General features: G+C 67.6%; 53 protein-coding genes and 1 pseudogene (1 of these 54 running past the window's edge). 36 read left to right on the top strand and 18 right to left on the bottom strand.

Translation table 11 applies throughout. The annotated features are described in order from the left end of the window. Positions 1-462 carry the 3' portion of a TetR/AcrR family transcriptional regulator gene (locus tag ACIBH2_RS32095; protein ID WP_397124425.1) on the top strand. Its footprint begins 153 nt before the window's first position, so only the last 462 of its 615 coding nucleotides appear in the window; its start codon lies off the left edge, out of view; it ends in the stop codon at positions 460-462. A 9-nt stretch (positions 463-471) separates the two neighbouring features. Here ACIBH2_RS32095 and ACIBH2_RS32090 read toward each other — a convergent pair whose 3' ends face one another. Continuing rightward, entirely contained in the window at positions 472-894 is a 423-nt protein-coding gene (locus ACIBH2_RS32090) for a hypothetical protein (protein ID WP_397124423.1), read from the bottom strand. Between the two features lie 80 nt (positions 895-974). Then, the gene (locus tag ACIBH2_RS32085) at positions 975-1,532 is read right to left on the bottom strand and encodes a heme-binding protein (protein ID WP_397124421.1); all 558 of its coding nucleotides are present in this window, start codon (positions 1,530-1,532) and stop codon (positions 975-977) included. A 194-nt stretch (positions 1,533-1,726) separates the two neighbouring features. On the opposite strand from ACIBH2_RS32085, the gene ACIBH2_RS32080 reads away from it, so the two are divergent. The 6 genes from ACIBH2_RS32080 (at position 1,727) to ACIBH2_RS32055 (ending at position 9,975) form a co-directional block, all read left to right on the top strand. Beyond that, positions 1,727-2,899, top strand: a complete 1,173-nt coding sequence (locus tag ACIBH2_RS32080; RefSeq protein WP_397124419.1) for a sensor histidine kinase — start codon at positions 1,727-1,729, stop codon at positions 2,897-2,899. Next, positions 2,896-3,528 carry a response regulator gene (locus ACIBH2_RS32075; protein WP_397124417.1) on the top strand — a complete coding sequence of 211 codons (633 nt, stop codon included), beginning with the start codon at positions 2,896-2,898 and terminating at the stop codon, positions 3,526-3,528. The genes ACIBH2_RS32080 and ACIBH2_RS32075 overlap by 4 nt, the downstream gene beginning before the upstream one ends. A gap of 163 nt (positions 3,529-3,691) precedes the next feature. Continuing rightward, positions 3,692-4,720 (top strand): DoxX family membrane protein, encoded by a 1,029-nt coding sequence (locus ACIBH2_RS32070; RefSeq protein WP_397124415.1) that lies wholly within the window; start codon positions 3,692-3,694, stop codon positions 4,718-4,720. A gap of 135 nt (positions 4,721-4,855) precedes the next feature. Then, on the top strand, positions 4,856-5,566 hold the full coding sequence (locus tag ACIBH2_RS32065; protein WP_397124699.1) for a PAS and ANTAR domain-containing protein: 711 nt from the start codon (positions 4,856-4,858) through the stop codon (positions 5,564-5,566). Positions 5,567-5,608: 42 nt separating this feature from the next. Then, positions 5,609-5,995, top strand: coding sequence for an STAS domain-containing protein (locus ACIBH2_RS32060; protein ID WP_397124413.1), 387 nt, complete (start codon positions 5,609-5,611; stop codon positions 5,993-5,995). Positions 5,996-6,003: 8 nt separating this feature from the next. Continuing rightward, positions 6,004-9,975 carry a SpoIIE family protein phosphatase gene (locus tag ACIBH2_RS32055; protein ID WP_397124411.1) on the top strand — a complete coding sequence of 1,324 codons (3,972 nt, stop codon included), beginning with the start codon at positions 6,004-6,006 and terminating at the stop codon, positions 9,973-9,975. Between the two features lie 4 nt (positions 9,976-9,979). Here ACIBH2_RS32055 and ACIBH2_RS32050 read toward each other — a convergent pair whose 3' ends face one another. Together ACIBH2_RS32050 and ACIBH2_RS32045 are read right to left on the bottom strand one after the other, a co-directional pair. Then, the gene (locus tag ACIBH2_RS32050; RefSeq protein WP_397124409.1) at positions 9,980-10,795 is read right to left on the bottom strand and encodes an RNA polymerase sigma factor SigF; all 816 of its coding nucleotides are present in this window, start codon (positions 10,793-10,795) and stop codon (positions 9,980-9,982) included. Between the two features lie 249 nt (positions 10,796-11,044). Continuing rightward, entirely contained in the window at positions 11,045-12,142 is a 1,098-nt protein-coding gene (locus tag ACIBH2_RS32045) for a CSLREA domain-containing protein (protein ID WP_397124407.1), read from the bottom strand. 226 nt (positions 12,143-12,368) lie between these two features. On the opposite strand from ACIBH2_RS32045, the gene ACIBH2_RS32040 reads away from it, so the two are divergent. From ACIBH2_RS32040 to ACIBH2_RS32005, 8 genes are all read left to right on the top strand, one after another. Beyond that, positions 12,369-12,845 carry a PaaI family thioesterase gene (locus ACIBH2_RS32040; RefSeq protein WP_397124697.1) on the top strand — a complete coding sequence of 159 codons (477 nt, stop codon included), beginning with the start codon at positions 12,369-12,371 and terminating at the stop codon, positions 12,843-12,845. Between the two features lie 103 nt (positions 12,846-12,948). Continuing rightward, positions 12,949-13,680, top strand: a complete 732-nt coding sequence (locus tag ACIBH2_RS32035; RefSeq protein ID WP_397124695.1) for a response regulator transcription factor — start codon at positions 12,949-12,951, stop codon at positions 13,678-13,680. Beyond that, positions 13,677-14,462 carry a sensor histidine kinase gene (locus ACIBH2_RS32030; RefSeq protein ID WP_397124405.1) on the top strand — a complete coding sequence of 262 codons (786 nt, stop codon included), beginning with the start codon at positions 13,677-13,679 and terminating at the stop codon, positions 14,460-14,462. Before ACIBH2_RS32035 ends, ACIBH2_RS32030 begins: the two co-directional genes overlap by 4 nt. A 65-nt stretch (positions 14,463-14,527) precedes the next feature. Further along, positions 14,528-15,085, top strand: coding sequence for a diaminobutyrate acetyltransferase (gene ectA / locus ACIBH2_RS32025; RefSeq protein WP_397124403.1), 558 nt, complete (start codon positions 14,528-14,530; stop codon positions 15,083-15,085). Continuing rightward, positions 15,082-16,350: a diaminobutyrate--2-oxoglutarate transaminase gene (ectB, locus tag ACIBH2_RS32020; RefSeq protein WP_397124401.1), complete on the top strand. Its 1,269-nt coding sequence runs from the start codon at positions 15,082-15,084 to the stop codon at positions 16,348-16,350. Before ectA ends, ectB begins: the two co-directional genes overlap by 4 nt. Position 16,351: 1 nt before the next feature. Next, entirely contained in the window at positions 16,352-16,744 is a 393-nt protein-coding gene (locus tag ACIBH2_RS32015) for an ectoine synthase (RefSeq protein ID WP_397124399.1), read from the top strand. Between the two features lie 22 nt (positions 16,745-16,766). Continuing rightward, a complete protein-coding gene (gene thpD / locus ACIBH2_RS32010; RefSeq protein ID WP_397124397.1) occupies positions 16,767-17,651 on the top strand; it encodes an ectoine hydroxylase in 885 nt (294 codons plus the stop codon). Positions 17,652-17,775: 124 nt separating this feature from the next. Continuing rightward, complete coding sequence (locus ACIBH2_RS32005) at positions 17,776-17,919, top strand: CsbD family protein (RefSeq protein ID WP_397124395.1); 144 nt, start codon at positions 17,776-17,778, stop codon at positions 17,917-17,919. A gap of 21 nt (positions 17,920-17,940) precedes the next feature. Here the strand turns inward: ACIBH2_RS32005 and ACIBH2_RS32000 are convergent, their stop codons facing one another. Continuing rightward, the gene (locus tag ACIBH2_RS32000) at positions 17,941-18,828 is read right to left on the bottom strand and encodes a hypothetical protein (RefSeq protein ID WP_397124393.1); all 888 of its coding nucleotides are present in this window, start codon (positions 18,826-18,828) and stop codon (positions 17,941-17,943) included. Between the two features lie 158 nt (positions 18,829-18,986). Between ACIBH2_RS32000 and ACIBH2_RS31995 the strand changes: the two genes are divergently transcribed. The 6 genes from ACIBH2_RS31995 (at position 18,987) to ACIBH2_RS31970 (ending at position 24,769) form a co-directional block, all read left to right on the top strand. Continuing rightward, the gene (locus ACIBH2_RS31995) at positions 18,987-20,366 is read left to right on the top strand and encodes an ATP-binding protein (RefSeq protein WP_397124391.1); all 1,380 of its coding nucleotides are present in this window, start codon (positions 18,987-18,989) and stop codon (positions 20,364-20,366) included. A 194-nt stretch (positions 20,367-20,560) separates the two neighbouring features. Continuing rightward, on the top strand, positions 20,561-21,280 hold the full coding sequence (locus tag ACIBH2_RS31990; protein WP_397124389.1) for a helix-turn-helix domain-containing protein: 720 nt from the start codon (positions 20,561-20,563) through the stop codon (positions 21,278-21,280). Positions 21,281-21,289: 9 nt separating this feature from the next. Then, positions 21,290-22,402, top strand: a complete 1,113-nt coding sequence (locus tag ACIBH2_RS31985; protein WP_397124387.1) for an AI-2E family transporter — start codon at positions 21,290-21,292, stop codon at positions 22,400-22,402. A gap of 65 nt (positions 22,403-22,467) precedes the next feature. Then, a complete protein-coding gene (locus ACIBH2_RS31980; protein WP_397124386.1) occupies positions 22,468-23,460 on the top strand; it encodes a WD40 repeat domain-containing protein in 993 nt (330 codons plus the stop codon). 65 nt (positions 23,461-23,525) lie between these two features. Continuing rightward, positions 23,526-23,876: an HPF/RaiA family ribosome-associated protein gene (locus ACIBH2_RS31975; protein WP_397124384.1), complete on the top strand. Its 351-nt coding sequence runs from the start codon at positions 23,526-23,528 to the stop codon at positions 23,874-23,876. Between the two features lie 50 nt (positions 23,877-23,926). Continuing rightward, positions 23,927-24,769: a hypothetical protein gene (locus ACIBH2_RS31970; protein ID WP_397124382.1), complete on the top strand. Its 843-nt coding sequence runs from the start codon at positions 23,927-23,929 to the stop codon at positions 24,767-24,769. Here ACIBH2_RS31970 and ACIBH2_RS31965 read toward each other — a convergent pair. After that, a complete protein-coding gene (locus ACIBH2_RS31965; protein WP_397124380.1) occupies positions 24,766-26,151 on the bottom strand; it encodes an AIM24 family protein in 1,386 nt (461 codons plus the stop codon). The genes ACIBH2_RS31970 and ACIBH2_RS31965 overlap by 4 nt on opposite strands. A 243-nt stretch (positions 26,152-26,394) precedes the next feature. On the opposite strand from ACIBH2_RS31965, the gene ACIBH2_RS31960 reads away from it, so the two are divergent. From ACIBH2_RS31960 to ACIBH2_RS31950, 3 genes and pseudogenes are all read left to right on the top strand, one after another. Beyond that, positions 26,395-27,900, top strand: coding sequence for a flavin-containing monooxygenase (locus tag ACIBH2_RS31960; RefSeq protein ID WP_397124378.1), 1,506 nt, complete (start codon positions 26,395-26,397; stop codon positions 27,898-27,900). Positions 27,901-28,098: 198 nt separating this feature from the next. Beyond that, positions 28,099-28,859, top strand: a pseudogene (locus ACIBH2_RS31955) (SDR family NAD(P)-dependent oxidoreductase). Positions 28,860-28,927: 68 nt separating this feature from the next. Further along, on the top strand, positions 28,928-29,971 hold the full coding sequence (locus ACIBH2_RS31950; protein WP_397124376.1) for an alpha/beta hydrolase: 1,044 nt from the start codon (positions 28,928-28,930) through the stop codon (positions 29,969-29,971). Positions 29,972-29,983: 12 nt separating this feature from the next. Here the strand turns inward: ACIBH2_RS31950 and ACIBH2_RS31945 are convergent, their stop codons facing one another. Then, complete coding sequence (locus ACIBH2_RS31945; RefSeq protein ID WP_397124374.1) at positions 29,984-30,562, bottom strand: TetR/AcrR family transcriptional regulator; 579 nt, start codon at positions 30,560-30,562, stop codon at positions 29,984-29,986. Between the two features lie 108 nt (positions 30,563-30,670). Between ACIBH2_RS31945 and ACIBH2_RS31940 the strand changes: the two genes are divergently transcribed. After that, the gene (locus ACIBH2_RS31940; protein ID WP_397124372.1) at positions 30,671-32,746 is read left to right on the top strand and encodes an alkyl/aryl-sulfatase; all 2,076 of its coding nucleotides are present in this window, start codon (positions 30,671-30,673) and stop codon (positions 32,744-32,746) included. A gap of 5 nt (positions 32,747-32,751) precedes the next feature. Here the strand turns inward: ACIBH2_RS31940 and ACIBH2_RS31935 are convergent, their stop codons facing one another. Then, positions 32,752-33,534: a Mut7-C RNAse domain-containing protein gene (locus ACIBH2_RS31935; protein ID WP_397124370.1), complete on the bottom strand. Its 783-nt coding sequence runs from the start codon at positions 33,532-33,534 to the stop codon at positions 32,752-32,754. A 116-nt stretch (positions 33,535-33,650) separates the two neighbouring features. Then, the gene (locus tag ACIBH2_RS31930; RefSeq protein ID WP_397124369.1) at positions 33,651-34,163 is read right to left on the bottom strand and encodes a L,D-transpeptidase; all 513 of its coding nucleotides are present in this window, start codon (positions 34,161-34,163) and stop codon (positions 33,651-33,653) included. A gap of 391 nt (positions 34,164-34,554) precedes the next feature. Here ACIBH2_RS31930 and ACIBH2_RS31925 point away from each other — a divergent pair, with 391 nt between their 5' ends. Then, the gene (locus ACIBH2_RS31925) at positions 34,555-35,160 is read left to right on the top strand and encodes a TetR/AcrR family transcriptional regulator (protein ID WP_397124367.1); all 606 of its coding nucleotides are present in this window, start codon (positions 34,555-34,557) and stop codon (positions 35,158-35,160) included. 14 nt (positions 35,161-35,174) lie between these two features. Here ACIBH2_RS31925 and ACIBH2_RS31920 read toward each other — a convergent pair whose 3' ends face one another. After that, positions 35,175-35,510 (bottom strand): TfoX/Sxy family protein, encoded by a 336-nt coding sequence (locus ACIBH2_RS31920; RefSeq protein WP_397124366.1) that lies wholly within the window; start codon positions 35,508-35,510, stop codon positions 35,175-35,177. A 54-nt stretch (positions 35,511-35,564) separates the two neighbouring features. Between ACIBH2_RS31920 and ACIBH2_RS31915 the strand changes: the two genes are divergently transcribed. Further along, the gene (locus tag ACIBH2_RS31915; RefSeq protein WP_397124364.1) at positions 35,565-36,662 is read left to right on the top strand and encodes an esterase-like activity of phytase family protein; all 1,098 of its coding nucleotides are present in this window, start codon (positions 35,565-35,567) and stop codon (positions 36,660-36,662) included. 21 nt (positions 36,663-36,683) lie between these two features. Here ACIBH2_RS31915 and ACIBH2_RS31910 read toward each other — a convergent pair whose 3' ends face one another. Beyond that, positions 36,684-38,990 (bottom strand): MMPL family transporter, encoded by a 2,307-nt coding sequence (locus ACIBH2_RS31910; protein ID WP_397124362.1) that lies wholly within the window; start codon positions 38,988-38,990, stop codon positions 36,684-36,686. Between the two features lie 219 nt (positions 38,991-39,209). On the opposite strand from ACIBH2_RS31910, the gene ACIBH2_RS31905 reads away from it, so the two are divergent. Beyond that, a complete protein-coding gene (locus tag ACIBH2_RS31905) occupies positions 39,210-40,301 on the top strand; it encodes a glutamate--cysteine ligase (protein ID WP_397124360.1) in 1,092 nt (363 codons plus the stop codon). Between the two features lie 6 nt (positions 40,302-40,307). Here the strand turns inward: ACIBH2_RS31905 and ACIBH2_RS31900 are convergent, their stop codons facing one another. The 6 genes from ACIBH2_RS31900 to ACIBH2_RS31875 all read right to left on the bottom strand — a co-directional run bounded on the left by ACIBH2_RS31900 (position 40,308) and on the right by ACIBH2_RS31875 (position 45,077). Continuing rightward, a complete protein-coding gene (locus ACIBH2_RS31900; protein WP_397124358.1) occupies positions 40,308-40,751 on the bottom strand; it encodes a hypothetical protein in 444 nt (147 codons plus the stop codon). 96 nt (positions 40,752-40,847) lie between these two features. After that, positions 40,848-41,132, bottom strand: coding sequence for a helix-turn-helix domain-containing protein (locus ACIBH2_RS31895; RefSeq protein ID WP_397124356.1), 285 nt, complete (start codon positions 41,130-41,132; stop codon positions 40,848-40,850). Positions 41,133-41,175: 43 nt separating this feature from the next. Next, positions 41,176-41,802, bottom strand: a complete 627-nt coding sequence (locus ACIBH2_RS31890) for an MBL fold metallo-hydrolase (RefSeq protein ID WP_397124354.1) — start codon at positions 41,800-41,802, stop codon at positions 41,176-41,178. Then, positions 41,802-42,887 carry an S-(hydroxymethyl)mycothiol dehydrogenase gene (locus ACIBH2_RS31885; protein ID WP_397124352.1) on the bottom strand — a complete coding sequence of 362 codons (1,086 nt, stop codon included), beginning with the start codon at positions 42,885-42,887 and terminating at the stop codon, positions 41,802-41,804. Before ACIBH2_RS31885 ends, ACIBH2_RS31890 begins: the two co-directional genes overlap by 1 nt. Before the next feature lie 101 nt (positions 42,888-42,988). Further along, a complete protein-coding gene (locus ACIBH2_RS31880; protein ID WP_397124350.1) occupies positions 42,989-44,146 on the bottom strand; it encodes an AI-2E family transporter in 1,158 nt (385 codons plus the stop codon). A 37-nt stretch (positions 44,147-44,183) separates the two neighbouring features. Next, positions 44,184-45,077 (bottom strand): LysR family transcriptional regulator ArgP, encoded by an 894-nt coding sequence (locus tag ACIBH2_RS31875; RefSeq protein WP_397124348.1) that lies wholly within the window; start codon positions 45,075-45,077, stop codon positions 44,184-44,186. A gap of 72 nt (positions 45,078-45,149) precedes the next feature. Here ACIBH2_RS31875 and ACIBH2_RS31870 point away from each other — a divergent pair, with 72 nt between their 5' ends. Both ACIBH2_RS31870 and ACIBH2_RS31865 read left to right on the top strand, forming a co-directional pair. Beyond that, positions 45,150-45,770 carry a LysE/ArgO family amino acid transporter gene (locus ACIBH2_RS31870; RefSeq protein WP_397124346.1) on the top strand — a complete coding sequence of 207 codons (621 nt, stop codon included), beginning with the start codon at positions 45,150-45,152 and terminating at the stop codon, positions 45,768-45,770. A gap of 179 nt (positions 45,771-45,949) precedes the next feature. Then, entirely contained in the window at positions 45,950-47,449 is a 1,500-nt protein-coding gene (locus tag ACIBH2_RS31865; protein ID WP_397124344.1) for a hypothetical protein, read from the top strand. 4 nt (positions 47,450-47,453) lie between these two features. Here ACIBH2_RS31865 and ACIBH2_RS31860 read toward each other — a convergent pair whose 3' ends face one another. After that, positions 47,454-48,434, bottom strand: a complete 981-nt coding sequence (locus ACIBH2_RS31860; RefSeq protein ID WP_397124342.1) for a LysR family transcriptional regulator — start codon at positions 48,432-48,434, stop codon at positions 47,454-47,456. A gap of 83 nt (positions 48,435-48,517) precedes the next feature. Here ACIBH2_RS31860 and dnaE point away from each other — a divergent pair, with 83 nt between their 5' ends. The 6 genes from dnaE to ACIBH2_RS31830 form a co-directional block, all read left to right on the top strand. After that, on the top strand, positions 48,518-52,048 hold the full coding sequence (dnaE, locus tag ACIBH2_RS31855; RefSeq protein ID WP_397124340.1) for a DNA polymerase III subunit alpha: 3,531 nt from the start codon (positions 48,518-48,520) through the stop codon (positions 52,046-52,048). Positions 52,049-52,092: 44 nt separating this feature from the next. Beyond that, positions 52,093-52,590, top strand: coding sequence for a VOC family protein (locus ACIBH2_RS31850; RefSeq protein ID WP_397124338.1), 498 nt, complete (start codon positions 52,093-52,095; stop codon positions 52,588-52,590). After that, entirely contained in the window at positions 52,590-54,044 is a 1,455-nt protein-coding gene (locus ACIBH2_RS31845; protein WP_397124336.1) for an FAD-binding protein, read from the top strand. The genes ACIBH2_RS31850 and ACIBH2_RS31845 overlap by 1 nt, the downstream gene beginning before the upstream one ends. 131 nt (positions 54,045-54,175) lie before the next feature. Continuing rightward, positions 54,176-56,155 carry an MFS transporter gene (locus ACIBH2_RS31840; protein WP_397124334.1) on the top strand — a complete coding sequence of 660 codons (1,980 nt, stop codon included), beginning with the start codon at positions 54,176-54,178 and terminating at the stop codon, positions 56,153-56,155. A gap of 17 nt (positions 56,156-56,172) precedes the next feature. Further along, the gene (locus ACIBH2_RS31835; protein ID WP_397124332.1) at positions 56,173-57,039 is read left to right on the top strand and encodes an SGNH/GDSL hydrolase family protein; all 867 of its coding nucleotides are present in this window, start codon (positions 56,173-56,175) and stop codon (positions 57,037-57,039) included. A gap of 90 nt (positions 57,040-57,129) precedes the next feature. After that, positions 57,130-57,671, top strand: a 542-nt coding sequence (locus ACIBH2_RS31830; protein ID WP_397124330.1) for a DUF222 domain-containing protein, incomplete at its 3' end; no start/stop codon positions are given.

Genomic DNA, 57,671 nt, shown 5'->3' with positions numbered 1-57,671 from the left:
GTCACCGTGTACCGACGCGTGGGCTCGCGCGACGACCTGGTGCAGGCCGTGGTGAGCCGCGAGGTCGGGGTGGTGCTGACCGAGCTGTCGCGAATCGTGGAGCGGCACAGCGAGATCGGCGATCTGGTGGCCGATATCTTCACCACGGTGCTCACCATGTGGCGCGAGCACCCGCTGGCGCGACGGCTGCTGGCCCTCGAGCCCGAACGCGTCATCACCAAGCTCACCACCGAGGGCGCGGCCGTCTTCGCCATGACCGTCGCCGCGACCGCCAGCACCCTGGAACGCGCGACCGAGCGCGGGCTACTGCCGGAGATCCCCGACCTGCACACCCGCGCCGAAGTCGCCTGCCGCGTGGTGCATTCGCTCATTCTCGCGCCCGACGGCGGCGTCCGCCTCGACACCGAGGCGGAGCTGGCCGCGTTCGCGAAGACCTATCTGCTGCCCATCATCGCGGGCTGACGCGGCCCCTCACTCCGGTTGGTCCGGTTCCCGAATCTCCTGCGGCACCGAACCTCCCGCGACATCGGCGGCAATGCCGAGATCCTCCTCATAGGTGCCGGTGCCCAGATCCTCGTCGCTCTCGCGCATGCCCAGGACATCGGATTCGGGCACATCCGGGTCGGTGACCACGGCGTCGGCGGAGGTGTCGGGCTCCTCCTCGGCCAGGCGCTCGTCCAGCGGACGCTGATGGCCCTCCTCCCACTGCGTCATGCCGTATTCGGTGACGCCCGTCCAATGCTCGGGCGGATCCATGCCCTCCTCGTAGGGATCCTGGCGCAGCTGGTCCTCGTCCAGGTCCTCGGCGCTGCTCAGCGCCGCCGGATCGGTCTCGACCGCATCCGGGTCGCCGGTGCTCTGCGGCGGATCGTAGGTCTGCTTGGGTTCACTCATCACGGCCTCCCGAGTGGGTCGATCATTCGGTGATCCGTGGCGGCGATACCCGCCCCGCGTCCGGCGAAACTCGACCGCGATCAGCGCGACAGTTCCTCGACACCGGCGCGGGCGAACTGCTCGTCGAGATCACCGCTGGGCGCTCCGGCCACCCCGATTCCGGCGATCGGCGCACCGCCCGCGGTGACGGGCGCGCCGCCCGCGAGGAACAGGGTGCCCGGGATATCGGCGAGCGTCGGGGCACCGGCGAGGCGCTTGCTCAGCTCGGACGTCGGCGCGTTCCAGGAGACGGCGGTGAAGGCCTTGCGCTCGGCGGAGTCGTAGGACTGCGGGCCCGCCCCGTCGCCGCGCAGCGTCACGAGGGTATTGCCGTCGCGGTCCACCACGGCGACGCTCACGCGCTGGTTCTGCTGTTCGGCGGCGTCCAGGGCGGCCTGGGCGGCGCGGGTCGCGGCATCGATGGTCAGGCCGGTGGACTGGCGCAGATTGCCCGTGCTGGCGTCGGCGACCAGGGCCACCTCGGCGGGGGCGTCGGAGCCGGTGAGGTCGACCGCGACGGCTCCCGCGCCGACGGCGGCGACCACGGCGGCGCCGGTGAGCAGGCCGGTCAGGGTGCGGCGGGACTTGGTGATGGTCATGATCGCGGTATCCGTTCGTTCGCTGGAAGTGCTTGCCCTACCGATCCTGCTGCCGCGGCAGTGGTACGGCATCGGCGAGGCAGCCACTCCTCGGCGGCGGTACGGGGGATGCTCGGGTCAACCGATCGGATGACCCGAGGGGTCGGCGAGTGCGGGAAGAATGAGAAGTCGAGTGCCCGAGTGGAGGTGATGACATGGCACGGCCGAACCCGAACGGCGACGCGGACCGATGGATCGGCCTCGTCATGTACGCCGCGTTCCTGCTGCTGGTGGGCGCTTCCGTGGCACGATTCCTGATCCGCCACCCCGACTCCGACCGGCTGCCGGTCGTCCTCGCGCTGTCGGTGCTGCTGGCCGGGGTCTACGCGGTCGGCGCGCGACGCGGCCGCCGCACCTGGTTGGCCGTGGTGGTCGCGCTCTGGATCGTGCTCGTGGTGCTGGCACCCAGCTTCGCGTGGTGTGCGGTGCCGTTGCTGTACACCGGCTTACGGATTCTCCCCGTGCGCACCGCGCTGATTCTGGTCACCGTCCTGACCGCCTTCGTCATGGGCGCGCAGCTGAAACTGGCGGGCTGGGCCGATCCGTCGATCCTCGTGGCCCTGCCCACCGTCACCGCCGTCGCCACCGCCGTGTTCGTGTACATGCGACGGCAGGCCGAGCGACAGCGCGCGCTCATCGACGATCTGATGCGCACCCGCCGCGAACTGGCCGCCACCGAACGCCGCGCGGGCACCCTCGCCGAACGCCAACGCCTCGCCATGGAAATCCACGACACCCTCGCACAGGGCCTGTCGAGCCAGCGCATGCTGCTCCAAGCCGCGGACCGCGTCTGGGACGCCGACGCCGAGCGGGCCCGCGGCCATGTGCGCACCGCCGAGGCCATCGCGGAGCAGAACCTCACCGAGGCACGGCAATTCGTGCACGACCTGGCACCGGCCGATCTCGCCGCGCACGGGTCGCTGGTCACGGCCCTGGACGCGCTGGCCGCGCGGGAGAGCACCGAGGCGCTCACCATCCGATTCCACGGTGAGGGAGAGGCGGTCACGGTGCCCGCACCCGTCGAGGCGACGCTGCTGCGCATCACGCAGGGCGCGCTGGCCAATGTCCGCGAACACGCGCACGCCACCCAGGCCACCGTCACCCTGACCATGCTCGAGGATCGCGTCGTCCTCGATATCGCCGACGACGGAACGGGATTCGACCCCGAGACCGCCCGCCCCGGCGCATCCGGCGAACCCGGCCAACGTGGGTACGGACTCGCCGCCATTCGCGCCCGACTACACCAATTCGGAGGCACCTTGACCATCGAATCCGCGCCCGGTGAGGGCACCGTGCTCTCCGCCTCGATCCCGCTGCGGCAGTCATGAATTCGCCGATCCGGGTGCTGGTCTGCGACGACCACGCCGTGGTGCGCGCCGGACTGCTGGCCCTGCTCGACAGTGCCGCGGATGTCGAGGTGGTGGCCGAGGCGGGCACCGGGGCCGAAGCGGTGGCGTTGACCGAGCGCCACCATCCGGATGTGGTGCTCATGGATCTACAGCTCGGCTCCGGCATCGACGGTGTGGAGGCCACCCGCCGAATAACCGCCGTGCCCGGCAACACCTCTCACGTCCTCGTCCTCACCACCTACGACACCGACGCCGATATCGCCCGCGCCATCGAGGCGGGCGCGACCGGCTACCTGCTCAAAGCCGAACGGCCCGAGGAACTCTTCGCCGCCATTCGCGCCGCCGCGCAGGGCCGCCCCGCGCTCTCCCCGCCCGTCGCCCAGCGGGTCATGGCCCGTATGCGAAATCCCGGGCCCGCCTTGACCGCTCGCGAACTCGACATCCTCGCGCAGCTGGCGCACGGTCTCGGCAATCGCGAGATCGCCCGCGCCCTGCACATCAGCGAGGCCACCGTGAAGACCCACCTCGGTCGTATCTACGACAAGCTCGGGGTCGACACCCGCGCCGCCGCGGTCGCGGTCGCCAAGGAGCAGCGCCTGCTCGCCTGAGCGCCGGAATCACAATGGTCGGGTTTGCGGCCGGGGGAACGAGGTATCCGTCAAAACGGTAGGCGCGTACGCCCCGGTACTCAGTGTTGCCGAGTGTTAGCCTGAGTCGGGCGCTGTATGGACCTACCGGTTTCGTTCGGCTTACGACGCAAAGGGGACGTTCATGTTGCTCCGCCGACTGGCCCGACCGCTGCTGGCCTCCGCATTCGTGGTGGACGGCGTCGACACGCTGCTGCATCCGGAGCGGCGGGTAGAGGCGGCCACCACCTTGATGGCGCGCGCCAAGGAAGCGAGTCCCGGGGAATCGGGGGCGAAGATTTCGGCCGATCCGGCCATGGTGGTGCGCGTGAACGCCGGAGCGCAGGTCGCTGGCGGTGTGCTGCTGGCTTTGGGCCGGGCCCCGCGCGCCGCGGCACTGGTCTTGGCCGCCACCGTGGTCCCGGCCGCGGTGACCGAACAGGACTTCTGGGCGGAGAAGGACCCCGAACGCAAGGCCGCCAAACGCGCCGCCTTCCTCAAGGACGTGAGCCTGCTCGGCGGACTGCTCATCGCGAGCGCCGATACCGAGGGCAAACCCTCGCTGGGCTGGCGGGGCCGCCGCGCCGCGCAGAGCGCCATGGCGACCGTCTCCGCCGCACTGCCCATCGGCGCATCGAGTGACGGCGCGGGAGATCGCCTGCACGACACCGCGATTCGCGCCCGCGCCCTGGCGAGCACCGCCGCGGCCCGCAGCGCCGAACTGGCGGAGGCGGCACAGGCCAAGGGCGCGAAGCTGGCCGAGGTGGCCAAGGAACGTGGCCCGGAGTTGGCCGAGGCGGCCAAGGAGCGCGGCGCGCATTTCGCCGAATTGGCCAAGGAGCGCGGCCCGGAATTCGCGGAGGCCGCCAAGGAACGGAGCGCGCACTTCGCCGAACTCGCCAAGGAGCGTGGACCGGAGTTCGCCGAAGCCGCCAAGGAGCGCGCGGCCTACCTCGCCGAGCTCGCCAAGGAACGAGGACCGGAATTCGCCGAGGCGGCCCGCGAGCGCGGGGCCGACTGGGCCGAGATCGCCCGCGAGCGCGGCTCGGAATGGGCCGAGGTCGCCAAGGATCGCGGACCCGAACTCGCCGCCACCGCCCGCAAGCGCGGCGCGCATCTGGTGGATTCGGTGCGCGACACCGCCGATACCAAACCGCGCCGCCGGTGGCGCTGACGCGAGCGCGTGGACGGCCTACCCGCCGAAGGCGATTCGGGAGCGGGTAGGCCGACACTTTCGAGCGGATTCGTGTGCTGCGCCTTCCAATGAACGCGCGGGTGGGATACTCCAGGGGTGAACGGCCCTTTGCACATTCCCGCCCCCGCGCCGGGCGAAACCGACGGCGCGCCAGCGGCCGCCCAACACCAAGAATCGGTGGGCGGATTCCGCTTCTGGTTCGTGGGTCAACGCTGGGAGTGGTCCGACGAGGTCGCGCGCATGCACGGCTACGAGCCGGGCGAGGTGGAACCGACCACCGAACTGCTGATGTCGCACAAACACCCCGATGACCGGGCGCATGTACAGGACCTTCTCGATTACGCGCTGCACTCGGGCGAATCGTTCTCCAGCCGCCACCGCTTCCTGGACACCTCCGGCGCGATCCACAATGTGATCGTGGTGGCCGACCGCATGTTCGACGAGTCCGGCACGGTGGTCGGCACCTCGGGCTACTACATCGATCTCACCGACACGCTCGCCGAGACCACCCAGGAAATCCTGGACGAGACCCTGCCCGAGCTGTTCCAGGCGCGCGCGGTCATCGAACAGGCCAAGGGGGTACTCATGCTGATCTACCGAATCAATGCCGATCAGGCGTTCCGGGTGCTGCGCTGGCGCTCGCAGGAGACGAACACCAAACTCCGCGCGCTGGCCACCCAACTCGTGGCCGAGCTCGACACGATCCCCTCCTCGGCCCCGGCGACCCAGAGCCACTTCGACCACCTGCTGCTCACCGTGCACGAACGCATCCCGTCCGAACGCCCGTCCCGGCGCGCCGCCAACGGCCCGGACGGCCGGTCGTAATCTCTTACGGCGGCAAGGTGAGAGCTCGATACGGGAAGACGGATGAAGCTGTTGAGGGTCGCCCACGAGGTCGGCGACAATGCGGTGATCGTGCGCGCCGAGGGCGATGTGGACATGAGCAGTGTCCACGTCCTCGTCGCGGGATTGAAGGCGGGCCTGGAGTTGGCCCTTACCCATCCGTCCCACCTGTTGGTCGGAGATCTGCGCCCCGTCACCTATTTCGGCAGTGCGGGATTGAACGCCGTGCTCGAATGTCATGAACAGGGAGCGGAGGGCGGCGTCGCGGTGCGTCTGGTGGCCGCCGACGCCCGCGTGCTACGACCGATCGAGGTGACGAACTTGGACAGCATCCTGGATGTGTATCCGACGATGGACGACGCCTTGGGTATCGAGCCGTCCGGCACCGAGAAACCGGCACGGGATTCCTAGGGGCAGCCGTGCACTCGCCCGCCTCCTCCGGTCCCGCGCTGCCGTCCGACCTGCGGCTCGCGACCGCGCTGGGCGGCGAGATGGGGCGGCGGTTCGCCGAATTCGATTGGGCCACACATCCGCTCGGCCCGCCGTCGGGCTGGCCGTCGGAACTGCGGGCGTCGGTGGCGGTCGCCTTGACCTCCCGGTTCCCGATCATTCTGTGGCTGGGGGCGCGCGAGCTGTTCCTGGTGTACAACGACGCCTACATTCCGATTCTGGGCGACAAGCATCCGGCGGCGCTGGGGCGTACCGGCCGTGATGTGTGGTGGGACGTCTGGGCTTCCATCGAACCCATGCTGCGCAGCGTGGTGGAGACCGGGGCGGCGACCTGGTCGGACGATCTCATGCTGCCGCTGGTCACCGGAAACCGGCCACAGGAACGGTATTTCACGTTCAGCTACAGCCCGCTCATCGCCGTCGACGGCGTCGTGGGCGGTGTGTTCTGCGCGGTGACCGAGACGACCGAGCGGGTGCTGGGCGAGCGTCGACTGCACGCGCTCAACGCGGTCGCCGCGGCGGTGATGGAGACCCGCACCGTCGTGGACGCGGTCTGCACGACGGTCGCGGTGTGCGCGCGCCATCCGGCGGATCTGCCCTTCGTCGCGGTGTACGTGGAAGACGCTGGGGCACAGGAGATCACCCTGCGCGGCGCGACCGAACGGGTGCTGCCACTGCTCCCGGCCACGCTCTCGGAACTCACCGCGTGGACACCGGCGCGCGACTCTCGCACCGACAGCCACGAGATCGACGATCTGGCGTCGGTGATTCCCGGTCTCCCAACGGTTTTCGACGAGGACTGCCCCGAGCGCGCCCTCCTGCTGCCGCTGGGTCCGGAGTCGGCGCGCGGCGTGCTGGTCATCGCCACCAGTCCGCGTCGACCGCTGGACCAGCAGTACCGGGGTTTCTGCCGCCTGCTCGCCGACCAGCTCTCGTCGGCCTTCGCCGCGGCGGTCTCGTATGAGCAGCAGCGTCGCCGCGCGGACGAACTGGCCGAACTCGACCGCGCGAAAACGGCTTTCCTGACCAATGTCAGCCACGAATTCCGCACGCCGCTCACGCTATTGCTCGGTCCGGTGGACGACGCGCTGGCCGCGGCCGACGGCGACGCGCTGCTGACCGACCGACTGCGCACCGCCCGCCGCAATGCCGGACGCCTGCTGCGCCTGGTGGATTCGCTGCTCGACTTCTCCCGCATCGAATCCGGCCGCGCCACCGCGCGGCTGGAACGCGCCGATGTGGGCGCGCTGACCGCCGATATCGCCTCCTCGTTCACCGAACTGTGCGAGCGGGCCGGGCTGGTGCTGGTGCTCGACTGCCACGCGGTCGCCGCCGAGGTGGACGCCGCCATGTGGGAGACGGTGGTGCTGAACCTGCTCTCCAACGCCGTGAAATACACCTTCCACGGCGAGATTCGGGTGCAGGTGCGCGCCGAGAACACCGACCAGTGCCGAATTACGGTGCGCGACACCGGTATCGGCATCGCGCGCGGTGAAGTGGGGCGGCTGTTCGACCGCTTCTACCGCGCCGAGAACGCGCGCGCCCGCAGCGTGGAGGGCACCGGGATCGGGCTGTCCCTGGTGCGCGGACTGGTCGAATTACACCGGGGGACGGTGGATATCGACAGCGAACCCGGCCTGGGCACCACCGTCACCATTCGGCTCCCGCGCAGCACCGAGAATCCGCCCGCCGAGCGAGTGCACCCGAGGACCGGAGCCGACAATCCCTATGTGGCCGAGGCCGGGCAATGGCTCGGCGTCGAGCCCGGCGGCGACCACCTCACGGCGGGACGGGACGTGAATTCCCGGGCGGGCGAACTGGTCTCGCTCGGTGCGCGGACCGAGACCGGCGGCCACTCGCCCGCGCTCGCCGTCGAGAAGTCGGGCGCGCGGCTGCCCGACACCATCCAGCGCCCACGCCGCGACGGCGGCGCGCGACGCGAACTCGTCCTCATCGCCGACGACAACGCCGATATGCGCAGACATCTCGACCGGGTGCTGTCCGCGCACTGGGATACCGTTCTCGTGGGCGACGGCGAATCGGCGCTGCGGGCGGTGCGCAAGCATCGACCCGATGCGGTCGTCACCGATGTGATGATGCCCGGACTCGACGGATTCGCCTTCGTCGCTGCCGTGCGCGCCGATCCGGAGCTGGCGGCCACGCCGGTCATCATGTTGTCGGCCCGCGCGGGCCGCGAATCGGCCAGCGCCGGATTCGCCGGTGGCGCCGACGATTACATACCGAAGCCGTTCACCTCCCGGGATCTGGTCGACCGTGTCGCCGCCCGCCTGGCCGCCGCCGCCCGGGAACGGGCCGGACGGCTGCGCGTCGACGGCGGCGCGCGCCGCGCCGCCGCGCTGAGCGAACTCGAATTCGCGCTGCACTCCACCGATACCGTCGGCAGTATCCTCGCCGCCCTCCTCGAGACCGCGCCCGCCGCCGCCAGCGGCGCCGTCATCGCCGTCCTCGACGGTGAAACCGATTGCATCCGTGTCGAATACGCGGGCGATATCGCGGATCGGCCGACCGGTCGACCGCAGGTGCTCGCCCTCGACGCGCCCACGCCGATCGTCGATGTCATCCGCACCGGCCGACTGGTGGTGGTGAACGCCGCCGACGGCACCGGGGCCGACGTGCTCGGGGGAGCGGGGGACAGCCGCGCCAGCGTCACCTATCCGCTGCGCGACGACGCCGATCGGGTGATCGGCGCGCTGGCGCTGCTGTGGTCGCATCCACGCACCTTCGACGCGGTCGACCTGGAGGTGCTGGCCGCCGTCGCCGAGGTGGCGCGCCGTGCGCTGGGCCGAGTGCGCACCCTGGCGCGCGAACACCGCATCGCCGTCGAATTCCAGGAACAGCTCCTGGACCTGGACCGCCGGTCGACGGCCGCGGTGGTCGGCGCGGTGTACCAACCGGCCGGTGAAGCCATGCGGGTCGGCGGCGACTGGTACCTCGCAGTTCCACTGCGCGAGCCCAACCGCCTCGGCATCTCGGTCGGCGACGTGGTCGGACACGGGCTGCCCGCCGCGGTGGCCATGAGCAAACTGCGCTCCGGGCTGGCGTCGGGGGCGCTGACCGCCGCCGATCCGGCCGCGGTGCTCGAGACCGTGGACCATTTCGCGACCGCGGTGCCGGGCAGCCGCTGCGCGACGCTGGTCTACGCGGTGGTCGACACCCCCGCGCGCACCCTCGAATACAGCTGCGCCGGACACCCGTATCCGTTGCTGCTCACCCCGGACGGGCAGGCCGCATTCCTCACCGGAGGACGGCGGCCACCGGTCGCGGTGCCCAACGCCGGGAGCCGGGGAGCTTTCGGGCGCGCCGATATCCCGCCCGGCAGCGTCGTCCTGCTCTACACCGACGGGCTGATCGAACGCCCCGGGGAGAGCCTCGATATCGGTTTCGAACGGCTCCGCACCACCTTCGCCGAGTGCGCGCACCTCCCGGTGGGGGAGATCTGCACCGAACTGCTGCGCCGCCTCGCCCCGCCCGACGGCTACTCCGACGACGTCGCCGTGCTGGCGGTGCGCCCGGTGCACGCCACCGCCCGCGGCTTCGCCATCGTGCTGCCCGCCACCCCCGCACGGGTGACCGAAGCCCGAAACCGCTTGCGGCGCTGGCTGATCGATCACGATATCGCCCCGGACCGCGGCTACGACATCCTGCTCGCGGTGGGCGAGGCGCTCGCCAACGCCATCGAGCACGGCGGCCACTCCGACGGCCGGTCCACGGTCTCGATCGAAGCGTTCCGGGTGCGGGACAGTGTCGTGGCGACGGTCAGCGATCCGGGCACGTGGTCACCGGATCCGACCACCCCCGCACTCGACGGCGAGCTGCGCGGGCGCGGGTACACGCTCATGCACGGTCTGGCCGATCACGTCGACACGCTGCGCACACCGCACGGTACCCGCGTCACGCTGCGGTTCGAGCACACCGACTAGCGGTTCAGGCCGCCTGTACGTCGGCGAGCGCCTGCTTGCGCAGGGTCGCCAGGGTCTTGCTCAGGATGCGCGAGACCTGCATCTGGGAAACGTGCAGGTCGGAGGCTATCTCGGTCTGGGTCATGTGCTTGTAGTACCGCATGGTCAGCACCCGGCGCTGGCGTTCGGGCAGGGCGGCGATGAGCGGCCGCACCGTCATGGCGTCCTCGGTGAGCTGATAGCAGGGCTCCTCCGCGCCGAGGGAATCCATCACCGCCGTCGTGCTCGTATCGTCCTCGTGCTGGACGACGGCATCGAGCGAATCGGCGCGATAGGCGTTGCGCGCCACCAAGGCTCGCGTCACGTCGGTGAGTTCGACCTCGAGTTCGGCGGCGATCTCCCGCGCGGTCGGCATGCGGCCCAAGCGCTGGGCGAGGGTCTCGATGGCCGGTCCGATATTGCGCTGTACCTCTTTGGTGTGGCGCGGCACGCGCAGCGCCCAGGTGTGATCGCGGAAATGGCGGCGCACCTCGCCCATGATGGTCGGCACCGCGAAGGACAGGAAGCTGCTGCCTCGGGATACATCGAAGCGGTCCACGGCGAGTACCAGCCCCAAGGTGGCGATCTGGTGCAGGTCGTCGAACTCCTCGCCACGGCCGGTGAAACGGCGCGCGATATGTTCGGCCAGCGGAAGGCACAATTCCAGGATGTGGTCGCGAATCTTCTTGTGTTCCGGATCGTTCGCAGGTGTGGCGGCCAATTTCTCGAACCACGGCTCGATATTGTCGTAGGTGTCCGGCGCGCGATGGGCTCGGCGCTGTCGAGAGTCCGTGATCGGCATGTGCTGCTCCTCGCTCTCGGGAATGGGTCCGACCTCCTACGGGTACCCCGGAACGAGTTACCGAAACGTGACAAGTTCAGATAAATGTCCGAGCTGGCCTGGGCATCGTCGCTCCCAGACATGGCCGAAACCTGCCAGTGTGCGTCTAGGAAGATCCGGCGGTCGCACCGGTGACCAGCATCGACATCACCCAGGCGAAGCCCTGTCCGAGCGTGGTCATCCAGTCGCCCACATTGAACGAACCCATGATCAATTCTCCTGAATCGGATCGAGATCGGCGCGCACCTCGTCGCCCGCGGCGGTGAGATCGCAGGAGTGGTCGTTGCTGCGGTTCGACCCGGTGGAGATGATGACCGCGAACACCTTCTTGCAGTTCTGCTCGCCCATTCCGGCGGTATTGTGCGCGATGGTCGACCCCCGCAGCACGAGCGTCCCCATTCCCGGATTGAACATATCGGTGAGCTGATAGGGCAGCGTATCGAGATAGGCGGGCGCGATGTTGATGCCGCCGCCGCCATCGGAGGCGGTATTGCCGGTGACCACCGTATCGATCAGCACCACCTGCCCGATCCCGCGAATATCGAGACCGCCGCCGCGCCCGGCGAATCCGCCGATCCGATACCACTTGGCGTGCGGGTTCACCACATGGTTGCCGGTGATCCGCGAGCGGGTGAAGACGCAGGTGTTGTCGCAGCGCACGCCGCCCGCCTCACCGGAGGCGTTCGCGGTGACGATGCTGTCGGTCATCCGCATATCGGCCACCGGGATATTGAAGATCCCGCCCCCGTAGTCGGCGGCGTTCCCGGTGACGGTCACGTGGTCGAGCCGCAGCTTGCCGGAGTTGGCGATACCGCCGCCCCCGGTCTCGAACCACGGGATCTCGTGCTGGGCCGCATTGCCGCCGGTGATCGTGAGTCCGCGCAGCGACACCTGCGCGGTGGTCAGCATGACCCGATCGATATGCGCCGCGTCGATCACCGTCAGGTCCTGCCCGGCCCCCTCGATGGTGGTGTCGGCGGTGATATCGAGATCGCCCGTCGTCGGATCGATGAAGGGTCCGTTGGTATTCCACGGATTCGGCGCGATGGTGAGCACGTACCGCCCCTGCGGCACGCGAATGGTGCTCCCCGGCCGTACATTCGCCGCCTGGATAGCCGCCCGCAGCGTGCACTCGCCGCCCGCGGCGCGGCACCGGCCGTCGAAGGGATCCTCGGCGGCGCCGTCCGCGGTGGTCGTCACCGTGAATACCGTTGCCGCCGACCCGGTCTCGCCCGCCGCCGGAATCGGGACGGCCGCCGCCACCCCGAGCAGCCCGACCCAGATGGCGAGTCGCAGTGAACTCTTCATCGGCACAATCACTCTCGATGCGGAACTCGGGTGCGCCGAGCGGCGCGCCAGCCCTTCGGTTCTAACACCGGGCGATCGCCACCGAAGTAGAACGATCGGGATACTGTCAAACGCACAACGCGCTCGTGCAGCGTGCACAGCGCCGATTACGCCATTCTTGATACATTTGTGTCCTGAATTTATCGTGCGGGAACGACGGATGCTCGAAGGGGAGACTGTGACCGAGATGCTGGCCCACGCCGAGGAGTCCGGGAACTCCCTACCCGCGCATCAGGACAACTGCTTCGGCTGCGGTCCCGGCAACGGCTCCGGGCTGGGTATCGCCTTCACCCGTGACGGCGACGAGGTGGTGGGCGAGCTGACCCTCGACCAGCGCCACGAAGGCGCGCCCGGACTCGCCCACGGCGGCGCGGTCTCCGCGGCCTTGGACGAGGCGGCGGGCTCGGCGCTCATTCCGCACGGCCTGGTCGCGGTCACCGCCCAGCTCAATGTCGCCTTCGCCCGGCCGGTTCCGCTCGGCAGGTCGCTGACCGTGCGCGCCCGGCTCGCCCGGCGCGAGGGCCGCAAGCTGTACATCGAGGCCCGCCTCGAGCTCGACGGCCACCTCGCCGCCAGCGCCGAGGTGCTCTTCATCGTCGTCACCGCCGACCACTTCTTCGCCCACGGGGCCAAACCCGGCGACATCCCGGCCCTGGGTATCTGAGGCGCTCGGCTGTGGCCTGCCTCTCGTTTGCCGTCGCGAGTGCGACAAAGCCCACTCGAGCGTTTGCTCGGGGGCCGTTGGGGTAACCGATCTTGCTGTGACTATGCGCGCGAACCTGATGATCGTGGAGGACGACGACAGAGTCCGAACCGCCTTGCGTTTGGCAATGGAGGACGAGGGCTACGACGTCGCCGAGGCGGAGGAGGCAGAAGTAGCGCTGAAGCAGCTGCGGACCAATGGGGCGCCCGACTTCATGATCGTGGATCTGATGCTCGGCGGGATGGATGGATTCACCTGTATTCGCGAGATCCGCCGCGACCACGATGTCCCGATCATCGTGGTCAGCGCACGTGACGACACCCATGACGTGGTCGCGGCGCTGGAGGCGGGCGCGGACGATTTCGTGACGAAACCCTTCGAGGTCAAGGAGATCACCGCGCGCATGCGGGCGGTCGCGCGACGCGCGCGTTTCGCCGAGGTGGCCGCGGCCGAGGACGAGGCCGATCCGGAGCTCGGCACGGTGGTGCTGGACGAACTGGGGGAGGCTCCCTTGGTGCTCTCCACCGAGAGCGGCATCGTGCGCCGCGGCGACGAGGAGATCCATCTCACCCTGACCGAATACCGTTTGCTGTGCGAGCTGGCCGGGTCGCCCGGACGCGTGCTGAGTCGCTCCACCTTGCTCGAGAACGTGTGGGATCGCGGATTCTTCGGTGACGAGCGAATCGTCGACGTCCATATCCGCCGCCTGCGCACCAAGATCGAGCGGGATGCCTCCGACCCGCAGCTCATCGTGACGGTGCGCGGGCTCGGATATCGGCTCGACGTGCAGCGGTGACCGCCGTCGCGGTAGTCCTCGCCCTCGTCTTCGGACTCGCCGTCGGAGCGGGGGTGGGGGCCTGGTCGGCCCGGCGCGCACTCGAACCCGTGGTGGACTCGCTGCGACGCAGTGTCGAGCGGGAACGCCGCCTGGTCGGCGATGTGAGCCACGAACTGCGCACACCCGTCACCACGCTCACCACGAGCGTGGGCGTGCTGGAGCGGTACGAGCAGGACCTGCCGGAGCGGTCGCGGCTGGCGCTGCGACTGGTCGCCGACGAGGTCGATCATCTGCGCCACGTCCTCGACGACATGCTCGCCCTGGCGCGCGTGGAGGCGGGCGTGCACGCGGGCGACGCGGAGCCGCTGTGGCTCGGGGCGCTGCTCACCCACACCCTCACCGGCCGAAGACACGCGCCCGAGTTGCTGACCGTTCGGCAGGACGTCGCGGTCGACGGCCGCAAGCTCGAGTTGGAGCGCGCCTTCGGAAATCTCTTCGAGAACGCCGTCCGGCACGGCGGCGGGATCGTGGAGGTGACATTGCGACGGTCGGGCGATCACGCGGTAATCGTCGTCGACGACGCCGGACCGGGTGTCCCCGCCGCGGATCGGGAGCGCATCTTCGAACGTTTTGCTACCGCGCGCGCGGGCAGGCGCGCGGCGACCGGCACCGGCATCGGATTGGCCCTGGTCACCGAGACCGTCGCGGCCCATGGCGGGCGCGTCGACTGTGACGAACGTCCCGGTGGCGGAGCACGTTTCACGATTCGCCTGCCCATCAGCGAGGACATCTACGGGTAAACCGGTCGTCACACAACGGTAATGAAGTCGACCGGTTCATCGAAAGATTGGTTGGTAACGCTTATATGGTCATGCAGACAACATTCAGCCAATTCCCATCGATCAGCTCGCAGAATGACGTTGAACCGTCCTTCACACTCCGATCGCCAACCGTCGACGACGGCGCGAGTATCTGGCGAATCGCTCGCGATTCCCAGGTGCTGGATACGAATTCGAGCTACGCGTACCTGATGTGGTGTCGGGACTTCGCGGCAACCTCGATCGTCGTCGAAATCGACGGTGTGGTCGCCGGATTCGTCATCGGCTATCGACGTCCACACGCACCGGATGTGCTTTTCGTCTGGCAGGTGGCCGTCGACCACGCCTACCGGGGACGCGGCCTCGGGGTCGCGATGCTCGAGCGCCTTATGAACATCTGTGGCGCACAGGGCGTTTCGACCCTGGAGACCACCATCTCCGATGACAACAAGGCATCTGTCGCGATGTTCGCTTCGTTGGCGCGGCGGCGCGGCGACGTCATCACCGACTATTCCTTGTTCGAAACCACTGATTTTCCGGACCAACACGAGGCCGAGCGCCTGTATCGCATTACGCCGCCGACCACACTGGAGGAAATCCGATGACTACTCTCGAAACCACTATTTTCGATGATCTCGAGTCGAATGTGCGCGGTTACTGCCGTTCCTGGCCGACCGTTTTCGATACGGCCAGCGGAGCGTGGCTGCACGACGAGGGTGGGCGCGATTACCTCGATTTCTTCGCCGGTGCCGGTTCGCTGAATTACGGCCACAACAATCCGATCCTGAAACGCGCGCTCATCGACTACATTTCGCGCGACGGCATCACCCACGGCCTGGACATGTCGACCGTGGCCAAGCGGGAGCTGTTGGAGAGCCTGCGCCGCAATATCCTCGACCCGCGCGATCTGGACTACAAGGTGCAGTTCCCCGGCCCCACCGGCGCGAACGCCGTGGAGGCCGCACTGAAACTCGCTCGCAAGGTCACCGGGCGCACCGAGATCATCAACTTCACCAACGCTTTCCACGGTATGACGCTGGGCGCACTGTCGGTGACCGGCAATGCGAGCAAGCGCGCGGGTGCCGGTGTGCCGTTGGTGCATTCCACCGCCATGCCCTTCGACGGCTACCTCGGCGACTCCGACGGCCTGGACTGGATGGAGCGGGTGCTCGACGACACCTCGTCGGGTCAGGATGTTCCGGCCGCGGTCATCGTGGAGACGGTGCAGGGCGAGGGGGGCGTGAATGTCGCTCGCGCGCAGTGGCTGCGCCGCCTGTCCGAGCTGTGCAAGGCCCGTGGCATCCTGCTCATCGTCGACGATGTGCAGATGGGCTGCGGCCGCACCGGCCCGTTCTTCTCCTTCGAGGTCGCCGGTATCAAGCCCGATATCGTGACGCTGTCGAAGTCGATCAGCGGTTACGGCCTGCCGATGGCGTTGGTGCTCATGAAGCGCGAGCTCGACGTGTGGGCCCCCGGTGAACACAACGGCACCTTCCGCGGCAACAACCCGGCCTTCGTCACCGCCGCCGCCACGCTCGACAACTACTGGTCCGACGGGAACCTCGAGGCGGCCACCATCGTGAAGGGTGAGCGGGTTCGACGCGCGCTCAGCGGTCTGGCCGCCGCGTATGATGGATTGTCCACGCGCGGACGCGGTTTGGTGCAGGGCCTGGTCTTCGAGGATGCCTCCCAGGCGGGCAAGGTCACCCAGATCGCCTTCGAGCACGGCCTGCTGGTGGAGACCTCGGGCGCGGAGGACGAAGTGGTGAAACTGCTGCCGCCGCTGACCATTACGGCCGCCGAGCTGGACCACGGTCTGGAGATCCTGGCCTCCGCCGTCGATGTCGCGTGCTCGGGAAAGGTGAAGTGACATGATCGTTCGCACCACCGAGGAGATCACCGGTACCGAGCGCGATGTCGCGGGTACGGGGTGGCGCAGCAAGCGCATCGTATTGGGCGGTGACGGGGTGGGATTCTCCTTCCACGAGACCACCATCGAGGCGGGCACCACCCACGAATTCCACTACCAGAACCACATCGAGGCGGTCTGGCTGGTCGAGGGCGAGGGCACGCTCACCGATCTCGACAACGGTGTCGCCTACGAGCTGCGCCCGGGTTCGATGTACCTGCTGGACGGTCACGAGAAGCACCGTCTGGAGGTGCGCGAGCAGATGCGCATGATGTGCGTCTTCAATCCGCCCGTCACCGGGCAGGAGGTCCACGACGAGAACGGCGTCTACCCGCTGGTCGCGGTCGCGTCGTAAGGAGAGCAGGGAGTAAGCACGAATGACGTTGTCCGACTTCCGGGTGATCGACAACTACCAGACCCGGACCAGTACGCCGCGCGCGCACTTCGAGCGCACCGATCCCACCGTGTGGGGTCGGGTGGAGTCACCGGAACTGTCGACCTTCGACCGCGACGGCTACTCCGTGATCGATGCCCTGCTGTCCCCGGACGAGGTGGCCGAATTCAGCGCCGAGACGCGGCGTTTGGCCGAGGATCCGGATCTGTGGCTCGATGACCGGCTGATCATCGAGAAGGCCGCGCGGCGAGTGCGTTCGATCTTCGAGGTGCACAAGCTGAGCCCGGCCATCGCCGATCTGGTGCGGCAGACCCGCATCGTCGGCCTGGCCGAGCAGGTGCTGGGGTCGCAGGTGTACCTGCACCAGACCCGGGTGAACTACATGCCCGGCTTCACCGGCACCGGCTTCTACTGGCATTCGGATTTCGAGACCTGGCACGCCGAGGACGGTATGCCCGCACCGCGGGCGGTGAGCCTGTCGATCGCTCTCACCGACAACTACCCGTACAACGGCAGCCTCATGGTCATGCCCGGTTCGCACCGCACCTTCGTCCCCTGTCAGGGCGAGACGCCCGCGGACCACTACCGGGATTCGTTGCGCGAACAGCAGATCGGTGTCCCCACCCAGGAGGACATCACCACACTGGCTCAGGCACATGGTATTTCGCAGTTCACCGGTGCCGCCGGGTCGGCGCTGCTGTTCGACTCCAACCTCATGCACGGCTCGTCGAACAACATCACACCGTTCCCGCGCTCGAACATCTTCCTGGTGTTCAACAGCGTCGACAACGCGCTCGTCGCGCCGTACGCGGCCCCCGAGCCGCGGCCGACCTACATCGCGAACCGGGAATTCGTTCCCGTTCGCTGAGTGGTCGGTGGCGTGACAATGGCGTCGCGCCCGGCACCCGCCCCGTACCAGGTCGTTTGCGGCCGGTCGGGGCGGGCATGCCTGCGGTATGAGCAATCGGAACAGCAATAGAATGTCGCGGCGCATGCGTGGCGTGCGTGGCACGATGAACAAATTCCTGGGCCGGGCCGCCGGTGATCGTCCCCTGGCCGAGAAGGGCCGTCGCGGGCAGGCGAAGTCGGATCTGGGGCGGGCCGCGGAGAAACTGCGGGATGCCTTCCGGCGCTGAGGGATCGCGGATCGTAACGCGTCAGCGGAAGACCCGGGATTCGGTGCGCAGCGGGATGCGGTGCAGGCTCACCTCGACCGCGCCACCCTCGAATTCCCCGCCGAGCTGGACGGTATCGCCGCGATACTGGTAGCGCAGCGTCCAATCACCCACTCGCAGTGTTGATTCGGCGGTGTCGACGACGAGTTCGCGCTGCACGGGTTCCCCGGTCGCGCGAGTGAGGGCCAAGCGCTGCGAGGCCGGGCGGTCGTCGATGGCCAACCGCACCCAGCGCGGTCCCGGGCCCTGGAATTCGTCCACCGCCCAGACACCGTCGAGGGCGGAGAGTCGCTCGGTGTAGTCGCCGTAGGTGCGAATGCCATTGGCCCCCATCACCGCGAGGACGGCCAGCGCCGCCGCGAGGTGAATACCGGTGCCCGCGAGCCGAATCCGTCGGGTGTCGGCGGCGGGTTCGGGCCGGGCGGGCGAATCCCGGTCGAACACGAGCACATCGGCCAGTCGCCGCCACCACGGCAGCGTCACGGCTATCGCCATTCCCAGCATCACCAGGGGCGTGAGCACGACCGGCACGTCGTAGCCGATATTGAGAATGCTCACCTGCGTCAGCGCCACCGCGCACACGAGCGCGCCCACCAGGGTGGTGCGCCGGAAGATCAGCAGCAGGCCGCCCGCCACCTCCACCACCCCGGTGATCACCGTGTACGGCGTGGAGGTCGCCATGAACTTCCACAGCATTCCCGACGGCGACGAGTCACCCAGCGGGACCAGCATGGCCGTGGGCAGGGTGAACGTGATGAACTGCGTCGGAATCACTTTCACCATGCCGAAGGCGATCATGAGGAGGGACAACGCCACCCGGATCACCGGGTGCGCCACCTGGCCGATCGCGGCGAGCCTGCTCCGATTCACCACGCCCACGCTAGCGACGGTGTGTGGAGATGTTGTGCGGCCCATACGGCGAATCTGGGTAGCTGTCCCCGCCCTGTCTCATGGCATCGATCACACCGTGCCCGGTCAGTGGTGCGGCCATGGTGAATGCCGAAGGTTAGCCATGGCACGATCGGATTATGGCTGTCGATTCTCCCGAACTCTGCGCCCGCTCCGACGACGGACGCTCCTTCGTGGTCGCGGACGCGGCCGGTAGCGCCTTCGTCGCCGGTTCGCTCGTCGTGGTGAACGCCGCGGGCAGACGGCAGTTGGCCTTGGTGGAGGAGCGGTCGGAGACGACGCCGGTTCGGCTGCGCGGGCGGCTCATCGGCGAATTGGGCGCCGACGGTATCGACACCCGCGCCAGCCACGCCTTCGAACGCGCCCTGGTGGAGGCGGCCGACGCGCAGACCGTGCAGACGCTGCACGAGACCACCGGGGCCAGGCTCGAGGTGGGCGTGAACCTCACCGCGCCCGGCGGACCCGCGCGGCTGCTGCCCAAGCGCTTCAACCGGCACACCTTCTGGTGTGGACAGAGCGGTTCGGGCAAGACCTACGCGCTCGGCGTGGTGCTGGAACAGCTCATCGCCCATACCGCGCTCCCGGTGGTCATCTTCGACCCCAACTCCGATTTCACGCGGCTCGGCGAATTGCGCCCGGACGCCACCGGGCCCACTGCGGAAGCCTTGCGCGAGCGCGATATTCGCGTGCTGCGCCCCAACGGCGAGCCCGGGGCGCGGCTGCGCGCCCGCCTCATCGGCATGCCGCTGGCCTCCAAGGCGGCCATCCTGCAGATCGACCCCATCGCCGATCGCGAGGAGTTCAACGAACTCATCCATCTGCAGGCCTTCCTGGAGACCGGGGAGATCGACGACATCCTGCCGCGGCTGCGCGACTCCGAGGTGCTGGCCCAGCGCCGCCTGGCCATGCGGGTGGAGAACCTCGGCCTGCCCGGCTGGGAGGTGTGGGCGCGCGGTGACGAGGCGGTCACCGACGTGGTGGCGCGGCGACCCGATGTGACCGTGCTGGACCTGGGCGGATTCTCCACCCCGGAACAGCATCAGGTGGTCGCGCTGTCGCTGCTCGACGATCTGTGGGCCCGGCGCGAGGAGCGCCGCCCGGTGCTGCTGGTCATCGACGAGGCGCACAACCTCGCCTCCCCGCGGCTGGACTCACCCATCGCGGTGGCGGTGCGGGAGCGCCTCATTCAGATCGCCGCCGAGGGTCGCAAGTTCGGTCTGTGGCTGCTGCTGTCCACGCAGCGGCCGTCGAAGGTGCACCCGGGCATCATTTCCCAGTGCGACAATCTCGCGCTCATGAAGATGACCTCGCCGGTGGACCTGGACGAACTGGGCACCTACTTCGGTTATGCCCCGACCGCGCTGTTGGAGCGCTCGCCGTGGTTCCGCCAGGGCGAGGCTTTGTTCGCGGGCGGGTTCGTGCCCGCGCCGTCGTTGGTGAAGGTGCGCGCGCGACTCACCCGTGAAGGTGGCTCGGACGTTGATGTCCCCCTGCGGTAGTTTGTGATGTAACTGACAACTTGCTGAATTCGGGACGGGTACTCGAGCGGTGATTTACGATTCGGGCGCTGGAGCCCGATCGGAATTGTGTGCCTTCGGCGCGAAGAGTCCATGTACAGGGGGAGTGGATCCCATTGCTGCGCATTACATCCGACGACCGGTCCGACGAGCTGCGGCCCCCGACTCTCGGGGGGTTGCTTCGCAAACTCCGCGATGATCGGCGGGTATCGCGGGAACGTCTGGGATTCGCGGCCGGGGTGAGCGCCAGCTATATCACCCACTTGGAGAGCGGGGCGCGCGAGCACCCCACCAAACAGGTGATCGAAGCACTGATCACGTTTCTGGATCGGGTGGAGCCGCTCGCGGAGGCCGAACGGCGACACCTATTCGATTTGGCCGGGCTGCACGACGATACGTTTCCCAGTGTCGAGGAACTGCGCGACGGTATCTCCGACGATATGCGCGACAGTCTCGTGGTCCACGAACCCAATCCCGCGGCGTATGTCGACACGCGGTGGAATGTGTTGGTGTGCAACGATTCCTACGCCGCCGCCTATCCGGGGTTGGTCGAAGACGTGAGCATCCTGCGCTGGTTCTTCGGCAACGAGCTGTCCAAGCGCGTCATGGTCGAATGGGAACGGGAGGCTTCGCTCACCGTCGACTGGCTGCGCGGGCTCATCGGACAATCCGGGGACACCACGTGGGCGGGGGACCTGCTCGAGGAATTGGGCGAGTATCGGGAGTTCCGGGAAATGTGGACCGCGGGCGGCACCACTTATGGACGGGCCGAACCGAGGATGCTGCTGCGCGATAGCGACAGCGGATCGGAATACGCACTCGATGTGCGGTTGTATCGCGTGGATTACGGGCGACACCCCGGCCACGTGCAGTTCTTCCTGGGGATTCGGAACTAGCCTGCACGGGTGCGCACCCGCAGAACGCAGTCCGCCCGTCCCGTTCCCGCGCTCCTGGAACCCGCACCGTGGGCAATTCCGCGCGGACTCATCGTGCTGCTCGCCGCGGCCGGTGCGGTGCTGGCGATTGCCGGAATGAAGCTGACGGCCGATCTGCTCGGGCCCATTTTCCTGGCGCTCATGCTGACCGTCGCGGTCCAGCCCATTCAATCCTGGGCGCGGCGGCGCGGACTGCCCGCCTGGCTCGGCATGGTGGGCGCGGTGCTGGCCGTCGCCGTCATTCTCATCGGCATGATCGGCCTGCTCGCCCTCTCGGTGGCGCAACTCGCCTCCGAATTACCCGGGTACGCGGACGAATTGAACGATCTCGTCGACCGGGTGCGCGATGCGCTGGCCAGCGCCGGAGTGGACGGCCAACAGATTCACAACATGCTCGGCGACGTGAATATGGGCAAACTCGTCGGCTTGCTCGGATCGCTGTTGAGCGGACTGCTCGGCGCGCTCTCCAATCTCGTCTTCGTCCTCGCGCTGGTGCTGTTCATGGCGGTCGACGGTATGACCATCGACCGCAAACTCGAGCTCATTCGGCGGGCGCGCCCCGATATCGCCTACGCGCTCACCACATTCGCCGAGGGCACCCGCAGCTACCTCGTGGTCACCACCGTGTTCGGGCTCATTGTCGCCGTGGTCGACGGCGGAGTGCTGTGGCTCATGGGCGTGCCGCTGCCGGTGCTGTGGGCCCTGCTGTCGTTCATCACCAATTACATTCCGAATATCGGCTTCGTCATCGGCCTGATTCCGCCCGCGCTGTTGGCGTTGCTCCAAGGCGGCCCGATGCTCATGATCTGGGTGATCGTGGTGTACTCGGTCATCAATTTCGTCATCCAGTCGATCATTCAGCCCAAATTCGTCGGAAACGCCGTGGGCCTCAATGTGACCGTGACATTCCTGTCGCTGGTGTTCTGGTCCTGGATCCTGGGCGCGCTCGGCGCGATCCTCGCCGTCCCGCTGACCCTACTGGTGAAAGCCGTTCTCCTGGATATCGATCCGGCCACCCGCTGGGTGAACGTGCTCATCGGCTCCGCGGCCGCCGACGACGAAGAGGACGGCGTCGCCGCCTGATTCGGTCGAGTAGTGCCCGGAAATGCCGTCGACTCGCGCCGACGCGCAATGTGATAGTGGCACTCATGGATTCGGATTCGAGCCTGGCGGACGTGGCGACGGGGGCACAGGGCGGCGTCGCCATAGATCCGGAGGGGGCGCGGGCGCTCACGTCGATGGATCGCGGGACCGTCCTTGTGGAGTGGCGGCTGCGGCCGACGGTGGAACCTACTCGCGTTGTGCGGATTTCGAATGGACGGCCCATGCGTGGGCCCTTCGGCGCGGTGGCGGGCGCGGCGGTCGCGATGGTGGGTGATACGTCGGTCTGCATGCGTGAGTGGCGAGATATCGAGAGGGCGTGGGAATTGCCCGATGAGCTGGTGCCGCGCCGCCGGTATTTGCAGACGGCGGCGTGGTCGCCGGATGGGCGGCTGTTGGCCATTGCCAAGGGTGAGGAGATGGTCGTGGTGGATGTGGGGGCGCGGGTGGTGGTCGGCGATGTGAATGATCTGGAGGACTGTGCGCTGGGGGATTGGAGTGTGCGGCCCGCGTTCTCGCCGGATGGGCGGCTGCTCGCGGTCGGCAATACGATGCAGGGGTTCTGGTGGCAGAGCATGCTCGAGGTCTCCGACGGGCTGCGGCACCGCTACGAGCGGGAGGAACTGCCCGATACCGGGATCTCCGATCTGGTCAGCGCCGTGGCCTTCTCGCCGGATGGGCGGCGTTTCGCCGTCTGGGTGCGGCCCGACCACGGACACACGGGTCCCAACGGTTATCGCGGGATGGCGGTGAGCAGTTGGGCGGAGACGGGAGAACCGTTCTGGCACAGTCATATCGACGATGAGGCGGCCGGTGTGCATGGTGAGTCGTACAGCGCGCCACTGTGTTTCAGTTCCGACGGTGTGTACCTGGCGGTGGGGCTGGACTGCGGCGTGTTGTGGCTGGACGCGGAAACCGGTGTGGCCCTGCGGATGGACGCCACCGAGGGGGAGGTCACCGCGCTGGCCTGTGCGCCACATACCGGACTGGTCGCCGCGACCACCCGGGGGCTGCGGTGTTTGGAATCACCCGTTCGGTGAACTACCGCAACGGGACGGCTACTGTGGGAGTGGCTCATCCCGGAGCAACCGAAGAGGAGAGATCCGTGGAGATTCTGGTCAACACCGGCAAGGACGTGGACAGCAATCAGGAGCTGATCGAGCAGGCGCAGGCCCGCATCGCCGAGGTGTTGGAGCGTTTCAGCGATCGAATCACCCGCGTCGAGGTCTACCTGAACGACGAGAACGCCGACAAGGGCGGGCCCGACGACAAGAAGTGCACCCTCGAGGCGCGACCGGCCGGACAGGGGCCGGTGGTGGTGACGCACAAGGCGGCAACCCTCGAGCAAGCCTATGACGGCGCGGCACGGGAAATGGTGTCGCTGCTGAGCCACAAATTCGGGCGGCAGCGCGACGTCAAGGGCGGGGAATCCATTCGGCATCTGCAAGCCGACTAGGACCGCCGGTATGGCTTCACTTGAGTGAAGCCAGTGATTATGGTCGAGGTATGGACACCGCCTTCGCCCGGCACATGTGGCGCACACTGGAGCCGCTGCACGCCGTGACCTACTTCAGCGCCGAGTGCGTGGCCGACCGGAAAGCCCTTGGGCTGCGCGGGTATTGGATGGGCTACTTCGGTTCCCGCGCGGCCCCGCTGGGCGCGGTCGGCCCCAGCGTCGTCGAGGCGACGTTCTACAACTTCCACCCCGCGATGGTGCGTCGCGCCGTCCCCGACTCCTGGAAGTACGCCGCGCCACAGGACATCGTGGCCGACCGGGCGCGCTCCGCCGCCGCCGTATTGCGCCGCGTCGCCCCCGAGATCGAGGCAATCGCCGACCGGGTCGTACCGGACCTGTACGCCGCCATCGCCGCGGCCTCGACCTCGGGACGACCGCTGTTCGCCGCCAATCGCGATGTGGCACAACCGAACGACGCCGTGGCGGCACTGTGGCAGGCGGCGACGGCGCTGCGCGAACACCGCGGCGACGGACATATCGCCTGCCTGCTCGCCGAGGAGGTCGACGGCTGCGAGGCACATGTGCTGTTCTCCGCCGATACCGGTGCGCCCCCGCACATCTGGCTCGACAATCGCGGATTCGGCCAACAGGACTGGGACGCGGCCCATGCCCGGCTGGTGGCGCGCGGACTGCTCGGCGAGGCGGGCCTCACCGCGGCCGGACGCGCGCTGCGCGAGCGCGTCGAGGCGCGCACCGATTCCCTTGCGATGCAGGCCTATCGGCATCTGCCCGACCCGCGCGGAGTGCTCGACGCCCTCACCCCCGCCGCCAAGACGGTGGCTCGCAGCGGTGAGGTGCCCTTCCCGAATCCGATGGGGGCGCACCCGCTTTAGCTGAACAGCCCGCCCAGACCGCCGCTGCTACCGGCGTGCTGACCGCCGCCGGTACCGCCGATCAACCCACCCGGCGGCAGCTCCGAGGGCTGCACGATGACGAAGCCACGCCCCGAGAACGACAGCGTCGCACCCTCTCCCGTGCTGCGGCCCATCAGACGGCCCAGCCCGAAGGAGTCGTTGCGCTTGATCCCGGTCTGCAGGCTCGACGACCAGGCGACCGCGGCCTGCGGGTCGGCGTAGGTGGGTTGATCCACATTCAGCACCACCGGACTGCCCTCGGTCGTGATGGCGATGCGGCCGCGCCCGGTGAACACGCAGTTGAAGAAACCGGCATTGCTGGCGTAGCCCGCCGCTCCCTGCACCCGCTTGATGCTGTAGCTCAACGTCGAATCGAAGGCCAGCACATTGGATCCGTTGATGGTGAGCCCGTCGGTGCCGTCCAGATCGATGAGGTGCACATCGGAGGCGGCATTGGCGAGGAACAGATCGCCGCGCCCCGACACCTTCATGAGCGGCACGCCCTCACCGGTGAGGTGCTGTTGGATGGCGCGGCCGATACCGCCGGAGCCCAGCGCCTGGAACTTCATATCGCCCTGATAGGCCACCATCGACCCGGCCCGCGCCATGACCTCGCCGTTCACGCCGACCTTGACCATCTTGCTGCCCTGCTTCTGAATGCCGAGGCCGGTGACCTCGGCATGGCTGGCATTGAACAGGTCGCTCTGCATGGGCTGTGCTCCTCGCTGCGGTGCGGGCATGGGGGCGGCGGGGGTGTACGCCGGTGCCGGTGGGGAATAGGACGGAGGTTGCGGTGGCGGCGGGGCGTAGCCGGGTGGCGGCGCGGCCGTGGGCGGCGGTGTGGCGGGCGGCGGGGTCTGCTCGGGCTCGTCGTCGATATTCACGCCGAACGCCGTCGCGATCCCGGCCAAGCCGTTGTCGTAGCCCTGCCCGACCGCGCGAATCTTCCACGCGCCGCCGCGCCGGTAGATCTCCACGCACACCACCGCCGTCTCGGTGGTCAAGCCGCTCATCGGGAAAGTGACGCTCCCCGAAGGCGATTGGATGGTGGCGGTCAGATTCGCGCCGCCGAAGCTGGACGGCCCGCGACCGTCCAGGCTGGCGGTGATCACCACGGTGTCGACATCCGGCGGCACCATCCCGGTGTGCACATCCACCATGTCGCCGTGCCCCTGGCCGTGGCGGTAGGTCACGCCCGGCCCGGCCGGTTGGTTGAAGAAGATGAAGTCCCCGTCCGAGCGCACCTTCCCGTTCGCGCCCAGCAGTAGCGCCGAGACATCGACCGGGGCGGAGCACGCGACGGTGACGGTCATGCGGTCACCGGGCGCGGGACGGTTCTCGCCGCGGGCGAGCGTGGTCATCGGGCACCGCCCTCGACGCGAGGGGGTCGCAGTGGCATGCGAGTCACGGCTTCCAGTTTGTCCTCACTCGGCCCGGCGCGCCAGGAAGCCCACTTCGGCACGGCCAGCCGCGCGACCGGGCGAATCGTGGGTCGACCGGCCGATCCTCTCCGCCGGAGTAGACGTAACCTAAATTAACACCTAACATGCAGGGGTGCTCCGACGACGGTGTCCGGGGCGAGACCAGACGAAGCGAGTACCCCAATGACGCGGCATGTCGACGTACTGATCATCGGCGCGGGCCTGTCCGGTATCGGCATGGCCTGCCATCTGACCAAGGAGGGCACCGGGCGCAGCTATCTCATCCTGGAACGCCGCACCGCCATCGGCGGCACCTGGGATCTGTTCCGCTACCCGGGCATTCGCTCCGATTCGGATATGTACACCTTCGGCTACGGCTTCCGGCCCTGGATGGGCACCAAGGTGCTCGCCGACGGACCCCACATCCGTCAGTACATCGAGGACACCGCCGCCGAATACGGCGTCACCGACCGCATTCGCTTCGGCCGCCGGGTGATGAAGGCGAGCTGGGACAGCGCGGCCGAGGTCTGGACCGTCGAGGCCACCGACGAGCGCACCGGCGAGACCGAGACCTACACCAGCGATTTCCTCGTCGGCTGCACCGGCTACTACGACTACGACAATGGCTATCGGCCCGAATTCCCGGGTGAGGAGAACTTCGGCGGCCAGATCGTGCACCCGCAGCACTGGCCCGAGGATCTCGACTACTCCGGCAAGCGGGTCGTGGTGATCGGCTCCGGCGCGACCGCCATCACCCTGATTCCGGCCATGAGCGGCGACGCCGCGCACGTCACCATGTTGCAGCGCTCGCCCACCTACATCGCCGCGCTGCCCGCCGACGATCCGGTCGCGGTGGGCATGAAATTCGCGAAAGTGCCTGCCGCCCTGGCCTACAAGGCGGGGCGGGCGCGCAATATCGCGCTGCAGCGCGCGAGTTACCAGCTCTCGCGCACCAATCCGAAGCTCTCCCGCAAGCTCATGCTCGCCGCGGTGCGCGCGCAGGTCGGCTCCGGCATCGATATGAAGCACTTCACCCCGAGCTACAACCCCTGGGATCAGCGACTGTGCGTGGTGCCCAACGGTGATCTGTTCCGGGTGCTGCGCAGCGGGCGCGCCTCCATCGTGACCGACCGCATCGCGACCTTCACCGAGACCGGTATCAAGCTCGAGTCCGGCGATGAGATCCCCGCCGACATCGTGGTCAGCGCGACGGGTCTCAGCGTGCAGATGCTCGGCGGCGCGGCCCTGGAGGTGGACGGCGAGACCCTCGCCACGCGAGATCTGGTGGCCTACAAGGGTTCTCTGCTCGGCAATGTCCCCAACGCCATGGTCGTCCTCGGCTACACCAACGCGTCCTGGACCCTCAAGGCCGACCTGGCCGCCGAATACTTCTGCCGCCTGCTGAACCATATGCGCGACAACGGATTCACGAAGGTGGTCGCGGTGCCCGAGGAGGGCGACAAGTCCGAGGCGTCGCTCATGGGCGGCGCGCTGACCTCCGGCTACATCCAGCGCGGTGACGGCGTGATGCCGCGCCAGGGCACCCGGGGCCCGTGGCTGGTCATCAACAACTACTTCCGCGACCGCGCCCTGCTCCGCAAGGGCGCCCTCGAGGACGGCATCCTGCGCTTCACCCGCCGGGCCGTGCGTCAGGGTTCGGCCGAGAAGGTCGAATCCCGCTCCGCCTGAACAGGACCACGGCCGCCATCCGCTCGGCGCGGGTCGATTCCTCGACTGCCGCATCGTCTGCCTCCAGCCGTGGGCTGCCTGCACGGTGTGGCGTCGAGCTGCCGGAATGCCATTCTGGAAAAGAGTTCTTGTTGAGAACATGAATTCGTTCTGCTACTCATATGGTCGACGGGACATCGCTCGGAAGGAACCCCGACCATGCAGATTCGCGACCACGTCGCCCTGGTGACCGGAGCCGCCTCCGGACTCGGTCTGGCCACCGCTCGACGGGTGGTGGCCGACGGCGGACGGGTGGTGCTGTTCGATCTCGAGGACTCCGACGGCGTGCGCATCGCCGAGGAGCTGGGGGATGCCGCGGTCTTCGTACCCGGTGACGTGACCGAGGAGGGGGAGGTGGCGGCCGCGTTCGACGCCGCCGAGGCCCTCGGGGAGCTGCGGGCCGTGGTCAACTGTGCCGGGATCGGTCTGCCGGGGCGGGTTCTCAACGGCGACAATGTGATTCCGCTGCACGCCTCCAGGTCGTGGTGGAGGTGAATCTCGTCGGCACGTTCAATGTGCTGCGCCTCGGCGCGCAGCGGATGGCGCGGCTCGAGCCGATCGGCGGGGAGCGCGGCGTGATCGTGAACACCGCGTCGGTGGCGGCCTTCGACGGGCAGATCGGCCAGGCCGCCTACGCCGCGTCCAAGGCGGCCGTCGCCGGTATGACCCTGCCGCTGGCACGGGATCTGGGGGAGCGGCTGATCCGAGTGGTCACCATTGCACCCGGTATGTTCGATACGCCACTTCTGGCGGCGCTGCCGGAGCCCGCGCGGGAGTCGCTGGCCCAGCAAGTGCCGCATCCGCAACGCCTCGGCGATCCGGACGAATTCGCCGCTCTCGTAGCGCATATCGTGGACAATGCCATGTTGAACGGGGAAGTGATTCGCCTCGACGGCGCGATTCGCATGGCCCCTCGCTGACCAGCCCTCTCAGGCCGCAACTAGCAAGCGTCTAGTTAATTCTCAGTTTGCTTGGGCACGGTGGTCGGGTGCGCCTACCGAAGAACAGAGGAATCATCGTCCTGGCGGTGGCGGCCGCGACCGCGCTGCTGCCGATCGCCGTCGCGGGTCCCGCCGCGGCCGACTCGGTCGCGGCCGTCGCCCCGGCGGGGACGTCCGCGGACGGCTCCAAGATCGTCTCGAGTACCGCGGTATCCGATCGCGACCTGAAGCTGCGGGTGTACTCCGCGGCCATGGACCGCGAGATCGAGGTCGATGTGCAGCGGCCCGCCGACACCTCGCACTCCGCGCCGACGCTGTATCTGCTCAATGGCGCGGGCGGCGGTGAGGACAGTGCCACCTGGACCAAACAGACCGACGCCCTGAACTTCCTGGCCGACAAGAACGTGAATGTCGTCCAGCCCATCGGCGGGCAGTTCAGCTACTACACCGACTGGCGCGCACCGGATCCCAAGCTCGGCGTGAACAAATGGAAGACCTTCCTCACCGAGGAGCTGCCGCCGCTCATCGACAAGGCGCTGAACACCAACGGGCTCAATGCCATTGCCGGACTGTCCATGGCGGGCACCTCGGTGCTGCAACTGCCCATCGCCGCGCCCGGGCTGTACAGATCGGTGGCCGCCTACAGCGGGTGCGCGCAGATCAGCGATCCCGTGGGCTACGACTTCGTGAACACGGTGGTCGCCGCGGGCGGCGGGGACACCGTGAACATGTACGGCCCCAAGGGCGATCCCATGTGGGCGGAGAACGATCCGTACGTGCACGCCGATCAGCTGCGCGGGCTGAATCTGTTCATCTCCAGCGGGTCCGGCCTGCCGGGGCAGTACGACACCTTGAACGGACCGCACACCCTGCCCGGTGCGGGCGGACTGGCCAACCAGGTGCTGCTGGGCGGCGGACTCGAGGCGGCCACCTCCATGTGCAGCCACAATCTGCAGGCCAAGCTGAACCAGCTGGGAATTCCGGCCACCTACGATTTCACGCCGTCCGGCACGCACTCGTGGGGTTACTGGGAGGACGCGCTCAAGCAGTCCTGGCCGGTGCTCGCGGCCGGGCTCGGGCTGCCCGCCTGAGCGAAAACCCGCTCAGCCCAACAGTTTCAGCAGTGCCCGGCGCAGCGCCTTCGAGGAATCGGCCTCGGAGGCGCTGCGGCGTTCCATGAGATGGTGGCGGAACGGCCAGGACGCCAGCACCTCGACCAGGTCCAGGAGTTCGGTGTCGAGGTCGCCGGCGCGGGTGAGCTCGGGGGCGAAGACGCGCGCCAGGCCGTCGCGAATGCGCTGATCGGTCAGGCGCATGCGGTCGTCCACCGCCGCGACGGTGCCCGATTCGAGCAGACCGAGCATGCGGGGATTGCGCTGGATCGCGAAGACGGCCGCGCTCTGGCGCACCACCGCCTCGATTCTCTCGTCGAGGGGCGCGTCCGGGTCGACGGTCGCGATGAGCTCCTCGACCCGTCGTGACTGCGCGTCCGTGGCCGCGACGAGCAGGTCGTCTCGGGTCGGGAAGTGCACGAAGATGCTGCGCTCGGAGACGCCCGCGCGCTGGGCGAGGGTCTTGGTCGTCGGAGCGAAGTCACCGTCGTGCACCGCGTCCAACAGGGCCGCGATGATGGCGTTCCGGGTCTGTTCCGGGTCGCGACGACGCCGGGTTGTGGCTGACACGGATCCGAGTATATTGCAGTCACACTGCAATAGCTAGTAGAGTGATGGCTACTGATCAGCTATCGAACGTTCGGCTCTTGCGCAACCCATACGACAAGGAGAGCAACGATGGTCGACGAAGTCCGCGACGAGGCCGAGAACCACCGCGGGGCCGGGCGCTTCACATTTTCCCGGCGCGGGGTGATCGGCGCGGGGGCCGCCGCGCTGGCGGCGGTGGGCGTCGGATCCGCGCTCACCGGCTGCGCCGACGACGACCAGGCCACCGATGCCGAGCAGACCACCAAGACCGCCGTCGATCCCAGCGGCAAGATCGTCGATCAGCAGCGGGCGGCGCAGTCCTCGCTGCCGTTCTCCGATACCGCCGACTTCGCCGATACCGATCGCGGGTTCCTCGCCAAACTGGAACCCGATACGGTCAAGGACGCCGATGGAAAAGTAGTGTGGGACAACGAGTCCTACGGCTTCCTCCAGGGCAGCTGCCCGAATTCGGTGCACCCGAGCCTGTGGCGGCAGAGCCAACTCGTGGTCAAGCAGGGGCTCTACGAGGTCGTTCCCGGCATCTACCAGATTCGCGGTCTGGACCTGTCGAATATGACGATCATCGAGGGCGACACCGGCGTGGTAGTCATCGATCCGCTCATTTCGGTGGAGACCGCCAAGGCCGGGCTCGAGCTGTACCGGTCCAAGCGTGGCAATCGACCGGTTACCGGCATGATCTACACGCACTCGCATGTCGACCACTTCGGTGGCGCGATGGGCGTGACCACGGTCGAGGACGTGAACTCGGGTCGCGTACCGGTGCTCGCGCCGCAGGGCTTCCTGGAACACGCCGTCGCCGAGAACATCTACGCGGGAACCGCCATGACGCGGCGCTCGGCCTATATGTACGGCGCGGCGCTGCCGCGCGGTGACAAGGGACAGGTCGGCGCGGGCCTGGGCATGACCACCTCGCTCGGAACGGTCAGCCTCATCGCGCCGACCAAGGACATCACCCGGACCGGGCAGGAGGAAGTGATCGATGGCGTGAAGATCGTCTTCCAGATCACGCCGGGCACCGAGGCCCCCTCGGAGATGAACTTCTACTTCCCCGACCATCGGGCGCTGTGTATGGCCGAGAACGCGACGCACACCCTGCACAACATCGTGACGCTGCGCGGCGCGGTGGTGCGCGACGCCCACGTCTGGGCCAAGTACCTGACCGAGACCATCAATATGTTCGGCAACAAGTCCGATGTCGCCTTCGCCTCGCACCACTGGCCCGCCTGGGGCACCGACAAGATCGTGGAATGGCTGGGGCTGCAACGGGATACGTACGGTTACCTGCATGACCAGACGCTGCGCCTGCTGAACCAGGGGTATGTCGGCACCGAGATCGCGGAGATGATCCAGATGCCGCCCGCCATCCAGGCCAAGTGGTACAACCACGGCTACTACGGGTCGGTCAGCCATGACGTGAAGGCCATCTACCAGCGCTACATGGGCTGGTTCGACGGCAATCCGGCGCACCTGTGGGAGCATCCGCCGGTCGATTCCGGCAAGCGGCACGTCGAGGCCATGGGTGGCGCGGACGGAGTGTTGAAGACCGCGCGCAAGGCGTACTCCGACGGCGACTACCGGTGGGCGGTGCAGGTCCTGAACTACCTGATCTTCGCCGATCCGAACAACCAGCAGGCGAAGATGTTGCAGGCCAGCGCATTCGAGCAGCTGGGGTACGGGTCGGAGAACGCGACCTGGCGCAACTTCTACCTGTCCGGGGCCTACGAGCTGCGCAATGGCTCGTTCGGTACACCGACCAAGGCGAATTCGGCGAGCCTGATCGCCGCGCTCACCGTGGAGCAGGTGTTCGATTCGGTCGCGCTGCTCATCAACGGGCCCAAGGCGTGGGATATGAAGATGGTTACCGACTGGGTGATCACCGACGAGAACCGTACGCACCGAGTGGATCTGCACAATGGCGTGCTGGTGCACTACGACAAGATTCCGGGGGAGCCGGATTCCGGCCCGGCCGATGCCACCTTCACACTGTCGCGGCCGACGCTCATCGGGGTGCTCGCGGGCGGCAAGGACATCGCCGATGCCGTGAAATCGGGCGCGGTACGGGTGTCGGGCGATCCGAGCAAGGTGAAGCAGCTCAAAGAGGTGCTGGACAAGCCGGATCCGAACTTCGCCATCGTCACGCCCTGACCTGTTCAGGGCTCGCCCGGCGCCCCGTTGCCCTCCGGCGGCGGGGCGCCGGGCGTGGTGAGGGCCTCGGCGCCGTAGCGCTGCTGGGCTCGCATGACGATGGCGTCCAGGCGAGCGTGGTGCGCGCCCTTCCAATAGGCCTGCCCACAGTCGGCGCATTGGGCGAAGGTGTCGTAGCAGTGCTCGGTGCCGTCGGGGACCATGTGCCGCACCGCTTCTCGGTCGACCGCGCGCAGCATGCCGTTGCACGCGGTGCAGCGGGTCCAGGGGCGTAGCGGGGGAGCGAAGCGCGAGAGCACGTCGTCGAGTTGGTCGGCCGGGCGATGGCTGTAGATATAGGCCCCGGCGTAGATTTCGCGGCGGCGCAGCAGACCTCGGTCGCGCGACAAGAGGATGCGCGCTTCGGCGGCCGAACGGGTGGCCAGGGCGGCATCGCCGATATCCGGATTCTCGTAGGCGGCGTCGATACCGAGCAGGCGCAGTCGGCGCGCGAGGGTGCCGAGATGGATGTCGAGCAGGAATCGCGGTGCGTCCGGGAGGGTTTGGGGCCGCGCGACCGCGCCGACGGTGATGGTCTCGCCCGCGGCGGGAATGTGCGAGGGCGCGACCGGACGGGCGTCGACCAGCAGCGCACCCACCTCGGTGAGCGGCACGCCGAGCGATTCCACCAGGTGGCCCAGGGTCGAGACACCGTCGACGCGCACCGCGCCGGGGCCGACACGGCGCGCCGCCGCCACGAAAAGTCGCAGCTCGGGAGCGAACTCGATGGTGATCTCGGCGGTGCCCACGCCGTCAGCATGCCAGTGCGGTCGGGTCGAGGCCACCGCATAAGGGACGGTCGGACGAAAAGGGCGGCCCCGCATCGCTGCGCGGGGCCGCCCTGGCGTCGTTCGGTGGCGACCGGTTACGGCACGACCTCCACGATGTCGCCCAGGTTCAGGTAGTTGTAGAACTCCCGCGCCCCGTCCCAGGTCATGCGAATGCAGCCGTGTGACTTGGATTCGATCGGGCCCACGTGAAAAGCGATATCGCCGTTGAAGAACATGGCGTAGTGCATGGGAGCGTTGTGCATGGTGCTCCAGTGGAACGGCTTCTTGATGAAGACCTTGAAACTGCCCGGCGGCGTCTCGTAGCCCGACTTGCCGTGCGAGATCGGCGTCGGACCGAAGACCACCTTGCCGTTGTCCATCAACCAGGCCTCGTTCGTGCCCAGCTGCAAGCACGCCCGGGCGGCCGCCGAGCACGGCGCGGTCATCGCCTGCTCCGGCTGCACGATCGCCGGGACGCCTGGAACGTCAGGTCCACCGGGCCACAGCGGTTCCGCCTGCGCGGGCGCCGCCATGGCGATTCCGGCCGACACGATGCCGAGGTACACCGCGCATCGCGCTGCCTGACTGATACTGCGGTTACTGCTCATGAAGTCCGCGACCTCTCTCCCGTGCCGCACCGCCCTGGGTGACGCCAACAGGGTGATGCGACCATCTCGTCGAGCACTGACCACCTGGAGGTGTGGGCATCATTGTGTCGTGCGACGCGAGGGATTTGCGGTGGAAACGCGCAGTAGGCGTGAATTTCGTACCCGAAAATCGTGTCGGCTAATCGTGTCGCCGCCGAAATTCCTGGATATCGGGTACCACCTGGTCTGATTCCGGAGCAGGCAGGCGCGCACCGAACCCTCGACTCGCGGTAGCCCGTTCTTTGCGTCCGATTTGCCGGAACCCAAGGCGCGGTGGCTGACCCGGTGCGGCGTGGTATGCGCGTACCATGACTGCCTTCGCCACACCCCCACGGACAAGGGAGGAGCGGTCGTGCCCCGGTTGGTCGACCACGAACAGCGCCGACGCGAAATCACCGACGCGGTACGGCGGGTGGTGGCCACCCGCGGACTGGAGGCGGCGACCTTCCAGTCCGTGGCCGCCGAAGCCGGAATCTCGGTTCGCCTGGTGCAGTACTACTTCGGCACCAAGAAGGAGTTCCTCCGCGCCACCCACCAGGCGGTCGTGGTGGACAGCGGCCAACGCTTCGCCCACGCCCTGACCGAACTGGGCGAGGGCGCCTCGCCGCGGGCCACGCTCCGCGCGATCCTCCTCGCCCTCCTCCCCTTGGACGAAGCCTCCCGCCGCGACACCATCGTCCTCGGCGTATTCAACCTCGCCGCCCGCACCGGCGAGGGTATGAGCACCGACGAGCTGATGGGCCCGCCGAAGTACCTGGTGGCCATGATCGCCGAGCAACTGACCCGCGCCCGAGCCCTGGACCCCACCGTGTCGATGGACCCCGCCCTCGACGCCGAACTGGCGGTGGCGGCCATGGGCGGGCTCACCCAGGGCCTGGCCAGCGGCTACGGCACCCCCGACCTCGCCATCCCCCTCGTCGATCGCCTGCTGGACCATCTCTTCGGTCCCGGCCACTGATCGAGGGCACCTGCCTACTTCGGCGGCAGGGTGCGGGCGAAGTTCACACTGCGGCGTACCCATTCCTCGAGGGTCGCGTCGTCGGCGATGGCGGCGGGGGTGACCCGTAGCCAGCCGTGCATTTCGCGGCCGCCCATGACCATGGGTTCTACGGCGTTGCGGCGCAAGAGGTTCGGGGCATCGTCCTTGTCCACTCGGGCCAGCAGCCCGCCTTCCCTGGCGGCGGCCACGGCCATATTGCCGCTGATGAGGAAGGCGAGTCCGCCGAACATCTTCTTCTCGGTCGCGTCCGCGCGGTCGGGGCCGAGGGCGTCCCGAATTCGTTCCGCGAGCATCTCGTCGAAGGCCATACCGCATTGTGGACCCGGGCACCGACACATAGCGCGTGGCACCATGATCGCGTGATGGGCTTGCGGAGAACCACGGTGGTGTTGGCGGCGGCGGGAATCGCGGCGGGTAGCTGTGTGGGGGTGGGGCAGGCCGAGGTCGCTCCGGTGGGGGTGCGGTATGTGAATTCGGTGGTGATCGGCGACGATGTCGAGTTCGACGGCGAGAAGATCGGCGGGCTGTCGGGCATCGATTACGACCCGGAGAGCGGGTCGTATGTGGCGATCAGCGACAACCGGGGCGAGTCGGGGCCGGTGCGTGCGTACACCTTGCGCCTGCCCGTCGGCGCGGATGGCAGGCTGGGTGCGCCGGAGTTCGAACGGGTTGTCGCGCTGCGCAATGCGGAAGGCGAACTGTATCCGCCGCGGACCGCCGACCCGGAGGCCATTCGGTGGACCCCGGACCGTCGCGGCTTCTACTACACCAGTGAGGGCGAGGCGAAGGTCGGGCAGGCCGGGTTCGTGCGGCAGGCGACGCTCGACGGCGGGTATGTGCGGGATCTGCCACTGCCCGAGGCATTCTCGCCCCGCCTCGACGCTTCCGGTCAGCTGGTGGCCGGGATTCGCGACAACCAGGGCTTCGAGCCCATGACCCTCGACGGCGGCGCGCTCGTCACGATGAGCGAGAACACCCTCGTACAGGACGGCCCCGAATCCGGGATCGTCGACGAGGGCCGCGCTCGCTTGGTGCGCATCGACGCTGCCACCGGAGCCGACCTCGGCGAGTACCTCTACCCGGTCGACCGCGCGGCCCTGGTCGCCGCACCCGGCTCCACGGGCGTCTCCGAAATCCTCGCCCTCGACGAAGACCGCTACCTGTCCTTGGAACGCGGCATGATCCCGGGCCTCGGCTTCACCGCCCGCCTCTACGAAACCACCACGGCGGGAGCCGATCCGGTGACGGGCACCGCCGTCGCCCCGACCGCCCGCACCATGCCCAAGCGACTGCTGTTCGACTTCCGCGCCAACGGCATCGACCCGGAGTGCGCGGAGGGCCTCACCTTCGGCCCCACCCTCCCCGACGGCACCCGCACCCTGATCATCGCCTCCGACAACAACTTCGGCCGCGCCGGACGCACCGCCTTCCACCTGTTCGCCCTCGACGGCGTGCGCTAGCCCGCGACACCGCCCGAGCGGTCAGCGGACGGATATCGACTCCTCACCCTCCGTCTCGGCCGCTTGCAGCTTGCGCACCCGTGCCCCCTCCACATCGATATCGGGCACGATCTTGCTGAGCCACTTCGGAATCCACCAGGCCGATTCACCCATCAGCACCAGCAGGGAGGGGATGAGGATCATGCGGACGATGAAGGCGTCGAGCAGCACACCGGCGGCCAGAGCGAAGCCCATGGACTTGGCGGTGGCGTCGGGCTCCATCAGGAAGGAGCCGAACACGAAGATCATGATGACGGCGGCCGAGGTGACCACGCGCGCGCCGTGGTGATAGCCCCTGATCATGGCTTCCTTGGGCGCGCGGCCGTGGACGTACTCCTCGCGCATGCGACTGACCAGGAAGACCTGATAGTCCATCGCCAGACCGAATACCAAGCCGATCAACATGATCGGCAGGAAGCTCACGATCGGCTGCGGATCGTCGATGAAGCCGAGCTTGCCCTCCTGGAAGATCAACACCGTCGCGCCGAAGGTGGCCGCCATGGAGAGCAGGAATCCCAGCGCCGCCGTCAAAGGCACCAGCACGGAACGGAATACGGCGATCAGCAACAGGAAGGCCGCACCGGCCACGATGGCCAGATAGGGCACGATCTTGTTGAGCAGTACGTGGTCGATATCGGCGTAGATCGCGGTGGTTCCGGTGATGCCGTACTCCATGCCGTATTGAGATTGGAACTGCCCCTCCGCATCTCGCGCATCCCGCACCAGATCCTTGGTCGCCTGGTCATTGGGCCCGGTCTTGGGCACGCCCTCCAAACGCGCGCCCTGCCGATCCTCGCTCCACACCGGCTCGGTCACATAGTTCATATCCGGATAGGAGGCGAGCTCGTCGCGCAGCGCGGTCACCGCGGCTTCGCGCTGATCCGCCGCGACATCGTCCAGATCGACCGCCACCTGAAGCACGCCATTGCTACCGGCGCCGAAGCCCTCGGTGCGCAATTCGTATGCCTTTCGGACCGTGGAGGTCTTGGGGAAGCTGTCCTCACCGGGCAGCCCGAGATTGATGCCGACCGCCGGAATCGCCAGCGCACCGAGCACCAGCACACTGAGGATCAGCGTCACCGCCGGAGCCTTGCCGATCAGCTGCCCCACGCGCATACCCAGACTCGACTGGCTGTCGTCCTCCGGATCGTGCTGCGCGATGAGCGGCAGCTTCGGCTTGAACAGCACCCGCCCGAACGCGCCCAGCAGCGCGGGCATGAGCGTGAGCGCGACCAGCACCGCGAACGCCGCCGCGACCGCACCGCCCAAACCCATGAACGTCAGGAACCGCACGCCGACGATGCTCAATCCGACCAGCGCGATGATCACCGTCGACCCGGCGAAGACGACCGCCGAACCGGCGGTGCCCAGGGCGACACCGGCCGCCTCCTCCGGCGAATCCTGCACCGCCAGTTCATGTTTGTACCGGGACACGATGAACAGCGCGTAGTCGATGGAGAGCGCGATACCGATCATCGACGCCAGGAATGTGGTGAAGCTGGGAACATCGGTCACCGCGGTGCCGAGGAAGATGAACGAGGTGGCCGCGCCCAATCCCACGATGGCGGTGATGATCGGCACGAACGCGGCGACGATCGCGCCGAACGAGATGATCATGACCAGGAAGGCGAAGCCCATGCCGATCATCTCGGACTTGCCGCTGGGCTGCTGCTGCTCCATGGCAATACTGCCCGACATCTCCACCGTCAGCCCCGCCGCGCGCGCACCGTCGGCGACGTCGTAGGCGGCCGCGCGATCCTCGGCGGTGATCGCGGTGAAATCCTTGATGGCGAAGGGCACCGTCAGCACCGCGACCGAATCCGGATCGCTCGGATTCAGCACATTGAGCGGGGCGTTGCTGCATCGGGACACGAACTCGGTCGAGGTGCGGTCGCCGTCGAGGCAGTTCATCTGCTCGGCCAGGGTGATCGGATCGACCAGCGGTTTGCTGTGATCGACGATGCCCAGGCCCTCGAGCTGCCCGACCAAACCCTCGATGGCCGCGCGGTTGGCGGGGTCGGTGAGCTTCTGGCCTTCCGGTGCGCCGATCACATACGTGCCGGTGACCGCGTCGAACTGGAATTCCTGCGACATGCCCGGAAAGTGCTTGTCCAGGATGGCGTTCGCGCGCTCCGACGGCAGGTTCGGAATGTCGAAGGAATTGCTCATCGGCTCTTTGACTTGGGCGCTGAGGCCGCCGAGCAGCAGGAACAGAATCAACCAGACGGGGAGGACCACCCACTTGCGCCGATACGCGAATTTGCCCCACCGGTACAGATAGACGGACACGAGCTACTCCTAGCGTTCGCTGGTCGAGCCGTTCGGTCTGCATTGCCCAATCTCTCGAGTGTGCTGGGTAATTGCTACAAGATCAAGTTTGTGCCCCGACCGTTACCTTCCGACCGGTCGTTCCTTGTGGGTTGTGATTCCACGGGTCATGCTGGATCGGGTCTGGAGTTCTACGAGATCGAGATGTCGTAGAACACGATCAGGGGGTACTCGGTAGCTGTGGAAGCCCCACCGACAGTCGGCGTCGAAGAAGAATTCCTCCTCGTGGATCCGCGAACGGGCACGCCGGTCGGCAAGAATGTGGATGTCGCCCGCACCGCCGCGGATTCGGGAATAGACCTGCAATTGGAATTCACCCGCTGTCAGGTGGAGACCAGTACCCGCGTGCACTCCACCACCACCGGCCTACTGACCGAGTTGCGGGAATTGCGCCGAGGGGTGGCGGCGTGCGCGGAGAAGAACGACGCCCTGTTACTGGCGGCGGGCATACCGCCGACGCCGTCGGATGATCTGCCGGTCACCAGTACGCCGCGCTACCGGCGCATTGCCGAGGACTTCGGCATTCTGGCGCACGAGCAGGGGCTGTGCGGCTGCCACGTCCATGTCGCCGTTCCCGACCGCGAGGCGGCGCTGCAGGTCAGCAATTTCCTGCGACCCTGGCTGCCGCTGTATCTGGCGTTGACCGCGAATTCCTCCATCTACCACGGCATCGAGACCGGCTACGCCAGTTGGCGCAGCGTGCTGTGGCGGCGCTGGCCCAGTGCCGGTCCGCCCCCGCACTTCTCCTCGGTCCACGAATACGACGCGGCCGTGGAGATGATGCTCTCGCTCGGCGTGATCCTGGACCGCAAGATGGTGTATTGGGATGTGCGGCCCTCGGTGACCTTCCCGACCGTGGAGATCCGGGTCAGTGATGTGCCCGCCACCGTGGAGGAATCGGCTCTCCTGGCCGCCTTGGTGCGGGCCACGGTCATGACGGCGCGCAAGGATCTCGCGGCCGGACGGCAGGCCCCGGTGATCGCGGACGACGTCCTGCGCGCGGCGTACTGGAAGGCCGCGCGGCTCGGCATCGACGGCGACGGCGTCAATCCGGTCGACGGACAACTGATCCCCTCCCGCGACCTGCTCGGCACCCTCATCGAGCGCGTCGCACCCGCCCTGGAGGAGTTGGGCGACCGCGCCTTCGTCGACGACGCCATCGCCACCCTCATGGCCCGCGGCAACGGCGCGCGCCGCCAGCTCAACGCTTTTCGCGCCCGCGGCGAACTCGGCGATGTGGTCGAGGAGCTCGCCGAGGCGACATTGCAGTGAGCGCCGCTACGAGCCGACCATGCCCGAGACGATGGTGAACAGCAGCACCAGGACCGGGATGAAGAACAGTGCGCCGAGAATCTGCGGGCGTTGGTGCAGCGGGCGGCCGGGATCGGCGGGCTGGTACGGCGCGCCCGGAATCGGCGGCGGCAAATTCACGACGCGTTGGCGCGCGAAGAGATTGATCGCGATGGTGATGGGATTGATGAACAGGGAGGCGAATCCCCACCAGCCCTGCCACAGGCTGTCACCCGTCATCGACCGGAAGGTGGCCAGCCCGCAGTCGCGGCAGAACGGCCCGGGCACTTTGCGGAATTGCATCATGAACACCAGTCCGCGGTGCGCGCGAAAGGTGACATCCACCGCCGGAGTGGACCCGCAGTACTGGCAGTAGACACCGTTGGGTTCGGCGAAAGGTTCGGCGTCAGGGCGTGTTTCGAACGTGGACAAGCTGCGGTGATCCCCCCGGTAGCGCATATGTGACGCGGTATTCAAACACATGTCCACCCGGGGGCGCCACCGCAAGCCACGAAAACCGCTGTGCTGTCAGCTTTCTCCGGGGCCGAGCTGCCAGGTGATGCGGCTGCCGATGGCGGCGGCGTAGCGCTCCAGGGTGGAGATGCGTACGTCGACCTGTCCGGCCTCGAGGCGGGCCACCGCCGATTGTGAGGTGTGCATGCGGGCGGCTATCTCGGTTTGCGACAGGCCCGCCGTTCGGCGCTGCGCCACCAGGTCCATGAGCAGGCGGCGGCGATCGGTCGACATGCGCCGCAGCGTCGCGTCATTGGTGAGCTCGGCCGGTGAGCCGAGTAGCTCGGTGCCTTCGATCATATCTTCAACGGTATCCCTGATCAGGTATCGCGCACAGGCGATTTCAGTGTCCTCGACGAAGCCATTCCTTCAGATGCGGCGCCTCCGCGCCGATACTGGTGTCCTCCCCATGGCCGGTGTGTACGACGGTGGTGCCGGGCAGTGTGAAGAGGCGGTCGGCGATCGAGGTGACGATCGTGCCGAAATCGGAGTACGAGCGACCGGTCGCGCCCGGGCCGCCGTGGAACAGAGTGTCGCCGGTGAAGACCGCCCCCAGATCGGGGGCGTGGAAACAGCACGCGCCCGGCGCGTGGCCGGGCGTGTGCATGACCCGCAGCGAGGTGCCCGCCACCTCGATGACCTGCCCGTCGCTGAGCTCGGCATCGGGCAGTCGGTCGGGGTGGGTGAGTCGCCACAGCACCAGATCGTCCGGGTGCAGCAGCACGGGAGCGCCTGTCTCCCTGGACAATTCGGGAGCGACCCGAATGTGATCGTCGTGCGCGTGGGTGGCCAGGATGGCGGTGACGCGCCGGTCGCCCACCAGCTTCAGAATGGCCGACACATCGTGCGGGGCGTCGATGACGACGCATTCGGAGTCGTCGCCGACGACCCACACATTGTTGTCGACATCGAAGGTCTGCCCGTCCAGGCTGAAGGTGCCGGAGGTGACGGTGTGGTCGACGCGGGCCACTAGAGCACCACCACCGATCTCAAGACCTCGCCGTGGTGCATCTTGGTGAAGGCCGCCTCCACGGCGTCGAGCGGAATCGTCTCGGAGACAAAGGCTTCCAAATCGAACCGGCCCTGTTTGTACAGCTCGATCAGGTACGGGAAATCACGCGAGGGCAGGCAGTCGCCGTACCACGACGACTTCAGCGATCCGCCACGGGAGAAGAAGTCGATGAGCGGCATATCGAGGGTCATGTCGGGAGTGGGCACGCCGACCAGCACCACGGTGCCCGCCAGATCACGCGCGTAGAACGCCTGCTTCCAGGTCTCCGGCCGCCCCACCGCGTCGATCACCACATCCGCGCCGAACCCGTCGGTGAGTTCCTGAATCCGTTCCACCGCATCCTCTTTGGACGCGTTCACGGTGTGGGTGGCCCCGAATCCGGTGGCCCACTCCAGTTTCCGCTCGTCGAGATCGACGGCGATGATGGTGGTGGCACCGGCCAGCCGCGCGCCCGCCACGGCGGCGCTGCCGACACCGCCGCAGCCGATCACGGCCACGCTGTCGCCTCGGCTCACCGCACCGGTGTTCACGGCCGCGCCGAGACCGGCCATCACACCGCAGCCGAGCAGGCCCGCGGCCGCGGGGGAGGCGGTCGGATCCACCTTGGTGCACTGCCCGGCGTGCACGAGGGTCTTCTCCGCGAACGCGCCGATACCCAGCGCGGGCGTCAACGCGGTGCCGTCGGTGAGTGTCATGGGCTGCGCCGCGTTGAAGGTCGAGAAGCAGTACCACGGCTTGCCTTTGCGGCAGGCCCGACACGATCCGCAGACCGCGCGCCAATTCAGGATCACGAAATCGCCGGGCTCCACATCGGTGACGCCCTCGCCGACCGATTCCACGATGCCCGCGGCCTCGTGGCCGAGCAGGAACGGGAATTCGTCGTTGATGCCGCCCTCGCGGTAGTGCAGATCGGTGTGGCACACCCCGCACGCCTGCACGCGCACGACCGCTTCGCCCGGTCCGGGATCGGGAATGACGATCTCGGTGACTTCCACCGGGGCGTTCTTCGAGCGTGCGATCACGCCGCGCACAGTCTGGGGCACGTGTTTGCCTTCCTTTCGCGAATACGACTCACACTTTCGCACATCCGCATGAGTCGTAGCGACGCCATCGCCGGTCGCGACGGGTCATCCGGCACGAATTGTCATGCCGCGTCCGTGATTTCGTCCTTCGGCTCGGGTTCGGGCGGATTCGTGGCGGCGTCGATCTGCTCGCGCACATAGCGCAGCACGACCGTGGCCACGGCCGCCACCGGCACCGCCAGGAACGCGCCGATAATTCCCCACAGCGAGCCACCGACGGTGATGGCCAGCAAGACTACGACGGCGTGCATCCGCATACTGCGACTTTGCAGAACCGGTTGCAGCACATTGCCTTCCAGCTGCTGCACCACGATGATGATGGCCAGCACGATGAGCGCCGTGGGCACGCCCTTGGCGACCAGGGCCACCAGCACCGCCAGCGCGCCCGCCACGAACGCGCCGACGATCGGGATGAATCCGCCGAGAAAGGTGAGCACGGTCAGCACCATGGCCAGCGGAATTCCCAGAATCACCAGGCCCGCGCCGATGAGCACCGCGTCGATCAGACTGACCAGCGCCTGGGTGCGAATGAATCCGCCCAGGGTGATCCACACCCGATTGAGCACCTCTTCGATATGGCGGCCGCTGCGATTGCCGATGACGCCGTGCAGCCACGGCAGCAGTTTCGGCCCGTCCTTGACGAAGAAGAACACCAGCACCAGCACCAGGAACAGCGTGACAATGGCGGAGGTGGCGGTGCTGACGCCGCTGAATACACCCGTCGCAATACGCTCACCGCTGGATTGCAGGCGTTTGACAATGGCGTCCACGGCCGAATTCAATTGTTCGTCACGCACATTCAGCGGCGGGCCCTGCAACCATTGGCGCACCCGGTTCACGCCTTCGGAGGCCTGATCGGCCAGGGCCGGGGACTGATCGACCACCGACGGCACGATGAGCGCGATGATTCCGATCAGTATGCCGAGAAATCCGACCACGGTCGCGGAGGCCGCGGCGGCGGGTGGCAGTCCGCGCTGGGCGAGCCACCGCGTCGGCGGCCAGAGCACGGTGGCGATGACGATGGCCAGCGCGACGGGCAGGATGGCCACCCACAGTCGGGCCACGATCCAGCCGAGCACCCACGCGCCCGCCGCGATGGCGACCAGGCACAGCGACCACTTGGCCAGCCACAACAGTCCGCCGCCGATCACCTCGCCGCGGTCGCGGGGCGGGGGTGTGGGCTTGTCGTCGGTACCGGGATCGAGGGCAGGCTCGCTCATGCCGTCGAGTCTGGCACGAGACCGGTCCGATCTCGCGTCACCGCAACGCCACCGCCGCGGCTTCGGCGATCGTGTCGGCGATCGCGCGCAGCGTGGGGGAGTCCAGCCGCCACTGCTGCCAGTACAGCGGCACATCGATGACCCCGCGCGGGTCGAAGGCCACCATGCGCCCCGCCGCCAGATCCTCGGCGGCCTGGATATCGGGCATCATGCCCCAGCCGAGGCCGAGCGTGATCGCCTCGCCGAAGCTGGTGGACGAGGGAATGTAGTGGCAGGGCGGGTCCAGGGGTTTGCGGCTGTGGCGGCGGATGAGCTTGTACTGGAGGTCGTCGTTGCGGTCGAACTGCACCACCGGCGCGACCGCGAACGCCTTGGCGGTGGGTCCGTCGGCGAACCAGGTGCGCACGAATTCCGGACTGGCGGTGGGCCGATAGCGCATGGCCCCCAACGGCCGGACCGTACAGCCCTGCACCGGGGTCGAGGTGGCGGTGATGGCGGCCATGACGGTGCCGTCGCGCAGCAGCCGCGTGGTGTGTTCCTCGTCCTCGCGGTGGATCTCGAAGCAGATGCCGGGGCCGAGCCGCGCCAACGCGGGCAGCACCCAGGTCGCGAGCGAATCGGCGTTGACGGCGATAGGAATGCGCAAGGGATTCGCGGGTTGCTCGGTGTCGGTGGCCTCGCCGAGTTCGCGGGCGGTATCACCGATGAGCAGCGCGGTCTGGCGAGCCAGGCGCAGCACGGCCAGCCCGGATTCGGTGGGCTGCACCGGTTTCGTGCGCTGCAGCAGAATGCGGCCCGCCGCGTCCTCCAGGGCTTTGATGCGCTGGCTGACCGCCGAGGCCGTCACGTGCAGTCGGCGCGCGGCGGCCTCGAAGGTGCCCTCGGTGACGGCGGCGTCGAGCGCGCGCAGCTGGTCCAGTTGCAGGTCCATGTTAAGAAATCATAATGGTGCCGCAGAATCTTTAGCTGGTCTGTAGATTGCTGGCCGCTTACCGTCGAAGTCGTGAATGCTTCGTCGGCGGCCGTGGCCGCGCTCTCCGGTATGGGTTTCGGGTTGTCCCTGATCGTCGCCATCGGCGCGCAGAACGCCTTCGTGCTCCGCCAGGGAATTCGACGCGAGCATGTGCTGGCCGTGGTGTCGGTGTGCGCGCTCTCGGATGTGGCGCTCATCGGCATGGGGATCGGCGGCGTGGGCGCGCTGGTGCAGTCCGCGCCGACCGTCATGACCGTGCTGCGCTACGCGGGTGCGGCCTTCCTCATCGGCTACGCGGTGCTGGCCGCGAAGCGCGCGCTCTCCGGCGGCGCGCTCACGGGTGAATCGCACGGCGCGTCCATGGCGCTCGGCGCGACGGTGGCGACCTGTCTCGCGGTCACCTGGCTCAACCCGCACGCCTATCTCGACACCGTGGTGCTGCTCGGTTCCTACGCCAGCACCTTCGCCACGCCGGATCGATGGTTCCTCGCGGCGGGAGCCATGCTCGGCAGCATGGTGTGGTTCTTCGCACTCGGCTTCGGTGCGCGCTATCTGGCCCCGCTGTTCGCCCGCAAAAGCGCTTGGCGCGTACTGGATTCGGTGATCGCGGTGATCATGCTGACCTTGGCGGGCGGGCTGCTGTTCCTCTAGCGACACGGGCCGCCGACCGCGATCCGGACATATGGTCGCTGGCGAGATGCTGGATATTGACGGGTGATTGACCCGGTCCGATGCTGTCGCGACCGAAACTGTGGCAGACTCGGCCCGGGAGTGCGTGCGAGGTCGTGCATTCGACCGAGCACGGAGGTGATGCGGGAGTTGGGATCGCGATGGATCTGAGCGCCGTCGAGCGTCAGGTGGCCGACGATCGGCGGGCGGCCGCGGACCGATCGGCCGAAACCGAACTGCGGCTGGCGGACTCGCTGTGCGAACTCGCCAGCGCGCTGATCGCCACCAAGAACGACAGCTCGGTGCGAGACCGATCACCCGGTGCGCTGGAACCGGCGCAGGAGGCCGTGCACATTCGGCTGCGCTGGCTCACCGCCGGGCGGGTCGACGCCAAATTCGCCGGACAGGTGCAGGACGCGCTGCGGCTGTTCGAGCACGCGGCGCGCACCATCGGGCACCGGCAGCTGGCCACGCACACCATTCGCGAGGCCTGCAACGCGTATCGCTATGTGGCGCAGACCTATCCGAACGCCGCGGCGGCCTGCGCGGACTCGCTGTCCAAGTGCGGGGTGTGGCTGTGCCGCCTCGATCCCGACACCGCGGTGGCCGCGAGCTCGGACGCGGTGCGCATTCGCGCCGCGCTGTTCGCGAACGACCCGGAGACGGCCGGACGCTATATCGCGAGCCTGGATATGCTGTTGCGCACCTTCATGGTCGGGCGGCAGCGCAAACCGGCGCTGGCCATGTACCGGGAGCTGTACACCGCGGTCACCACCCCGGCGATGACCACGCAATTGCGCGAGACCCGCATCGAGGATCTGGGCTTCACCAGCAAGACGCTCACCGCGCTGACCAAATTGGACGCGCTCACCCTGGACCGCGCGGGTTACCTCACCCAGCAGCAGATCCTGTACCAGACCTCGGGCGACCTGGCCACCATCGAGGAGATCAATTGGAAGCTCGCGCTGGTGGGGCTCAAACCCCTTCCGGCGGGCGCGCTTCCGGATCTGCCGTCCAAGCCCACCGAGATCGCCACCTCCTTCGGCGCGCTCAGTGTGCGCTGCTCCGACAGCGACGCGCTCGAACAGGTGCGCGCGGCGGTGCTGGCCGCCTACACCGCCGATGGCGCGCAGGTGGTGGACTCCACCGCGTTTCTCGGTGTGGACCAACAGCATTGGAGCATTCCGCAGCCGCAGCCCAATCCGGAGGAGACTCTCGGCGACGATGTGGTGTTGCTGGAACGCACCTCCGAGCACTGGATTTCGGTGAAGAGCCTGAAGTGGGAGGTCGCACCGGTGGGCAAACATCCACTGGCGCTGAAGCTCTCGAAGCACTGGCCGGTGGTGAGCGTCACCACCACCGAGAAGCTGGCCTACGAGCTGTGCTGGTACGAGGACGGCGCGGCCACCCAGTACGCGGCCCAGGGGCGTCCGGCCGGGTCGAGTTCCCTCGACACACCGCTCGCCCCACTGAATTTCAGTGTGCTGGCCGAATTCGGCGCGGACTACGCCTCGGAGACGCAGGTGCGCGCGGCGTTCGGCAACACCCCCATGTTCGCCAAACTCACGCGCCTGCCCGCCAGCGGTATTCGCCAGGCCGCCGAGACCGGTCCGCTCACCGACTTCGGCGATCACATCGTGTACTTCCGCCGCCACCGCTGAGGGTTCAGGCCGCGAACAGCGCGCGGTCGGCCTCCGGGATCCAGCACTCGGCGGCCAGATCGCGGTTGTAGGTGTCGCGGAAGTGACCGATCAGATCGGCCAGCCCCGGATGGGTGTTGCTCGTATCCCACAGCAGCGCATGGGGATAGGCCGGGGTGGGCTCGACGATCGACACCCGCCGAATGTGCGGGTGCCACGGAGCCAGGAAGCCGTCGCCGCTGAAGGTCGCCAGCGTCGCCGAGGCCGCGATGTGGTCCAGGAGGAGCTCGATCGGGGCCGGGCCGGGACCGGCGTCGGTGGTGCCGAAGACCTCCGGACGTTTGCTGGTGTCGACGGGGACACCGGTGGCGGCGGTCAGATCCCGGTAGTAGTCGGACCATTCCGACGGCAGCGCGGCACCGGGCACCCACACCGTGAACTCCCGCAGCTCGCGCAGCGTCACCGCCGCGCGTCCGGCGAGCGGGTGCTGGCGGCCCACGAGCAGGTGCATGGGCTCCAAATACGCTGGGACGGCGTCGATATGGCGGGGCAGCGGGCGCGGGCCGCCGTGCGCTCGGGCGAAGGCGGCATCGGCGCGGCCGTTGAGCAGGGCGTCGCGTGAGGTGACGAAGGCGTTGGACAGCACGATCTCGGTGTCGGCGGGGTGGTGTTCGAGGTAGAACCGCAGCTGCCGCATGGCGGCCTGCCGTTCCCCGAGGACCGCGACGCGCAACGGTCCGGGATTGTCGCGGACCGCCGCCACCGCCTCATCGGCGAGCGCCAGCAGCGACCGGGCGTGCGGCAGCAGCCGCATCCCAGCCGCCGTCGGGGTGATTCCGGTGGGTATGCGCTCGAAAAGCGCTGTGCCCAGGTGATTCTCGAGCCGCGCGATGCGTTTCGACACCGCCTGCTGGCTGAGGCCGAGCACATCGGCGGCATGGCTGAACTGGCGCTCGTCGACGGCGGCGACGAAGGCGCGCACGGTCGCGAGGTCGAGATCGGACACCACCTCACCCTACAACGAATGGTTGTGCGGCCCCGCGTGTCCTTTGTTCGACCGTAGCGGCACCCAGCTGTTCGGATGAGCCGATGACCGAGGCGTCCTTCGTACATCTGCACAACCACACCGAGTACTCCATGCTCGACGGCCTGGCCAAGACGGATGCGCTGTTCGCCGAAGCCGAACGGCTCGGCATGCCCGCGGTGGGTATGACCGATCACGGCAATATGTACGGTGCGGCCGAGTTCTTCCGGCAATCCCAGCGCCACGGCGTCAAGCCGGTGATCGGTATCGAGGCGTATATCGCTCCGGAGTCACGGTTTTCGAGCAAGCGGGTGCGGTGGGGCGATCCGGCGCAGAAGTCCGATGACGTGTCGGGTTCGGGGGCCTACCTGCACATGACCATGGTCGCCCGCGATGCCGTCGGCCTGCGCAATCTGTTCCGGCTGTCGAGCCTGGCGTCGTTCGAGGGCCAATTGGGCAAGTGGCCGCGCATGGACGCCGACCTCATCGCCGCGCACGCGGAGGGGATTATCGCCACCACCGGCTGCCCGTCCGGCGAGGTGCAAACCCGTTTGCGGCTCGGGCAATTCGACGCGGCCTGTGCGGCGGCCGCGCGCTGGCGCGATATCTTCGGACCCGAGAACTTCTTCCTCGAGGTCATGGACCACGGGCTAACCATCGAGCGCCGAGTCCGCCAGGATCTGCTGGCCGTCGGCGCGAAGGTGGGCCTGACGCCCTTGGCCACCAACGACTGTCACTACGTCCTGCGCCAACAGGCCGCCGCGCACGAGGCCATGCTGTGCGTACAGACCGGCAAGGTGCTCACCGATCCGAATCGGTTCCGGTTCGACGGCGACGGCTACTACCTGAAGTCGGCGGCCGAGATGCGTGCCCTGTGGGACGACGAGGTGCCGGGCGCGTGCGATGCCACCCTCGCGGTCGCGGAGCGCATCGAACCCTACGACGAGGTGTGGGAATTCCGCGACCGGATGCCGGTGTTCCCGGTGCCCGACGGCCACACCGAGGACACCTGGCTGCGGCACGAAGTCGAGGCGGGACTGCGCTGGCGATTCCCGGACGGAGTCCCCGAGGAGTACCGCCGTCGCGCCGCGTTCGAACTCGACATCATTCGCGACAAAGGGTTTCCCGCGTACTTCCTCGTGGTCGGCGACCTGGTGGCGCATGCGCGCGAGGTCGGCATCCGGGTGGGGCCGGGGCGCGGGTCGGCGGCGGGGTCGCTGGTCGCGTACGCGTTGGCGATCACCAATATCGATCCGATCGAGCACGGCCTGCTCTTCGAACGATTCTTGAACCCGGAACGGCCCTCCGCTCCGGATATCGATATCGACTTCGACGACCGGCGGCGCGGCGAGGTGATCCGCTACGCCACCGAGCGGTGGGGTGTGGACCGGGTGGCGCAGGTCATCACCTTCGGCACCTTGAAGACCAAGGCCGCCATCAAGGATGCCGCCCGGGTGCATTTCGGCCAACCGGGATTCGCCATCGCCGACCGCTTGACCAAGGCGCTGCCGCCCGCGGTCGGTGCGAAAGACATTTCCGTGGCGGGCATTACCGATCCCGCGCACGAGCGCTACGGCGAGGCGACGGAGGTGCGGGCACTGCTCGCCGCCGACGCCGACGCGCGCCTGATCTACGACACCGCGGTGGGCCTGGAGGGCATGGTGCGCGGTGCGGGCGTGCACGCGTGTGCCGTCATTCTCTCCAGCGAGCCGCTGCTCGATGTGGTTCCGCTGTGGCGGCGGCCGCAGGACGGGGCCGTCATCACCGGCTGGGACTATCCGTCGTGCGAGGCCATAGGCCTGCTCAAAATGGACTTCCTCGGGCTGCGCACCCTCACGGTCATCGGGGACTGCCTGGACACCATCCGGGCCAACCGCGGTATCGAGATCGACCTCGACACCCTCGCCCTCGACGACGCCGCCACCTACGCCATGTTGGCGCGCGGCGACAATCTCGGTGTCTTCCAAATGGATTCGGCGGGCATGCGGGAACTGCTGCTGCGCATGGCGCCCACCGAGTTCAACGATTTGGTGGCCTCCAACGCCCTCTATCGACCCGGCCCGATGGGTGTCGGCGCGCACTGGGCCTACGCCGATCGCAAGAACGGGCGCGAAGCCGTCACACCCATTCACCCCGAACTCGACGAACCGCTGCGCGACGTACTCGCCGAAACCTACGCGCTCATCGTCTACCAGGAACAGATCATGCAGATCGCGCAGCGGGTGGCCGGATACTCCCTCGGCCAAGCCGATCTGCTGCGGCGGGCCATGGGCAAGAAGAAACCCGAAGTGCTCGCCATGGAGTTCGAGAACTTCCGAAAAGGCATGCTGGACAACGGATACAGCGATGCGGCCATCACGGCGCTGTGGGAGGCGGTGCTGCCGTTCGCGGGCTACGCCTACAACAAGTCCCATGCGGCGGGCTACAGCCTGGTCATGTACTGGACCGCCTACCTCAAGGCGAACTACCCGGCGGAGTTCATGGCCGCGCTGCTCACCTCGGTCGGCGACGACAAGGACAAATCCGCGACCTATCTGGCCGACTGCCGCAAACGCGGAATCCGGGTGCTGCCACCGGATGTCAACGAATCCGGGGCCGACTTCTCCTGTGTCGGACCCGATATTCGCTTCGGCCTCGGCGCGGTGCGCAATATCGGCGAACCGGTCGTCGAGGCCATCACGCGGGCACGGGCGGACGCGGCGTTCACCAGCTTCTCCGACTACCTGGCCAAGGTGGACACCGTCGCCTGCACCAAGAAGGTCGTCGAATCACTCATCAAGGCAGGAGCTTTCGACTCGCTCGGGCATCCCCGCCGTGGACTGCACCTCGTACACGGCGACGCCATCGACGCCGTGCTCACCACCAAGAAGGCCACCGCGCGTGGACAATTCGACCTGTTCGCCGGTGACGCCGCCGGACCCGGGGCGGCGGCCGTCTTCGAGATACCGGTACCCGATCAGGAATGGGATACGAGACAGCGGCTGAGCCTGGAACGAGAAATGTTGGGGCTGTATGTGTCCGGGCATCCCCTGGACGGCGTCGCATCGGCGCTCGCGGCGCGCTGCGACACCCCTATCGCGGCGCTCACGGAATCGGCTGTGCCACACGGCCGCCAGGTGGTCGTCGGCGGCATCGTGGCGGGCGTCGATCGCCGGGTGACGAAGAAGGGGGCGCCGTGGGCGATCGTGCGCCTGGAGGATCTGGACGCGAGTATCGAGATCCTGTTCTTCCCCGCCGCCTACACCGGCGCGGCCGCCGCGCTCACCGAGGACGCCATCGTGCTGATCACCGCGAACGTCAGTGTGCGCGAAGGCCGGATGTCGCTGCTGGGCAGTCGGGTGACCGTGCCCGACCTCGCCGGAACCAGCGCACCGGTCACGGTCAGCATCGGTGTGCACGCCTGCACCCCGGTGAACGTGCGCACCCTTCGCGAGACCCTGCAACGCCATCCCGGTCCCACCGAGGTGCGCATCTGTCTGCTCGGCAAGGCCGGACCGCGCCTGCTCGCCATCGACCCCCGCTACCGAGTCACGCCCTCCGCCGCGCTGATGGGCGAGCTGAAGGCGCTGTTCGGGCAGGGCTGCCTCGGTCAGTGAGCAAAGCGGCCGTCCGGTCGGGAAGGATCTGCTTGACTGCGCAGATGGATGCGACAACCGTGGACGGGCCGATCACCCAGATCGCGTGGGTGGTGGCCGATGTGGCGGCGACCGAGCGATTCTTCGAAACCTGCTTCGGGATTCGGAAGTGGACGCGGATCCCCGAGGTGCCCTTCGGCCCGGACACCTGCACCTATCGCGGCGAGCCCGCGGATTTCAGCGCGCACATCTCCCTGGGCTACCGCGGGGAAATGCAGCTCGAACTGATCCAGCCGGTGCGCGGGAAGTCGATCTACACCGAATTCCTGGAACGCGGCGGGCCCGGGCTGCACCACATCTGTGTGGAGCCCGCCGATTTCGATGCCGCACTCGCCACCGCCGCCGCCGGAGGTCTGCCCGTCGTACAGCAGGGTGAGATGAGCGGCGGCGAGATGCGATTCGCGTACCTCGACGGCGCGGCCCACGGCGTCCCCTACGTCGAGCTCGCCGAGATCGGGCCGAATATGCGCAAGTTCTTCCAGCAGCTCGCCGAGGACGCGTGATGACCACCGAGATTCCCGAGCTGATCGAGGCAGCGTCCGTAGCCGAATGGTCCGACGAATTCGATGTGGTCGTCGCCGGATTCGGCATCGCGGGCGGCTGCGCGGCGGTCGAAGCGGCTGCCGCCGGAGCCCGCGTGCTCGTCCTGGAGCGCGGCGGAGTGGCCGGTGGCACAACGGCTTTGGCGGGCGGGCATTTCTACCTCGGCGGCGGCACGGCGGTGCAGCGGGCCACCGGCCACGAGGATTCGCCCGAGGAGATGGCCAAATACCTCACGGCCGTGGCGCGCGATCCGGAACCGGAGAAGATCCACGCCTACTGCGCGGGCAGCGTCGAGCATTTCGAGTGGCTGGAAGGCCTCGGATTCGAGTTCGAACGCAGCTACTACCCGGAGAAGGCGGTCATCCAGCCCGGTACCGAGGGGCTCATGTACACCGGCAACGAGAAGGTGTGGCCATACCGCGAGAAGGCCACACCCGCGCCGCGCGGACACAAGGTGCCGGTGCCGGGAGACACCCAGGGTGCCGCGCTGGTCATCGAGAAGCTGGTGCGACGCGCGGCCGAACTCGGCGTCACCGTGCGCTACGAGACCGGCGTGACCAACCTGATCGCCGACGCCGACGGCCGGGTGGTCGGGGTGCGCTGGAAGCACGGCCGCGACACCGGCGCTCTGCGTGCGCGTTCGGTCGTCCTGGCGACCGGCGGCTTCGTCATGAACGCCGACATGGTCGCCGAATACGTCCCCCAGCTGGCGGCGAAACCCTTCGTGCTCGGCACCACCCACGACGACGGCCTCGGCATACGCCTGGGACTCTCGGCGGGGGCGCAAGCAAAGCACATGGACCAGGCCTTCATCACCGCACCGGTCTATCCACCCGCGCGCCTGCTCACCGGCATCATCGTGAACCGTGAGGGCCGACGATTCGTCGCCGAAGACTCCTACCACGCGCGCACCTCCGCGTACGCGCTGGAACAGCCCGGTGCGGTCGCGTACCTCATCGTCGACTCCGAACACATGGAGCGCCCGGCCATCCCGCTCGTCCCGTTCATCGACGGCTGGGAGACCATCGCGGAAATGGCTGCCGCACTGAACATTCCCGAAGCGGCCTTGCGAACCACCCTGGAGCGGTACAACACCCACGCCGCCCGCGGCGAAGACCCCGACTTCCACAAGGCCGCCGAATGGCTGGAACCACAGGACACCGGGCCGTGGGCCGCCTTCGACCTCACCCTCGGCACCGCCCTCTACGCCGGATTCACCCTCGGCGGCCTGCGCACCTCCGTCGACGCGGAAGTGTTGCGGGACAATGGCACACCCGTACCCGGGCTCTACGCCGCCGGAGCCTGCGCGGCCAATATCGCCCAGGACGGCAAGGGCTACGCCAGCGGCACCCAACTCGGCGAAGGCTCCTTCTTCGGTCGCCGCGCCGGACGCCACGCGGTCGCTCGGGCGTAACGCCGCGCGGTACCGACCGTTCCGCCATGCAACCGATTGGTCTTCATTCGGCGGAACAGTGATGTGGATCACCCGGTGGTCGTACCCTGTTCAGCACCACGAATTGCCGTGGCCAGAAAGGTGTCTCGGTCATGAGTAGTACGACCCCCACAGCCGTTCCCCCTTCCCAGCCCGTCGCGGCAGCGCCCACCCTGGTCACCGGATTATGGCGACGCAAAATCCCGCACTACCCCGATACCGGACCGCGCTACTGGTACCTGGGCGTCGTGGTCGTCGTCTCGGTAGCGCTGTACTACCAGCTGTTCGTGGCCGGAGCCGTCGGCAATGCGCTCATCGCCGATTTCGACCTGACCTTCCGGTACTTCGTCGGAATCTTCATCATCGGAGCGGCTTTCGGCGCGGCCGCGTCGGTGGCGGCCGGACTCCTGGACCGCTGGGGCCGGGCCAATATCGTCGCCTGGGGCGCGGTCATCTGTTCACTGCTGACCCTGTTCGCCCAACCCGCCACCACGACCAAGGAATCGTTCCTAGTCGTGTACTGCCTCATCAGCATTGTCGAGGGCGCGGTGCTGGTGGCCACCCCCGCCATCGTGCGCGATTTCTCCCCCCAATTGGGTCGAGCCTCGGCGATGGGTTTCTGGACCCTGGGCCCGGTGATCGGTGCGCTGGTAACCACCGAGATCTCCACCCTGACCCTGGACGAGCATCCGGATTGGCAGTACCACTACCGGCTGTGCGGTGTGATCTGCGTGGTCATCTCGGTGATCGGGCTCTTCGGACTGCGCGAGCTGAGCCCCGCCATCCGCGACCAGATCATGGTCACCATGCGCGACAAAGCGCTCGTCGAGGCGCGGGCGCGCGGGCTGAATGTGGAAGCGCTGGAACGGCATCAGTGGAAACAGATGATGCGCCTGGACATCCTCGGCTCGGCCCTGGCCATCTCGCTGTTCCTGGCGTTCTTCTACACCATCATCTCATTCCTGCCGGTGTACATGGCGACGAACTTCGGGTTCTCCCCGGCCAAGGCCAACGCACTGGGCAACTGGTATTGGATCGCGAGCGCGGTGGCGCTGGTGGGCACCGGCATCATCTCCGATCAGATGAAGGTGCGAAAACCCTTCATGGTCGTGGGCGCGGTGGTCAGCATCGTCGGTTTGTTCATGTTCATCCAGCTCACCGACCAGGCCGATACCGACTACTACACCTTCGCGCTGGTCATGGTGGTCATCGCCATCGGCACCGGTATCGCCTACTCGACGTGGATGGCGAGTTTCACCGAAACGGTGGAACGGGTCAACCCCGCCGCGACGGCGGTGGGCCTGGCGGTGTGGGGCGGCATTCTGCGGACCGTGGTCACCTTCGTCCTGTTCGGTCTGCTGTGGGTGGTGACCGCCGCGGGCACCCTGGTGAACTACGGCCCGAAACTGCAAGAGATCCAACACGAGTACAGCGCCGAGATAGCCACCATCCAAACCGTCGGCCCCGAAACCCTGGAAGCGCTCGGCAAGAATCCGAACGACACCGCCGCGCAGGTGGACGCCCTGACCAAGCTCACCAAGGGCGACCCCAAGGAAATCGAGACCACCCTCGCCCTCAACGCGCGGTATTCCCAGGAACTCGCCACCCTGCAAGCGGTCGACACCCCCACGCTCACCGCCATTTTCGTCAACCCCAACGACCAGGCGGCGGCCGCGTCGGCGGTCGGCCAGATCGCGCGGAAGTTCAATATCCCGCCCGATCAGGCCACCGCCAGACTGATTGCGGCACAACAGGTGCCAACCGCCGATCTGGCCGTCGCCAACCGCGTCGCCCCGCAGCTGACGGCGGCCAGCGCGAAACTGCAAGCCGTCGCGGCCATCCCGGCCGAGGACCGCGACTATCTCGCGGCCCACGGAACCGATGTGCAACAGGCGCAGAAGGATTCGGCGCAGCAGTGGGAGCGTTGGTGGTGGATCTGCCTCGCAGCCCAGGTGATCTTCATCCCGTTCGTCTTCATCATGTCCGGGCACTGGAGCACGAAGAAGGCCGCCGAGGAGGCCGAAGCACACGAACAGCTGGTCGAACAAGAGCTCCAGCAACTGGCGCACGGGGTACCGGTGGAGAAACTGTAGCGAGAGGTGGGGTCCGGATGCGGACACTGTTGGCGGCGGCCGTGGTGGCGCTGGCGCTCGCGAGCGCTCCGGCGCACGCCCGTCCGGTCATCGGACAGTATGTGGCCCTTGGGGATTCGATCGCGGCCGGTGGAGACTTCACCGATATCACCGGCCCGCTCGGCTGCCTGCGCTCGCGGCAGAACTATCCCAGCCATATCGCCGCCGCACTCGGACCCACCACCTTCGTCGACAACACCTGCACGGGAGCGTCGACCGCGCACCTGGGAACCGCCCAGCCGCTCGGAATCGGCAACAACCCACCACAATTCGACGGGCTGTCCACCGAAACCGACCTGGTGACGGTGACCATCGGCCTCTACGACCTGGACCCACTTCGCACCCTCGGACCGTGTCTGGCCCCGTCGCTGCTGGAGATGCGCCTCACCCCGCCCATCGGCAACCCCTGCGAACAGCAGTTCACCAGCACCGGCGTGGACACCCTCGCCACCCGCATCGACACCGAAGTCCGAGCCGCCGTAGCCGCTGCGCTACAAGGCATTCGGTCACGAGCACCACACGCGACCATCATCGCACTCGGCTACCCCGCCTGGCTCCCACCCACCACCGAGCAGTGCGGCTACTGGCACGGCATGGCCCGCGCCGACGTCCCCTACCTCCACCGCGCACTACGCGGCCTCAGCACCATCTTGGTGGAGGAGGCCGCCCGCGTAGACGCCATCGGCATCAACACCTACGACATCCCCGGCCACGACTTCTGCCAGACCCATGACGCCCGCTGGGTCGAATCCTTGACCACAACCGAGCCGACGCTGCCTTTCCAGACCAACAAATTGGGTGCGCGGGGACTCGCCGATTTGGTGCTGAAACTACTACGCGATTGACTCAGAAGTTCGGCCTGAACAAATTTGAAGATCCGAATATCAGATATATTTCCTGCACTGGGGCAACGCATTTCGCGATAAAATCGATGCATGACTTCGGGTGGGGAAATCATCGAGAACGGCGTGGTCGCCACATTGGCGAACCTCGACGTCCTTCTCGATTCCCTGCTCGACAATTCATGCACATCTTTGTCCGATGACGAGTTCATCGACCACATGCGTGAATTCGAGTGCTTCGCGCGCAAAGTCGCTGTGATGCAACACCGCTTCGCGCAAGCGGTCGCCGACCGCGGTCTCGCCCAGCGGTACGGGTTCAGCCCTACTGCCGGGGTGCGTAGTTTCCTCGTCGAAACCCTCAATCTGTCCAAGGGTGACGCGGCCGCGCGCGCCAACGCGGCCGAGCACCTCGACGACCGCCGGTTCAGCCCGAACGGGTACCTGCCGCCCGCGCTGCCGTTGACCGCGGCCGCGCAGGCCGCGGGTGAGGTGTCGGCCGACCATGTGCGCGTGATCATCTCGGTGATGGACCGCATCCCGAGCAGTGTCGAACAGCAGTCGCGGACCGAGGCCGAAGAACGCCTCGTCGAGGCGGCGCGCGTGTGCACGCCCGACGGGCTCAAGAAGGTCGGCGC

It is taken from the genome of Nocardia sp. NPDC050406 (assembly GCF_044459025.1).
Classification (GTDB): Bacteria; Actinomycetota; Actinomycetes; order Mycobacteriales; family Mycobacteriaceae; genus Nocardia.
The sequence above is the reverse complement of the archived record's forward strand: the minus strand, read 5'-3'. Positions and strand labels throughout refer to the sequence as shown.

What these genes read in the sequence shown, in the direction of transcription:
- ACIBH2_RS31915 (WP_397124364.1), top strand. Translation starts at nt 35,565, where the DNA reads ATGGGCTTGCGGAGAACCACGGTGGTGTTGGCGGCGGCGGGAATCGCG.
- ACIBH2_RS31970 (WP_397124382.1), top strand. Translation starts at nt 23,927, where the DNA reads ATGGACACCGCCTTCGCCCGGCACATGTGGCGCACACTGGAGCCGCTG.
- ACIBH2_RS32050 (WP_397124409.1), bottom strand. Translation starts at nt 10,795, where the DNA reads ATGCCGATCACGGACTCTCGACAGCGCCGAGCCCATCGCGCGCCGGAC.
- ACIBH2_RS31875 (WP_397124348.1), bottom strand. Translation starts at nt 45,077, where the DNA reads ATGGACCTGCAACTGGACCAGCTGCGCGCGCTCGACGCCGCCGTCACC.
- ACIBH2_RS31980 (WP_397124386.1), top strand. Translation starts at nt 22,468, where the DNA reads ATGGATTCGGATTCGAGCCTGGCGGACGTGGCGACGGGGGCACAGGGC.
- ACIBH2_RS31865 (WP_397124344.1), top strand. Translation starts at nt 45,950, where the DNA reads ATGGATCTGAGCGCCGTCGAGCGTCAGGTGGCCGACGATCGGCGGGCG.
- ACIBH2_RS32090 (WP_397124423.1), bottom strand. Translation starts at nt 894, where the DNA reads ATGAGTGAACCCAAGCAGACCTACGATCCGCCGCAGAGCACCGGCGAC.
- ACIBH2_RS31845 (WP_397124336.1), top strand. Translation starts at nt 52,590, where the DNA reads ATGACCACCGAGATTCCCGAGCTGATCGAGGCAGCGTCCGTAGCCGAA.
- ACIBH2_RS31995 (WP_397124391.1), top strand. Translation starts at nt 18,987, where the DNA reads ATGGCTGTCGATTCTCCCGAACTCTGCGCCCGCTCCGACGACGGACGC.
- ACIBH2_RS32040 (WP_397124697.1), top strand. Translation starts at nt 12,369, where the DNA reads ATGCTGGCCCACGCCGAGGAGTCCGGGAACTCCCTACCCGCGCATCAG.
- ACIBH2_RS32005 (WP_397124395.1), top strand. Translation starts at nt 17,776, where the DNA reads ATGCGTGGCGTGCGTGGCACGATGAACAAATTCCTGGGCCGGGCCGCC.
- ACIBH2_RS32035 (WP_397124695.1), top strand. Translation starts at nt 12,949, where the DNA reads ATGCGCGCGAACCTGATGATCGTGGAGGACGACGACAGAGTCCGAACC.
- ACIBH2_RS32080 (WP_397124419.1), top strand. Translation starts at nt 1,727, where the DNA reads ATGGCACGGCCGAACCCGAACGGCGACGCGGACCGATGGATCGGCCTC.
- ACIBH2_RS31960 (WP_397124378.1), top strand. Translation starts at nt 26,395, where the DNA reads ATGACGCGGCATGTCGACGTACTGATCATCGGCGCGGGCCTGTCCGGT.
- ACIBH2_RS32045 (WP_397124407.1), bottom strand. Translation starts at nt 12,142, where the DNA reads ATGAAGAGTTCACTGCGACTCGCCATCTGGGTCGGGCTGCTCGGGGTG.
- ACIBH2_RS32075 (WP_397124417.1), top strand. Translation starts at nt 2,896, where the DNA reads ATGAATTCGCCGATCCGGGTGCTGGTCTGCGACGACCACGCCGTGGTG.
- ACIBH2_RS32060 (WP_397124413.1), top strand. Translation starts at nt 5,609, where the DNA reads ATGAAGCTGTTGAGGGTCGCCCACGAGGTCGGCGACAATGCGGTGATC.
- ACIBH2_RS31850 (WP_397124338.1), top strand. Translation starts at nt 52,093, where the DNA reads ATGGATGCGACAACCGTGGACGGGCCGATCACCCAGATCGCGTGGGTG.
- ectA (WP_397124403.1), top strand. Translation starts at nt 14,528, where the DNA reads ATGGTCATGCAGACAACATTCAGCCAATTCCCATCGATCAGCTCGCAG.
- ACIBH2_RS31930 (WP_397124369.1), bottom strand. Translation starts at nt 34,163, where the DNA reads ATGAGCAGTAACCGCAGTATCAGTCAGGCAGCGCGATGCGCGGTGTAC.
- ACIBH2_RS31940 (WP_397124372.1), top strand. Translation starts at nt 30,671, where the DNA reads ATGGTCGACGAAGTCCGCGACGAGGCCGAGAACCACCGCGGGGCCGGG.
- ACIBH2_RS32015 (WP_397124399.1), top strand. Translation starts at nt 16,352, where the DNA reads ATGATCGTTCGCACCACCGAGGAGATCACCGGTACCGAGCGCGATGTC.
- ACIBH2_RS32070 (WP_397124415.1), top strand. Translation starts at nt 3,692, where the DNA reads ATGTTGCTCCGCCGACTGGCCCGACCGCTGCTGGCCTCCGCATTCGTG.
- ACIBH2_RS31840 (WP_397124334.1), top strand. Translation starts at nt 54,176, where the DNA reads ATGAGTAGTACGACCCCCACAGCCGTTCCCCCTTCCCAGCCCGTCGCG.
- ectB (WP_397124401.1), top strand. Translation starts at nt 15,082, where the DNA reads ATGACTACTCTCGAAACCACTATTTTCGATGATCTCGAGTCGAATGTG.
- thpD (WP_397124397.1), top strand. Translation starts at nt 16,767, where the DNA reads ATGACGTTGTCCGACTTCCGGGTGATCGACAACTACCAGACCCGGACC.
- ACIBH2_RS31835 (WP_397124332.1), top strand. Translation starts at nt 56,173, where the DNA reads ATGCGGACACTGTTGGCGGCGGCCGTGGTGGCGCTGGCGCTCGCGAGC.
- ACIBH2_RS31880 (WP_397124350.1), bottom strand. Translation starts at nt 44,146, where the DNA reads ATGAGCGAGCCTGCCCTCGATCCCGGTACCGACGACAAGCCCACACCC.
- ACIBH2_RS31965 (WP_397124380.1), bottom strand. Translation starts at nt 26,151, where the DNA reads ATGACCACGCTCGCCCGCGGCGAGAACCGTCCCGCGCCCGGTGACCGC.
- ACIBH2_RS31895 (WP_397124356.1), bottom strand. Translation starts at nt 41,132, where the DNA reads ATGATCGAAGGCACCGAGCTACTCGGCTCACCGGCCGAGCTCACCAAT.
- ACIBH2_RS32085 (WP_397124421.1), bottom strand. Translation starts at nt 1,532, where the DNA reads ATGACCATCACCAAGTCCCGCCGCACCCTGACCGGCCTGCTCACCGGC.
- dnaE (WP_397124340.1), top strand. Translation starts at nt 48,518, where the DNA reads ATGACCGAGGCGTCCTTCGTACATCTGCACAACCACACCGAGTACTCC.
- ACIBH2_RS31920 (WP_397124366.1), bottom strand. Translation starts at nt 35,510, where the DNA reads ATGGCCTTCGACGAGATGCTCGCGGAACGAATTCGGGACGCCCTCGGC.